Origin of the sequence: Pseudomonas quasicaspiana (assembly GCF_021147825.1) — a bacterium.
Classification (GTDB): Bacteria; Pseudomonadota; Gammaproteobacteria; order Pseudomonadales; family Pseudomonadaceae; genus Aquipseudomonas; species Aquipseudomonas quasicaspiana.
Map to the genome: position 1 here is coordinate 115,343 of NZ_JAGTPI010000008.1, position 47,068 is coordinate 162,410.

Here is a 47,068-nt window from a genome sequence, read left to right on the forward strand (position 1 = left end):
GCCATGCAAAGCACTAAACGACTAAGCTATTGTGCTCACTCTGAAAATTCGAAAAGCGAAAATTGGACTGCCCATGAATAAAGTGCTGATCGTGGACGATCATCCCGTCATTCGCCTTGCTGTTCGTATGCTGATGGAGCGCCATGGCTATGAGGTTATTGCGGAGACGGATAATGGAGTGGATGCCCTGCAACTGGCTCGTGAGCATTTGCCCGATATCGTGATTCTCGACATAGGCATTCCAAAACTGGATGGCCTTGAAGTCATCGCCCGTCTGTCTGCAATGACGCTGCCGTTCAAGGTGCTGATCCTGACCTCGCAGGCTCCTGGGCATTTCTCCATGCGCTGCATGCAGGCCGGGGCCGCCGGATATGTCTGCAAGCAGCAGGACCTCACCGAGCTGTTGAGTGCCATCAAGGCCGTATTATCGGGCTACAGTTATTTCCCCAACCAGGCCCTGCATACTGTTCGCTCAAGCATGGGCAACGCCAGCGAAGCTGACATGGTTGATCGTCTGTCTGGCCGGGAAATGATGGTGCTGCAGCAATTGGCGCGAGGTAAAACCAATAAGGAAATTGCAGATGGAATGTTTTTGAGTAACAAAACAGTCAGTACCTATAAGACTCGACTGTTGCTTAAGCTCAATGCTCATTCGTTGGTCGATCTCATCGAGCTTGCCCAACGTAATGGTCTGGTCTGAGGAGATCTGGTGATTTTTACCAGAGGGAAATCATGATATGCGCTGCAGCTTTTGGCGCTGAGCGCTAAAGCCTCTCGCACATGAGAGGCTTTGAATAGGCAGGTGAAGCGGGGGGCAGCGATCAAAGATCGTAATCGTAATCAGCCAGTTGCTTTTGCAGGCGTCTTTCTTCAAGCATGTTGTCGATCGTGCGCCGTTTGCTGAGATTGGTCTTGGCAGGTTCAACAGGTGCGGGCTCTGCATCATCTGATTCAACTGCAATGAAGTCGTCGTCTACGTCCAATTGCTCTTTGTCAGTACTCATAAGGTGACTCCAGACTTGTGCTGTCGTTGGCGCACCTTATAGCGAGTATCTGCGAGCGGGTAAAAAAGATTTTTTCAATCGATCAGTCGTTTGAGGCCCTATCGCTCAATCGTCCGAGGTCTTGTGCTTGTAATCGCACAGGTCTTCGATCATGCAACTGCCGCAACGTGGCTTGCGAGCCTGGCACACATAGCGGCCAAGCAGGATCAGCCAGTGGTGGGCGTCCAGCAAATAATCCTTGGGTACAAACTTCATCAGTTGCTTTTCTACCTCAACCACATTTTTTCCTGGAGCAATGCCGGTACGATTGCTGACACGAAATATGTGGGTGTCTACCGCCATGGCTATCTGGCGGAATGCAGTATTGAGCACCACATTGGCTGTCTTGCGTCCCACGCCGGGCAGGGCTTCAAGTGCTTCGCGTGTCTGCGGCACTTCTCCACCGTGCAACTCCATAATCATTCGGCATGTTTCTATAACGTTTTTCGCCTTGCTGTTATAGAGGCCGATGGTTTTTATGTACTCGGACAAGCCTTCAACACCCAGCTCATAGATTGCCTGTGGCGTATTGGCGACAGGATAAAGCCGGGCGGTGGCCTTGTTCACGCTGACATCGGTCGCCTGCGCCGAAAGGATCACAGAAATGAGCAGTTCAAATGGCGTGGTGTATGCCAGCTCGGTCTTTGGATCCGGGTTGTCTTCGTGAAGGCGACGAAAGATTTCCAGGCGTTTTGCAGCGTTCATGAACCGGGATTTTCCTTGGGGGCGATAGCTTGCGGATTGGCTGACAGATTCTGCTCTGCGACCTCAAGGGCGCGTTCGGCATGTTGAAGCTCAGTTGTCAGGCTCGCGATCTGTTCTGACGAGGCCTCGGTTGCTTGCGCTTTTTTCAATGCCGCGCGGGCCATGGCCAGCTGAATTTTTGCACGTTTGACGCTGCTGTTGTCCATCCGCGGAGTCGGTGTTGCGACTGGGCCGGGTTGCGCGGACTGAAGGCTCTCAAGGGCTTGTTCGGCCGTTTCGTATTCCTGCTGCAATTGAACCAGACGTGCTGCCTGCTCGGCGATGGGCGGGTGACCGAATGCCTTCAGGGACTTATTGAGCTGGGCCCTGCTCATCGTCACGTTGATGCGTGCTTTTTTCAATGCATCGTCGTCGACGGCAACGCTTTGCGCGCCTGTGCGCTCAGTTGGTGATTGCGCGGTTGAGCGAGGGGGGGCAGGTGCTGCTGCGGCCCTTTGCGCGCGCGCAACTCGCTCAGCGTGCCGACGCTCTTCTTCGCGTCGCAGTCGCGCGTTGCGGGACTCGAAGCGACGTCGTGCATGGTTTCGCTTTTGGCTACGATTCTGTTGCTCAGTCATAGTCGCGGCATACCCGCTGACGATAGGAGTGACGTTAGAAGGCAGCGGCAGCAGGTCGATACAATCCACCGGGCAGGGGGCGATACACAGGTCGCAGCCGGTACACTCATCGACGATCACGGTGTGCATGAACTTTGCCGCGCCGACGATAGCGTCGACCGGGCAGGCCTGAATGCACTTGGTGCAGCCAATACATTCGGCCTCCCGAATAAACGCGACCTGTGCTGGCGCAGAACCCCGCTCCGGATCGACGCGCAGCGCTGGAACGCTGAGTAACTGCGCCAGGGCAGCAACGGTCTCATCGCCACCCGGCGGACATTTGTTGATTGCTTCGCCTTGGGCTATTCCTTCTGCATAGGGCTTGCAGCCGGGATGTCCGCATTTTCCGCATTGGGTCTGGGGGAGCAGGGCGTCGATGCTTTGAATGAGGTTCATGGTTTTGCCGGGTTGCGAGCGTGTGATGGGTGTTGCAAAGGGTGGATATGACCGGCGTTCGCATGCCCTGAAGGTGTTTGTGCGCCGAACAGAGATTCTGTGGGAGATTCTATGTTGGCCTGCAAGCACAAAACTGTGGGAGCGAATTCATTCGCGAAGGGGCCGGTCCATTCGATGTATCTGTATCTTCAGGAATGACGCCTTCGCGAATGAATTCGCTCCCACAAGGAGATATGGTTCGACCAAGCGTCTGTGATAAAGCAAAAAAACCGATAGTAGCGCGGGGCGCTGCTATCGGGCCAGTTCGCAACTTTACTTGATGCGTTGACCTGGTTTGGCACCGCTATCAGGGCTGAGCAAGTAGATTTCTTCGCCACCCGGGCCTGCGGCCATCACCATGCCTTCCGAAATACCGAAACGCATTTTTCGCGGCTTGAGGTTGGCGATCATCATGGTCAGGCGGCCCTCCAGCTCGGATGGGTTCGGGTAGGCACTTTTGATGCCCGAGAACACGTTGCGCTGTTCATCACCGATATCCAGAGTCAGACGCAGCAGTTTATCTGCCCCTTCAACATGCTCGGCCTTGAGAATCAGGGCAACTCGCAGGTCCACTGCTGCAAAGGTATCGAAATCGATCTCGGCAGACAGCGGGTCCTTGGCGAGTTCGCCATTCCCCTCGGGCGCAGCACCGGTATCGGTTGCGCTGGCCGTCAGGTCTTCTTTCGAAGCTGCGGTCATGGCTTCAACCTTGGCCGGGTCGATGCGGCTCATCAGGGCCTGGAACGGGTTGAGCTGATGATTGCTCAGCAGCGTCTTGTGATCATCCCAGGTCAGTGGCGCAACGTTGAGGAATTTCTCGGCGTCTGCAGCCAGCAGTGGCAATACCGGTTTGAGGAAAATCACCAGTTGCCGGAACAGGTTGATGCCCAGTGCGCAGACCGCCTGTACTTCATCCTGTTTACCTTCCTGCTTGGCCAGAGACCAGGGAGCCTTGTCAGCGATGTAGGCGTTGGCGCGGTCCGCCAGACCCATGATTTCCCGCATTGCTCTGGCGAAGTCGCGTGCTTCATAGGCTTCTGCGATACCAGGTGCTGCAGCCAGAAACGCGTCGGTCAGTTCCGGAGCCGCATTTTCAGCCACCATCACACCGGCATTGCCTTTGTGAATGAAGCCCGCGCAACGACTGGCAATGTTCACGACCTTGCCGATCAGGTCCGAGTTGACCTTCTGCACGAAGTCGTCGAGGTTCAGGTCGAGGTCGTCCACACCCTTGCCCAGTTTGGCTGCGTAGTAATAGCGCAGGTATTCCGGTGACAGCTGATCCAGGTAGGTGCGTGCCTTGATAAACGTACCGCGTGATTTCGACATCTTTTGACCGTTGACGGTCAGGTAGCCGTGCACATTGATACCGGTTGGCTTGCGCAGGCCTGCACCTTCGAGCATTGCTGGCCAGAACAGGGCGTGGAAGTTGACGATGTCCTTGCCGATGAAGTGATACAGCTCGGTCGTCGAATCCTTGGTCCAGAAAGCATCGAAATCCAGATCAGGACGGCGTGCACACAGGTTCTTGAAGCTGGCCATGTAGCCGACAGGAGCGTCCAGCCACACGTAGAAATATTTGCCCGGCTCGTCAGGGATTTCGAAGCCGAAGTAAGGCGCATCGCGGGAGATATCCCACTGCTGCAGGCCGGCATCCAGCCATTCGGCGATCTTGTTTGCCACGGCATCCTGCAGGGTGCCGCTGCGTGTCCAGCTTTTGAGCATGGCGTCAAAAGCTGGCAGGTCAAAGAAGAAATGCTTCGAGTCTTTCAGGACAGGCGTAGCGCCGGAAATCGCCGATTTCGGGTCTTTCAGGTCGGTTGGCGCGTAGGTCGCACCGCACTTTTCGCAGTTGTCGCCGTACTGATCTTCAGTGCCGCATTTCGGGCAGGTGCCCTTGATGAAGCGGTCGGCCAGGAACATTTTCTTTTCCGGGTCGAAATACTGGGTGATCGAGCGGGTAGCGATATGCCCGGCATCGCGCAGGCGGGTGTAGATCATGCTCGACAGCTCGCGGTTTTCATCCGAGTGCGTCGAGTGGAAATTGTCGAAGTCCACCAGGAAATCACTGAAGTCGGCGCTGTGTTCCGCCTTGACGTTGTCGATCAGTTGTTCCGGAGTGATGCCTTCCTTTTCCGCGCGCAGCATGATTGCCGAGCCGTGAGCGTCGTCCGCGCAGACATAGATGCATTGGTTGCCGCGGTGCTTCTGGAAGCGCACCCACATATCGGTCTGGATGTACTCAAGCATATGGCCAAGATGGATCGAACCATTGGCATAGGGCAGGGCGCTGGTAACGAGGATCTTGCGTGGCTCGGACATGGGGCTCGGCTACTTGAAGTGAAACGGAGGTCGGCCACTATAAAGGTCTGAGTGATTTTTTTCATCCTGTGCTGACTGTAGGAATGTGCGTGGTTAATCGTTGGGCATTGCCTGTAGGAGCGCGCTTGCCCGCGATTGCGGTATTTCAGTCGAAATATTACCGCCCGGTCTCACGCTATCGCGGGCAAGCGCGCTCTTACGGGAATGATGATTCCAGCGAAACCATGCCGGTGGCACGCAGAAGCGTTAGGATAGCCGCCTGTTTTAGTCTGTCTTTATTCGGGAGTAGCCCATGAGCGCTGTTAATCGCGCAGCGGTGGAAGCCGTTCTTCGCCAATATACCGATCCTTATTTGAATCAGGACCCCGTGACCGCCGGGTGTGTGCGTGCCATTGAGATCCGCGACGAGCGCGTCAGTGTGCAGCTCGAGCTGGGTTACGCGGCCGGTCTGTTCAAGAGTGGCTGGGCGCAGATGCTGCAAATCGCCATTGAGGGTCTGGAGGGGGTGACCTCGGCCAAAGTGGACATCACCTGTGTCATCGAGCCGCACAAGGCTCAAGGGCAGATTCCCGGTCTGGCGAATGTGAAGAATATTGTTGCCGTAGCATCCGGCAAAGGCGGCGTGGGCAAATCCACAACGGCGGCCAATCTGGCATTGGCGTTGTCTCGCGAAGGCGCGCGGGTCGGGATTCTGGATGCTGACATCTACGGTCCGAGTCAGGGCGTGATGTTCGGCATCGCTGAAGGCACACGGCCTAAAATCAAGGATCAGAAATGGTTCGTGCCCATCGAGGCTCATGGTGTCGAGGTGATGTCCATGGCCTTTCTGACCGATGACAACACGCCGATGGTCTGGCGCGGCCCGATGGTTTCCGGTGCACTGCTGCAGTTGATTACGCAAACGGCATGGAATGATCTGGATTACCTGGTCATCGATATGCCGCCGGGTACGGGTGATATCCAGCTGACGCTGGCGCAGAAAGTCCCGGTCGCAGGTGCGGTGATCGTCACGACGCCTCAGGACCTGGCGCTGCTCGATGCGAAAAAAGGCGTCGAGATGTTCCGCAAGGTCAACATTCCAGTGCTGGGTGTCGTGGAAAATATGGCCGTACACATTTGCTCGAACTGCGGTCACGCGGAGCATTTGTTCGGTGAGGGCGGTGGCGAGAAGCTGGCCTCGCAGTACGACGTCGAACTGCTGGCTTCGTTGCCATTGTCGATGCTGATTCGCGAGCAGGCCGATGGTGGTAAGCCGACCGTGATGGCTGAGCCCGAAAGTCAGATTGCGATGGTGTATCAGGAACTGGCGCGGCACGTGGGTGCCCGGATCGTGCTGCAGGAAGCAGCTAGCCCGGCGATGCCAAGTATTTCTGTTAGCGACGATTAAAAGCTGCAGACCTGTGGGAGCGAATTCATTCGCGAAGGGGTCATTACGCTCCCACAGGTTCGGTGGCGATGCCGTAAGTATTTTCCACAGGCATAAAAAAACCCCGCCGAAGCGGGGTTCTTTAAGCGAATAAGTACAAGTTAGATAACTTGAACTTCTTCAGCTTGCATGCCTTTCTGACCGCGGGTAGCGATGAAAGAGACCTGTTGGCCTTCTTTCAGGCTTTTGAAGCCGTCAGATTGGATAGCTTTGAAGTGCACGAACAGGTCGTCACCGGATTGTGGAGTGATGAAGCCGAAGCCTTTTTCATCGTTGAACCACTTAACGGTACCAGTTTGGCGATTAGACATGGTGTATCTCCTTGGACAAAGTTAACTGCGACTCAGGAAGTGCCCTGGCCGAGACTGAGTGCAAAGAGCAGGAAAAATTCTTGGAGATGGTTGGATCGAAATTCAACATCGTGTAGAGATTCTCAGTGACACAAGCAACACAGTGACGCCACCTTAACGCTTTTTTTTGAGCATGCCAACCGTCAATTGAGGATTATTTCCATTCATGGGAAAAAGCATTGGCTTGCAGGCTGCTACAAGCTTTGAACCCAAAGCCGTGGCCCGGTAAGATGCCGGACATGTTTTTTCACCCAGCTATCAGGACATCGCCATGAGCATCAAATCGGACAAGTGGATTCGCCGCATGGCGCAGGAGCAGGGCATGATCGAGCCCTTCGTCGAGCGCCAGATGCGTGGCGAAGGCGCCAGTCGTCTCATCTCTTATGGCGTTTCCAGCTATGGCTACGATGTGCGCTGTGCAGATGAATTCAAGATTTTCACCAACATCAATTCTGCAATCGTTGACCCGAAAAACTTCGATGAAGGCAGCTTTGTCGACGTGAAAAGCGATGTTTGCATCATCCCGCCTAACTCTTTTGCTCTGGCGCGCACCGTCGAATACTTCCGTATTCCACGTAACGTGCTGACCATCTGTCTGGGTAAAAGCACTTATGCGCGTTGCGGCATCATCGTGAACGTGACGCCGCTTGAACCGGAATGGGAAGGTCATGTGACCCTGGAGTTCTCCAACACCACCACATTGCCTGCGAAAATCTACGCCAACGAGGGTGTGGCGCAGATGCTGTTCCTTGAGTCCGACGAAGAGTGTGAAGTGTCTTACAAGGATCGTGGCGGCAAATATCAAGGGCAGCGCGGCGTTACCTTGCCTCGCGCTTAACTGATATTTGTTACCGTTAAGCCTGGCGAAATTGAATTAGTCCTCAAATCGGCACTCTATTGACTGAATCGCTTCTTCTCACACTGCGTGAGCAGGGGATAACGCTCAGGAGTACCTTATGAAGAGACAGTCGAACGCCAGCGCCCAGGGGGCGGACCCGCGAGAGAATCATGTGGGTCTGCTTGCCTTGTCGTTACTCGCCTATCCGCAGTTCAACATGGTCGGCGGCGTACCAGGGCAACCAGGCCCGGATACCCCGAACGACTATCCTCAGCCGACGGAACCGGGCGAACCGACTCTGCCAGACGAGCCACCACCGGCTCCGGTTGCCTGAATAATTTCCCTGCCACTGCTGGCGCATGTATTGGCCAGCAGTGCTGCTGATGAATTTCAAATCACTCTGGATCATGCGCGCATCCGGATTAAATGTGCAGACTTGAATCGTTTCAGCCAGTCGCCCATACCGCTCCATCTCCCACCACGTAAATTCTGCTGTCCTGCTCACGCTCTACCTTGTACCCGCCGGTAAATGCCCCGAACGCGGGCAACAGGCTCGTGCGCTCATTGAGATAGAAGCACGCCAGCCGCAGGCGCTGACGTCCACGCCCCTGCAAGTGATAAACCGGATGAACATGCCCTGCCAGCACGTGATGGGTCGGGTGCGGATGAGGTTCATGCTGCAGCGCGAAGGGCCCCAACAGTAGCGGTTCCGGCACGGTCTCGATCATCAGGTCCGCAGGAGGATCTCCCGCGTGCTTATCATGGTTGCCACGGATCAGCGTGATTGCCAGCGTCGGATGCCGGGATCGCCAATTGCCGAGTGCCTCCAGCGTGGACGGCGTGCGCGACTGCCGCGCATGCAGGAAGTCGCCGAGGAATATCAGCCGGTCACAGGGATAGCTCCGCAGCAGGTCATCAAGGCGCTGCAAGTTGCTTTGGGTCGTGCCTTGTGGCACCGGCTGCCCAAGGGCGCGAAAGGCAGCCGCTTTGCCAAAATGCACATCGGCGATCAGCAAAGCTCGATATTCGGGATAGTAAATGGCTTTTTCAGCCAGCAACCAAAGCTCGGCACCTGCCAGTTGTACCGGGACGTGAGGATTCATGTGACGTCAGGTCCTGCTGCTTTTTCCAGGTCGCGCACCATTCGGGCAATCCGGTCTGCGAGCTTTTCCGAGCTCAGGCTTTCGCGCATACGCTCTACCAGCAGGGGAAAGGCCATCGGCGTAGCGCGTTTGATCAGATGGACGTCCAGCGTGCGTTGGTTGATGCGTTGCAAGGTGTGCTCCAGTCTCGCGACATCGAGCTCCTGACGCAGAACCTCTTCCTGGGCCTGTGTCAGCAGCAGATTGCCCGCGTCGTATTGTTTGAAAACCTCAAAGAACAGCCCACTGGACGCCTGTAGTTGCCGGTTGCTCTTCGGCGCACCGGGATAGCCGGAGAATACCAGCCCGGCAATGCGGGCGATTTCTCTGAAGCGTCTCAGGGCCAGTTCGCCCGCGTTCAGGCTGGCCATGATGTCGTTCATCAGATGCTCTTCACTGAACAGCTCAGGGCGTAGTTCTGCCTGCCAATCCACCTCGGTGGCGCTGAGCAGCTCAAAACCATAATCGTTGACCGCGATGGAAAACGTCAGCGGTGTATGGCGGCTCAATCGCCAGGCCAACAGGCTCGCCAGCCCCAGATGCACATGGCGACCGGCAAAAGGGTAGAGAAACAGGTGCCAGCCCTCCCGGGATTTCATGATTTCTGCCAACAGCGTGTTTTCCTGAGGCAGGGCGGACCACTGCCGCTGGACTTCCAGCAAGGGTTTGACGGCCTGCATTTCCGGGCTGATGAATTCTCCATGAGCCGCTGCGTCGAACTTTGTCACCACGGCAGCGGCCAATTCGCTGGAGAGCGGCATGCGCCCACCGTTCCAGCGAGGAACAGCGGCTTTTTTGCCGGTCGCTTTTTTCACATAGGCGGTCATGTTTTCGACGCGTACCAACTCCAGCAATCGGCCGCTAAACAGAAAGCCATCATCAGGCTTCAAGCGCGCAATGAATCCTTCTTCGACGCTACCCAGCGAGCCACCGCCGCCGCCTTTTTTCCAGTACTTCACGTTGATGCTGGCGTCGCTGACGATGGTGCCGATGCTCATGCGGTGACGTCTGGCAAGGCGAGCGTCCGGCACCCGCCAGACTCCATTTTCGTCGGGCTCCACACGTCGGTAATCCGGATAGGCGGTCAGCGAATGGCCGCCATGACGGACGAAGGCCAGTGCCCATTGCCATTCGTCATCGGTCAGTTCTCGATATGCCCAGGCCGTGCGTACTTCACTTAACAGGGTTTCAGGATCGAAGCCGCCGCCCAGCGCCATGCTGACCAGATGCTGGACCAGTACGTCGAGAGGCTTGTGTGGTGATTCTCTGGGCTCGATCATCCGTGCTGCTACCGCGTCATGGGCCGCAGCGGCCTCAACCAGCTCCAGGCTATGGGTTGGCACCAGCGTCACGCGCGATGGGCGGCCCGGTGCATGGCCCGAGCGTCCGGCACGTTGCATGAGGCGCGCGACACCTTTGGGTGAGCCGATTTGCAGCACACGCTCGACGGGAAGAAAATCCACGCCCAGATCGAGGCTGGAGGTGCACACCACTGCTTTGAGGTGGCCTTCCTTCAGGGCGCGCTCGACCCAGTCACGCACTTCCCGCGCCAGTGAGCCGTGGTGCAGGGCGATCAGTCCGGCCCAGTCCGGACGAGCTTCCAGCAGAGCCTGATACCAGACCTCTGATTGCGCACGTGTGTTGGTGAACACCAGGCAGCTGGCGCTGCTGTCCACTTCCGCCAGTACTTGCGGCAGCATACGCAAGCCCATATGCCCGGCCCACGGGAAGCGCTCGATGGAAGGTGGCAGCAGGGTGTCCACTCGAAGCTCTTTGGTGATCTTGCCTTGTACGCTGATGCCGCCTTCGCCGACCAGCACTTCCTGCGCGTGCTGTTGATTGCCAAGCGTCGCGGAAACGCCCCACACGATCAGGTCCGGATTCCATTGGCGCAAGCGGGCCAGCGCCAGTTGCAACTGCACGCCGCGCTTGTTGCCGATCAGTTCGTGCCACTCGTCCACGACCACCATTTTCAGGGTCGAGAACGTGCTTTGAGCGTCAGCTCGGGTCTGTAACAAGGTGAGGCTTTCGGGCGTGGTGATCAGCGCGGTGGGCAGGCGGCGGCCCTGTTTGGCGCGTTCGCTGCTGCTGGTATCGCCCGTTCGCAGGCCGACACTCCAGGGGATGTCCAGATCTGCCAAGGGAGCTTCGAGCGCTCTGGCAGTGTCGGCAGCCAGTGCACGCATGGGCGTTATCCACAACACGCTGAGCGGTGTGGCGGGCGGTTTGCGCTTGCGGGGTTTGTCGTCGGCTGGCGGTTTGACGGCTTGTGCGAAACGATTGAGCGCGGCGAACCATACGGCGTAGGTCTTACCCGAGCCGGTGCTGGCGTGCAGCAGGCCTGAGTGCCCCTGCTTAACGGCCGACCAGACCTCTTTTTGAAAGGGAAAGGGCTTCCAGCTGCGTTCCGAAAACCATCGCTGAGCGAAATCGGTGGGTCTGCTCATGCGCCGCTGTGTGCTCTGAAAGGGGGTATTTCAGAGACAGCGGAGCGCGTGTATTAGTTTGGTGCAATACCCTGTGGGAGCGAATTCATTCGCGAAGACGGCATTGCAGACCGCAGATATGCGTCGGATGTCCCGGCCTCTTCGCGAATGAATTCGCTCCCACAGGGATGGCTTGCAAGCCGCTTTCTTACTTCAAATTCCCGCTCAAGAACTGCTGCAGCCGCTCGCTTTTCGGATTGCCCAACACCTCATCCGGGTGCCCGGACTCTTCGATCTGGCCTTGGTGCAAGAACACGATCTGGTTGGCTACTTTACGGGCGAAGCTCATTTCGTGGGTCACCATGATCATGGTCCGGCCTTCTTCAGCCAGCCCCTGAATCACCTTCAGCACTTCGCCGACCAGTTCCGGGTCGAGCGCCGAGGTAGGTTCGTCGAACAGCATGATTTCCGGTTCCATCGCCAACGCTCGGGCAATGGCTACGCGCTGCTGCTGACCACCGGACAGGAAGGCGGGGTATTGGTCGGCAACGCGTTCCGGCAGGCCGACCTTGTCCAGATATTTGCGGGCGCGGGCTTCGGCTTCTTCTTTGGAAACGCCCAGCACCCGGCGGGGTGCCATGGTGATGTTTTCCAGAACGGTCATGTGCGCCCACAGGTTGAAGTGCTGGAACACCATGGCCAGCCGGGTGCGGATGCTTTGTAGCTCATCCGGGTCGGCAACGCGCATGTGGCCCTTGTCGCTGACCATGCGAACCTGCTTGCCGTCCAGGCTCATGGCACCGTCGTTCGGTTGTTCAAGGAAATTGATGCAGCGCAGGAACGTGCTTTTGCCGGAGCCGCTGGCGCCGATCAGGCAGATGACATCGCCGCTGCTGGCTTTGAGCGAAACACCTTTGAGTACTTTGTTATCGCCGTAGCTTTTATGCAGGCCATCGATGGTCAGTTTGTACATGACAAGCAAGTCCTCAAGGAGAAAGTAGGTAGCCGCTACGGTAGGCTTCGGTGCCTGCGACGTGAGCGATGACCATGCCGGCGGTGGCCATGCGGCGTAACGAACGCGCATAGAGCAGGCCGGGATTGAGCGTGTGGATCGGCGTGACGGTGTCACTGATCGGATCGATGATTTCTGCGATCAACTGGCCCGCCTCGACGTATTCACCGGGTTGGGCGCAAAACACCAGTAGCCCGCCGACGGGCGTGGCCACCGGTTCAACCGCCGCCAGTGGTGTGGCCGGGTAAAGCAATTCAGGAGCGGCCGAGATGTCACCGCCAATCGCACCGTAATGGATCAGGTAGTTGATCAGCGCCTGGCAGTCACGACTGGCCAACGGGTGATTGACATCGCCCTGACCACGCAATTCCAGCGTGACCGAAAAGCTGCCCATGGGAATCGCGAAGCGATCACCGAAGCGCTGCTGCAATTGCCACCAGACCAGCGTGAAGCACTCATCGAACGACTGGCCACCGGAGTCAGTCGCCAACAGGCTGGCTTGAGCCCCGAGGTAGCGCGAGAGCATTTCCACCTGTGGCCAGGCTTCAGGCGTGGTGTACAGGTGCTCGACGGATTCGAAGTCGCAATGCAGGTCCAGCACCATGTCGGCATCGCAGGCCAGGCGCTGCAAGGTCAAACGTTGCGATTGCAGTTGGGTCGATGCGATCTGCGCTTCAAGCGCTGCGCGCAGGCTACGACGGATCAACGGGGTGTTGTGCTGCGGATCAGCCGTGAGCTGTGTTTCAACCTCATCGCCCACTTGTACGCCGAGATCGATGAACCAGCGGTTGAAGTTCTGCCCGCTTTCCAGCTCATAACGGCCCAGCGGGACGTCCATCAGCACCTGTTCCAGACCGATAGGATTGGCCACCGGCACGACAACGATTTCACCGAGCAGTAAACCGGCATTTTCAAGCTCGCTCAGTCTCTGCTTCAGGTACCAGGCGACCAGCATGCCCGGCAGCTCGTCGGCGTGCAGCGAGGCCTGGATATAAACCTTGCAGACGCCGTTTTGCGGACCATAGTGAAAACTGTGGATCTGCCGCGCAGTGCCCGGCACCGGCGCGAGCAGATCGTGGGTGTCATGACGCATGGGCAGGTCCTAGTGAGTCGGGCCGAGAAAGGCCAGCCAGCGGCGTTCTGCAAGACGGAACAGACCGACCAGAATGAACGTGACGCACAGGTAAATAATGGCGGCGATACCGAACGACTGGAACGTCATGAAGGTTGCCGAGTTCGCATCCCGCGCGACTTTGAGAATGTCCGGCACAGTGGCGGTGAAGGCTACCGTGGTCGAGTGCAGCATCAGAATCACTTCGTTGCTGTAGAACGGCAGCGAGCGACGCAGGGCCGATGGCATGATCACGTAGGCGTAAAGCTTCCAGCCGGTCAGCCCGTAGGCTTTGGCGGCTTCGACTTCGCCATGGTTCATGCTGCGGATCGAGCCGGCGAAAATCTCGGTGGTGTACGCGCAAGTATTAAGGGCGAACGCCAGGATCGTACAATTCATCGCGTCGCGGAAGAACGAATCTAGAATCGGCTGCGCGCGCACGGCTTCGAGGCTGTAGATACCGGTGTAGCAAATCAGCAGCTGTATATAGAGAGGCGTGCCGCGAAACAGGTAGGTGTAGAACTGCACCGGCCAACGAACCCAGAAGTTGCTGGAAACACGAGCGATGGACAGCGGGATCGAGACCAGAAAGCCGATGGCGATGGATGCGCTAAGCAGCCACATGGTCATGGCGAGGCCGGTGATGTGCACGCCGTCGCTATAAATGAAGGGGCGCCAGTATTCCTGAAGCAGTTCGATCATCGTTGAGCCTCCCGGCTGCCTGCGGAATACCGCCGTTCAGCCCAACGCAGGGCAAAGTTCGAAGCGCTGGTGATCAGCAGGTAAATCAATGCAGCGAGGACCAGAAAGTAAAACAGTTGGTAGGTGCTTTTGCCGGCGTCCTGGGCGGCCTTGACCAGATCGGCCAGACCGATGATCGACACCAGCGCAGTGGCCTTGAGCAGCACTTGCCAGTTATTGCCGATACCCGGCAGGGCGAAGCGCATCATCTGCGGGAATACCACGTAGCGAAAACGCTGGGCGCGACTGAGGCCGTAGGCGGTAGCGGCCTCGACCTGTCCACGCGGCACCGAAAGGATCGCGCCACGGAAGGTTTCGGTGAAATACGCGCCGTAAATGAAGCCAAGGGTGATCACGCCTGCGCTGAAAGGATCAATTTCGATGTAGTCCCATTCCATTGCGTCGGTCAGCTGACTCAGCCAGGTTTGCAGGCTGTAGAAGATCAGCAACATCAACACGAGGTCGGGAACGCCACGGATCAGTGTGGTGTAGAGCTGCGCCGGCATCCGCACAATGGCGGCGCCCGACAGTTTTGCACTGGCGCCGATCAGTCCGAGCACGATGCTCACGAACAGCGACAGCAGCGATAATTTAACGGTCATCCATGTTCCTTCGAGCAGCAGAGGGCCGAAGCCTTTGAGGCTGAAGGAGGAGAGTCCGAGAGTTTGCAGCAGTGTATCGAACATGGGTAAAGCCTTTGACGGTCAATAAAACAAAACGCCCATGGAAATCGGCGGTGGATCATCGCCGAAATCCATGGGCGTCGGGGTGTTATTTACCGCTATACAGATTCAGATCGCCGAAGTGCTTCTTCTGGATCTCGGCATATTTGCCGTCGTCGTGTAACGCTTTGATACCTTTATCCAACAGAGCCTTGAGCTCTTTGTTACCTTTCGCGATACCGATCGCGGTTTTGGAAGGCAACAATTCGCTGTCGATTGGCTTGCTGACTTCGTAATCAGCACCTTGTGGCGACTTCAGGAAGCCCAGTTCAGCTTGCAGCATGTCCTGAATGGACGCATCAAGACGACCGGAAACCAGGTCGGCGTAAACCTGATCCTGGTTGGCATAGGCCTGGGTTTTTACACCCGCCTTGTCCAGTACGGCTTTGGCATAGGCTTCCTGAATGGTGCCTTGCTCATAGCCAACGGTTTTGCCTTTCAGGCTGGCCGGGTCAGCCGTCAGGCCTGCACCTTTTTTGAACACCAGAGAAGTCGGGCCGGAGAACAGTTCGTTGGAGAAGTCGATAACCTTCTCACGTGCCGGAGTCACGGTCATAGACGAGATAACGCCGTCGAATTTACGCGCTTTCAGGCCTGGAATCATGCCGTCGAAATCGCTTTCGACCCATTTGCATTTAACCTTCAGCTCGGCGCAGATAGCGTTGCCCAGGTCGATGTCGAAGCCTACCAGGCTGCCGTCAGCGGCTTTTGATTCGAAAGGTGCATAAGAAGGATCAACGCCAAAACGCAGTTCCTTGTATTCCTTGGCCATTGCATTGCCTGCAGCGAGACAAACAGCCAATGCAGAAAGGGTCAGCCATGCTTTTTTCATCGTTCAGTCCTTAAAACCAAATTGAGCGTTGGGAACACGCGAGGCTTGCTACCGGCGGGTGCCAGACCACAGAAGATAGCAATTTCCGAACCAAAGATACGAACGTGCGTTTTAAATGTACGGAGTTGTCGCAATGTTGACTGCTGACTTCGAGGGCGCTCCCTGTAGGAGTGAGCTTGCTCGCGATAGCGTCTTGCCAGCAGCATTGGGCATTAACCGACAACCCTATCGCGAGCAAGCTCACTCCTACAGAGGTTGGTGTTTCGCCCTAACAAGGTGCGCGAAAATTCAGCAGCCCCAAAAAGGGGCGGCATCCTACCCCAGCAAGTCCTGCAACGTCGACAAGCTATCGGCCTCGGCGACTGATTTATCCTGCCGCCAGCGCAACATGCGCGGGAAACGCACCGCAATCCCGCTCTTGTGACGCTTTGACAGGGCGATGCCTTCGAAGCCCAGCTCGAATACCAGACTTGGGGTCACACTGCTGACCGGCCCGAATTTTTCCACGGTGGTCTTGCGCACAATGGCGTCGACCTTGCGCATTTCTTCGTCGGTCAGGCCCGAATAGGCTTTGGCGAAGGGCACCAGTGTGCGCTGGCTGGATTCAGGCGGGCCGTCCCACACCGCGAAGGTGTAGTCGCTGTACAGGCTGGCGCGCCTGCCATGGCCGCGTTGCGCATAGATCAATACGGCATCGACGCTGAACGGATCGACTTTCCATTTCCACCAGACGCCCATGTCCTTGGTACGGCCCACGCCATATAACGAGTCCCGGGATTTAAGCATCATGCCTTCTACGCCCAGGCTTCGAGAGGCTTCACGCTGCACGCTCAAGTCCAGCCAGTCTTTGCCATTGATGACCGGGGAGGGCAGTAACACCGGACTTTTGCTGGTTTCGATTACTTTTTCCAGTTGTGCGCGCCGCTCATGTTGCGGGCGGCTGCGCCAGTCATGCTCCTGCCATTCCAGCAGGTCGTAGGCGAGCACCACGACGGGCACTTCCTCGAGGATTTTCTTGCCCAGCGTTTTACGGCCGATGCGTTGCTGCAGGAGCGCGAAGGGCTGGACCGATGGCTGAACCTGCGTGGTATCTGGTGGAGTATCGGCGCTTAGGACAAACTCCGCTTTATCAGCGGCTGATGTTTCTGGCGTCTTCCAGACGACTATTTCACCGTCAATGACGGTCCCGTCCGGCAGGCTTTGCACCAGGCTGTGCAACTCAGGGAAACGGTCCGTGACCAGTTCTTCACCGCGAGACCAGATCCACAAGCGACCTTCGCGCTTGACCAGTTGTGCGCGAATACCGTCCCACTTCCACTCCACTTGCCAGTTTTCCGCTGGCCCCAACAGACTTTCGAACTGATCCACCGGCTGCTGCAGGGCATGGGCGAGGAAAAACGGATAAGGCTGACCGCCACGCTGGGCGTGCTCGTCATCTGATTCTGCTGCGATCAGTTTGAGAAAGCCCTCGGCGCTGGGCCGGTGCGACAGATCCGTGTAACCCACCAGTCGTTGCGCCACGCGTTTGCTGTCGATATCAGCCATGGCGGCGAGGGCGCGCGTGACCAACAGTTTTGAGACGCCTACCCGGAAGCTGCCAGTGATCAGCTTGATGCAGACCATCAGACTGACCCGGTCCAACTGGCTCCAGAATGTAGGCAGGCGCTCGGCCAGTTCCTCCGGAGGCAGGCCACGCAGGGGCAGCAGCTTTTCCTCCATCCAGACGGCGAGGCCTTCGTCGGAGTCGTGTTCAGCCTCTGGTAACAGCAGCGCCAGGGTTTCCGCCAGATCACCGACGGCCTGATAGCTTTCTTCGAACAGCCACTCCGGCAGCTTGCCCAAGGTCATGGCCTGTTCGCGCAACAGTTTGGTAGGCACCAGCTGGCGTGGGCGTCCGCCCGACAGGAAATACACTGCCCATGCCGCATCCTGCGGTGGCACTTTCGCGAAGTAGTCGCGCATGGCGGCCAGCTTGGCGTTGCTTGAGGTCGTGGCGTCGAGTCGGGAATACAGCTCGGCGAAGGCTTTCATGCCGAGGCCTCGGTTGATTTTTCAGGTTTGGTTTCTTCTGGTTTTGTTTCTTCTAGTTTTGCTTCTGCGGCGCCAGAGTCTTCCTCATCGCCATATTCGGTGACGAAGCCTTGCGCATCGAGCCCGGACTCGCGCAGGTAACGCACCAGCACAGCCACTGAACCGTGGGTCACCATGACTCGCTCGGCCCCCGTCTGCTCGATTGCCCATAGCAGGCCCGGCCAATCGGCGTGATCGGAGAGCACGAAGCCTCGGTCCACGCCGCGGCGTCTGCGTGTCCCGCGCAACATCATCCAGCCGCTGGCGAAGGCATCACTGAACTCGCCAAAGCGCTTCATCCAGGTGCTGCCGCCTGCGGAGGGGGGCGCGAGGATCAATGCCTGTCGCAGGGCCGGATCGGTTTTCTTGAAGTCGCCGGCGTACTGCGTTTCGGGGATTCGTACCCCGGCTTCACGGTAGACCCGGTTCAAGGGCTCGACCGCACCGTGAACCAGAATCGGCCCGATCTCCGGGTCGATACCGTGCAGGATGCGTTGCGCCTTGCCGAAGGAATAGGCGAACAGCACGCTGGCTTTGCCGACGGCGGCATTGGCCCGCCACCAGTCGTTGATACCAGCGAAGATCTGCGACTGAGGCTGCCAGCGATAGATCGGCAGGCCAAAGGTAGATTCAGTGATGAAGGTATTGCAGCGCACCGGCTCGAACGGCTCGCAGGTGCCATCCGGCTCGACTTTGTAGTCGCCGGACGCCACCCAGACTTCGCCTTTGTACTCCAGCCTGACCTGGGCCGAACCCAGCACATGTCCCGCTGGATGCAGGCTCAGTTTTACGCCGTGGTGCAGCAAGGTTTCGCCGTACGCCAACGTTTGCAGGTTGATGTCCTGCCCTAGCCGCGAACGAAGAATGCCTTCGCCGGGCGCGGCGGCCAGGTAGTGCTCATTGCCGGTTCGCGCATGATCGCCGTGGGCGTGAGTAATGACCGATCGCTCAACGGGACGCCACGGGTCGATGTAGAAATCTCCGGGCGGGCAATACAAACCTTCGGGACGCGCGATAACAAGATCCATGGAATAACCGACTGGATGGGCTTGTTAGTTATGAGGGCGGGGCGGGGGAGGAAGTTCGAAGAACCTGAAGCTGATTGGTGGAACCCTGTAGGAGCTGCCGAAGGCTGCGATCGCGATGTGTCAGGAAGATCGCAATCGCAGCCTTCGGCAGCTCCTACAGAGGTGTTTATTCTATTTCCCAGGCACCAGCGTCAATCGCTTGCTGCCATAAGCCCGCTCGTAGTTCTGGGTTTGCAGCGGGATTGTCTGGTACTGGCCTTTCAACCAGGGCTCGATACTGTTGGTGTAATACGGACTGGCCGGGTTGCCGGACTGGCCGATGTTGATCAGGCTCAGCATCGGTTCGCTCTGGCCGAAGTCGATGATCATGCGCATGCTCGGCACTGCCTGGCTGTCGAAGTGCTGACCCCATGGATACGCCGCGATGTTCAGCGTGTTGTGGTCGCCCCCTGCTGCACTTGGGCCACGGTTGAAACTGTTGGCGGCGAAGTCGCTGCTTTGCAGGGTCGAGCGATGCAGCTTGCCCCATTGCCAGGCTTTGCGATCAGTGCCCATCAGGCTGTCACCGGCAGTGATTGCTGCCGCCAGACTGCGGGCCAGAATCGCGGGCTTGTCTTCTTTCTGCGGGGTTTTCGCGTCGTCCCAATATGGGCTGTCTTCGCGTCCCAGCAAATGATCGGCTTGTGCCGAGTACGACAGGCTGGCGTTCTGCACCAACGCTTTCCACGCCGGACTGGTTTCCGGGCCAAGCTCGTCAAGGAAGATCTGCTTGGCGCTTTCCTGCAGGAACAACTCATAAAGCGCCGCATCAGCAGAGGTTGGCGTGAGTTTGCCGTCGAATGCCATCAGCCGGTTAAACGCTTCCCGTGCTTTGCTGCGCTCAGCTTCAGGCAACGCGTCGATGGCCTGTTTCAGTGGTTTAACCATGCCCGGTGCTTCGAACATTTTTCTCAGCTTGGCGGCAAACGTCGTGCTCTGGTCGTATTGCATGGCAATGACGCTGCGGGTGTCCTGCTTGCCACTGTTGGCCAGTTCGGCAATACGCTCTGCACGCTCCGGGGCTTTCCACGAGTTGGACAGTTGCATGCCGTAACCCTTTGGGAAGGTCCTCTGGTTGGCGGTGCCGATCCAGCCCTGCTGCGGATTCTGATCGTAAGGGTGCAGCATGGCGTCAGCGAAGCCATCCCAGTCGTAACGGCTTTCCCAGCCCGGTGAAGGCAGCAAGCCCAGGCCTTCACGGCGATTCGGATAGCGGCCGGTGACTTGCCAGGCGACGTTCGACGCATCGGCAAAGACCATGTTCAGCGCGATGGCGCGGATTTCACGGCTGGCATCGAACGCCTTGTCGACGTTCGGCGCGCGGGACAGATCGAAGAACGCGTCCAGGCTCTTGTCGTCTTTGAAGTCCGGCGTTTGCAACGCCAGGCCCAAGCTGTTATTCAACTGACCTTCGCTCGGGTTGCTGTTGAGCAACGCGCCGTGACGGGTCGCAAAAACGGTTTCACGAATCGGACGGCCGCCTTTGACAATGAAGGTTTCTTCATGGGCCGTTGCGGGCAACCATTTACCATCGGCCAGGTACATCAGCCGATTGTTCTCACGTTTCAGCTTTTCCAGAAACAGGTCCTGGTTGTCGCCCATCACCGAGGCCATGGACCAGCCGAGCTTGCCGTTGAAACCACTCAGAATCAGTGGCAGACCGGCGATTGTCGCGCCAGCGGCCTGATATTTCGGGGCGCGGATCTGCACGAAGCTCCACGCGGAATTCAGCCCGGCAGGCAATTGCACGTCGTTGGCAAGCAAGCTTTTGCCGGTACGACTGCGTTGCGGCGCAATGGCCCAGTTGCTGGAGGCAGCAATGCCCAGCATGTTCAGGTCGGTCAGTTGCTGTGCGACTTTATTCAGATCGCTCAGGCCTGACACCTGTCCGCCAAGGTTCAGGCCTTTGAGCTTGTCGGCTTCGGAGAACGGCAGTTCTTCGTCCGGGTAGGTCGGGACCAGCCAGGCCAGCTTGTCGGTGCCGACTTTTTGCGCCAGCAGCAATGAGGACAGTTCTTCCTGAAGGTTTGCCGACTGGCTGAAGTTCAGCAGGCTGAAGATCAGCGCCGAGTCCTCGGGCTTCCAGTAATCCGGGCGATAGCCAGAACTGGCCAGATCTGCAGGCAGATTGTCGCGGTAGCGGAACAGGTAAGCATTGACGCCACGGGCATACACTTCAAAGAAGCGTTGCAGGCGCGGGGTGGACGCGTTGTACAGCTCGCTGGCGCTCTTTTTCAGATTCGCTGCGCGCATCAAGCGGTCGATATCCAGTGCGCCAGGCCCGGCCATTTCCGACAGCCGACCTTGGGCCAGCAGGCGCATGCTCAGCATTTGCGTGATGCGGTCGCTGGCGTGCACGTAACCCAGGGTGAACAGCGCGTCGTGAAAGGTGCTGCTTTCAATCAGCGGCATACCGAGGTTGGTTCGCCGTAGAGATACGTTCTGAGCCAGGCCTTTGACCGCAACGGTGCCGGAAGCAGGCAGCAGTGAGTCGCCTTGGCCCCCGCCTAATTGGCAGCCAGCAAGACTCAACAAACCCACCGTAGCGGCGGCAGCACCGAACCGGTTTACAACGTTGGAACGGGCTGGTGAGGCCATGGCGAAACTCCTGCGGGGGCTTAACGTATAAAAGGCGCTACGTTAGAGAGCGAGCAGGCACTGCGCAAGCGGGGGGAGGGAGTTTATTTCAGGATTTTTCAAAGCTCGTGAGGCTATTTGCAGCTGTGTGAGCAACCGGGACTTGGAGTCTCGGGGGACGAGGCAGTGTCAGGTTGACCGTCTCGCCAACAAGTTGCCTCCTACCTGGACTGCGTGACGGCTCTGCTCGGTAGGAGTCGCCCGCGTCGCTGACGCCGAAGCAAACATAGGACCTGTAGGAGCTGTCGAAGGCTGCGATCGCGGTGTAGCAGGATAAGTGCTTCGCAGCCTTCGGCAGCTCCTACAGAAAACGCATTTCAATCCAGTATTTTGCTGTTTTTGATGAGAGCAAACTTGTTCGCGAGGCTCAGATCTGTGGATTCACCTGATCAACCAGCGCATACGCCCGCTGGGTCGCCTCGCGCTCACTGATTGCATCGAACCAGCGCTTGATGTGCGGGAAGTCGTTCAGGTTCAGCTCTTGCCAGGTATGCCGCGCGATCCACGGGTAGATCGCCATGTCGGCGATGCTGTATTCACTGCCCGCGACGAACTCGCGATCGGCCAGGCGCCTTTCCAGCACGCCATACAAGCGCGCGGTTTCATCGGCATAGCGCTTGATCGCGTAGGGAATCTTTTCTTCGGCGGCGCGCCTGAAGTGATGATTCTGACCCGCCATCGGCCCCAGTCCGCCCATTTGCCAGAACAGCCACTGCAACGCTTCTTGCCTTCCGCGCAGGTCTTTCGGGATGAACTGACCGGTCTTTTCTGCCAGATACAGCAGGATCGCACCGGACTCAAACAGGCTGATCGGTTCACCGCCATCGGCAGGCTCGTGATCGACGATGGCCGGGATACGGTTATTCGGGGAGATTTTCAGGAATTCGGGTTTGAACTGATCGTTCTGGCCGATATTGACCGGGAAGACCTTGTACGGCAGACCGGCTTCCTCAAGGAACATCGACACTTTGTGGCCGTTGGGTGTGGTCCAGTAATGCAGGTCGATCATCAAAAACTCCTGTTGGATGGCGCGGACTGCAAGTTTTACTCCCTCAGGGCCCGGCCACACAAATGAAAACGGCCTGCAATGCAGGCCGTTCGAGTTTCACGTCAGCTTACGCGCCGTGGCACTTCTTGAATTTCTTGTCGCTGCCGCATGGGCAAGGATCGTTGCGACCAACGTCCTTCAAAGCGTTACGCACCGGCTCCTGATGAGCATGGCCGCAGTTCGGACCATGGACATGGCCATGTTGGTGGTCGTGATGGGCATGGTCGTCGTGATCGTGGTTGCAATCGGGGCCATGCACATGGGCTTGCTGGTTCATCGGGTTACTCCGGAATAAAATTGCCGGGCATTATCTCGCCGTTGCGTCCAATACGCACGTTATGCCGAAACAAAAAGCCGGTCTTGAGTTTGCCTTCGAGCCGGTAATGGATCGGCTGGTCGGTTTTTTTCAGCATTTTCGCGATCTGCTTCAAGTCCTTCCAGAGGTTGGTCCGGATCGGCACCACGAAATTCCGGCGGCTCTGGGCATCGACCACGAACCAGTCGGTTGACTCGCCTTCTGCCAGCACAACGTCATTGAGCATGATTTTGTAGCGCAGGCTGCGCACCAGCATGCTGCGATCATTCGGGTTGTCGACGCGAAAGCGCAACTTGAAGTCCTGCTGCAGTAGCCTGGCCTTGACCACCTCCACTTTGAGCAGGTGTACCTCAGGCTCCTGATAGTCGCTGACGCGTACGGATGAACAACCGTTCAGCAGCGACAGCAACAGGCCAACGCCCAGGACTCGTATGACATGCGCCTGTGAAAACATGTGGATGCTCCATGTGAAGCCATTGTTTGACAAAGCGACTGCCCATTCCTTTTTGATGAAGCTGCGGCATACTTCTCGCACGTGCACCCAGAGTATGACCAATGAATCTGTATGAAATTATATTCAGTGGCCAATTGGTCCCTGGTGCCCAATTGGACAAGGTCCAGGCCAACCTCGGCAAGTTGTTTCAAAGCGACGCACAACGGCTGGAGTTGCTGTTCAGTGGGCGTCGACTGGTGCTGAAAAACAATCTCGACAGTGAGGCTGCCGAAAAGTATCGCTCGACCCTGGAGCGTGCCGGGGCGCTGGTCGAAGTTCTGGAAATGCAAACGCTAAAGGCTGAGACAGATGCCGTTGCCAGGCCATCTGCACAGCCCGGCCGACTAGAAGTTACTCCCAGAGATGTGTACATGGCGGCCTTTGTCGGCGTCGATGCTCCTGATCTTGAAGTGTGCGAGGTGGGCAGCGACCTGCAGGATCAAAAGCCTGCAACGCCTGCGCCATCCGTGGATTTTTCGCAGTTCAGTCTCGCACCGACTGGAAGCGAGCTGGGTCAGCTACCGAACACGCACGCCGGGCCTGTTCCGGACACTTCACACTTGAAGCTCGTGTGAAGCGCAAAGCCTTTTAACTCACGTAGCTGGCGCAGCACTTTTTGTACTTCTGTTCACTGCCGCATGGGCATGCATCGTTACGCCCGGCCTTGAGCCCTGCGTTGGGATCGATGAAATACCAGCGGCCCTGATTCTGTACAAAAGAAGAACGTTCCCGGTGGCTGTGTTCACCGCTGCCGTCATGCCAGCGGGCGGTGAAGGTGACGAAAGCATGTTCAGGTTTACCGCCGAATACTTCCGAGCTTTCCACTTCCAGACCCAGCCAGGTGCTTTGCAGGCTCCACTGACTGATCGACTCGCGATCCAGCCCGGCTTTCTGCACCGGCAGCGTGGTGTCGACCAGGTAATCAATCAGGCCAAGCACGTAGGCGCTGTAACGTGAACGCATCAGTTTTTCCGCGCAAGGCGTAGGCTGGCCAGCGTGGAACGGTCCGCAACAGGCTGCCAGCAGATCCCCACTTCCGCAGGGGCAAATCGCGCTATTCATAGCTCACCACCAGTATTTGCCGAAGTTTTCCGGATTGGCCCAGAACCGTGCGTTGAGCCAATCGGGTACTTGTTTGTATTCGCGTAGATCGTAGGTGTACAGCGTCAGCACCTGTTCATCGCGGGTGAAGCGTTCACTGGCCTGCAGCGCCAGTGAATAGAAGTCTGTGTCTTTCCAGCCGCAGGCTTGCAGGTCAGCCAGTACGGCAATGCGGCTGGCGTTCAGGTTGCGGATGCCGCCGAGCAGTTCCAGCCCCTCGCGCTTGGTAATGTGTTCGAGGCAATCGACCACCAAGGCCAGGTCAAAGCGTTGCGCGGCCAGTTCGGGCGGCAGAACGCCCGGTTTGGCGTGGGCCAGTCGAGTGTCGGGATGGGCTTCCTGAAATGCCTGTAACGCAGGGAACGCTTCGGCGCCGATCAACAGCAAACGTTTGGGAGCCTGCAGGTCGAGCAGGGCGGCCAGAGCCTGTTGCGGTGTGCGCGTGGAAAAGCCTTCGCTCATCAGAAATCCTCTTTATGACCTGCAAGACTAGCCTGTGGCGAGGCGTGGGCCTAGCCCTGGAGTTCACATAGCCTCGGTAGGAGCCAACTTGTTGGCGAGGCGGTGGGACTGATACACCGCCTCGCCAACAAGTTGGCTCCTACCGAGAGGTATATCGCTCCAGAAGGCCTGAAACCCCAATAAAACAAGGCTAAAAGTGGCGGGCTGGCACTTTGCTGTCTTTACTCCATGAGCGGCGGATTGGGCCGAACCTTGGGAGAAAACTAATGAGAATAATCCGGACAGCATTACCTCTGATTTTGGTTACCAGCGTTTTAACCGGTTGTGCGGGCCTGCAGAAGACTGACTGGCCACTCTGCGCATTGGGCGGCGGCGTGGCGGGTGCGGCGGCGGGAGCATTTCAGAGCGCAGCCGTATCAGCCGGTCTGGGGGGCGCGGTGGGTATTATGGCTGGCGCGTATTGCTGGGTTCATGGTGATGGCGACGATGACGGCGATGGCGTGAAAAACAGCGTCGACAAATGCCCGGATACACCAAAAGGTGTTGCCGTAGACGCGACCGGTTGCCCGTTGGCGCCGCCAGCTCCACCCGTAGTCGTTGAAGAGGTGGTGGTCGTCAAGGAGGAGGTCATTGTCATCAATGACGTACTGTTCGAGTTCGACTCTGCGCGCCTGACCGCTGCCGACAAGTCGAAGCTTGATCTCATCTCTACCCGTCTGAAACGCGAAGCACCCAGCGCACAACTGCGTGTCAGCGGTCACACCGACAGTGTCGGCAGTGACACTTACAACCAGAAGCTCTCCCAGAAACGTGCCATGTCGGTGACTGACTACCTGGTAAGTACCGGGATTCCACGCAGTGCATTTGTTTCTGTTGAAGGTGACGGCGAAGCGCGTCCGGTTGCCGACAACTCGACTGCCAGTGGTCGCTCCCTGAACCGTCGTGTCGAGATTCAGATCAACCGTTAACGCAGCACCTCCAAGCACTGGCCCGGCATGCGTGCCGGGCCAGTGCCGATTCAGCCGATACCCGTGTCAGATTAAATTTCGGTCGTGCGCTGGCATATTTCACCTCGCAGGCGTTTACTGTGCGCGCAGAATTTTCTCGCAACGATAAGCGTTTGCAGACATGACAATTACGGACAGGCTCTGGCAATGAAGGTGTTTTGGGGATTGGGGAAACTGTTGACCGCAGCGTTCTGGCTGGTGGTTTTGTTCAGTTTGATGGTGGCGCTGCCGACGCCGTTTGATCCTCTGATCAAGCTTGCGGGCGGCCTTCTAGCGCTGATTCATGTCGCTGAGCTGTTGCTGTTCAATGGCAGCTTGCGCGGACGTCCACGTCCCTGGCGCGACCGGCTGCGTATTCTTCTGTTTGGCATCTTCCACATTAAGTCTCTCCCGAAAAAAGCCCAGGAGGCCGCTCATGCGTAAGCTTTGTTTGCTGGCTGCCTTTTGCAGCCCTTGGGCCATGGCTCAGACCACCACTGTCGAATCGCATTCACTGATGCGTCTGCCAAGCCAGACCAGCGTGTTGCAACTTGAGCGCCTGGAAGTGGCGGATTACGGCACCTTGCTGATTCCGTCCGGGCTGACTGAGGTGAAAGTCGATCAACTGGTGTTGGGCCACGAAGCGCGCATCGCCATTGTACCCAGCAGCCAGGCGCTCAATCTGGTGGTCCGCCAGGGTGAGCTGGGCACGGGCAGCCAGATTACTGCTCGCGGCGCACCGGGTACTTATGAAAAGCCTCCATTACCGGGTCGTAACCTGAACTTGCGCGTCGAGCATTTGCAGGGCGAAGAACTATTCGTCGATGCCCGGGGCGGTGCCGGTTCGCCGGGATATGTCGGCCTGGATGGAGCAAATGGTCAAGCGCCGGGGTGTGTAGTGGGCAGCGCTGGACGCGGTTACAACGGCGATAACGGCGGCAATGGCCACGACGGCGCGGCCGGTGCGCAGGTGCGTCTTGAACTGCCGCGGGACTTTCCGGTTGAGCGCATCAAGGTGGACGTTCAGGGCGGAGCCGGTGGTTTGGCCGGTGCCGGCGGCAAGCCGGGTAAAGGTGGCGCATCCAAAGGTTGCTTCGTGTATCGGGCGGATGGCGGCAAGGCCGGACGCGCCGGTGACGCGGGTCAGCCGGGTGCGGCTGGACCTGCTGGTGCGTTGACGTTGCAGCGGTTGTAACGTCCCGCGCGACAACCGCTAGACCTTGTTGGAGCCAACTACAGCTATCTGATCTGGAATGCTTCGTTACCCGTAGGAGCGCGCTTGCCCGCGATTGCGTCAGCACAGGCGATATATCCACCGACTGACAGACCGAATCGCGGGCAAGCGCGCTCCTACAGGTTCCGGAGTTTATTCAGAAGCCAGGCCGGGCCGCTGCAATCGCCACGACCGCGAGGCCGACCAGCAAGTTGATACCCACCAACCGTCGAATCCGGCCCAGCGCCGCTGCACCCTCAGCCCATTGTTCGGCTTCAACCGCACGCCGCAGTTCGGGCAGTTGCAGTGACTGAATGCGGATGAACAGCGCGGTCATCACCACGTATAACCCCATCATCACCTGCACATAGCGCGGCGCGGTCTCGAAGCTGACGAACTGCAGCTGGATCATGCCGACCCCGGTAATGGGCAAGACCACCACGACTGCCCAGACCCAGACAAAAAATCGCGGAAACACTTCCAGCCACAATTTCAGGCGGGCCGGACCCTGTAATGCGCTGACGACCGCTGGTCGCAGGACCATCCAGGCGAAAAACATGCCGCCAACCCAGACCAGCGCGGCCAAAACATGCAGGGTGTAGACGAGGGAAAAGGGTGTCATCAGGTACTCCGTTCTGCGCGGATGGAATTTGCGGGGTATGATAGCCGCCTGCTGGAACTACTGAAGATATATCCAGCGTTTTACGCTTTAATTTTTACCGATGCCTGTAGCGCCCGAGCCAACAAAACCCATGATCAGCAACGAACTCAAATCCCAGATTCAGGGCGCCTACTCGCGTTTCCTCGAAGCCAAGAGCCTCAAGCCGCGCTATGGCCAGCGTTTGATGATCGCCGAGGTCGCCAAAGTACTGGGCGATATCGATACCGATGAAGAGGGCCGACGCACCAGCGACCCCGCGGTCGTGGCGGTTGAAGCGGGCACCGGTACTGGCAAGACTGTCGCTTATGCCATCGCGGCAATCCCCACCGCCAAGCTGGCGGGCAAGCGTCTGGTGATCGCCACCGCGACCGTCGCGCTGCAAGAGCAGATCGTCCACAAGGACCTGCCCGACCTGATGCGCAACAGCGGCCTGAACTTTACGTTCTCGCTGGCCAAGGGGCGTGGCCGCTACATGTGCCTGTCCAAGCTCGACATGTTGTTGCAGGAAGGCGACGCGACCAACGCCACTGCACAGCTTTTCGAAGAAGAAGGCTTCAAGATCGAGGTCGATGAGGCCAGTCAGAAACTGTTCACGAGCATGATCGAAAAGCTCGCCGGGAATAAATGGGACGGCGACAGGGACAGCTGGCCGCAGGCGCTGGAAGATCAGGATTGGGCGCGTCTGACCACTGATCACAGCCAGTGCACAAATCGCCATTGTCCGAACTTTCAACAATGCGCCTTCTATAAAGCTCGCGAGGGTATGGGAAAAGTCGACGTGATCGTGACGAACCACGACATGGTGCTGGCGGATCTGGCCTTGGGGGGCGGTGCGGTATTGCCCGACCCACGTGACACTTTGTATGTGTTCGACGAAGGGCACCACTTGCCTGACAAAGCGATCGGCCATTTCGCACATTACACGCGGCTTCGTTCCACGGCTGACTGGCTGGAGCAGACTGCCAAGAACCTCGCCAAGCTGCTGGCGCAAAATCCGCTGCCGGGCGATCTGGGCAAGTTGATCGAGCAGGTGCCGGAGCTGGCCCGGGAGATCAAAGCGCAGCAGCAATTCATGTTCAGCGCTTGCGAGCAACTGGCTGATTTCCGCGCCGGTGAGGACATGCAAGGGCGAGAGCGCCCGCGTCATCGGTTCATCGGTGGCGTGGTGCCGGAACACATTCGTGAAATGGGCATCGAGTTGAAGAAAGGCTTTGCCCGTCTTGATGACCTGTTTACCCGTCTGGCCGACCTGCTCAAGGAAGGCATGGATGGTGAAGTGAATATCGGTATCGCCAGCCATCAGGCCGAAGAATGGTATCCGCTATTTGGCAGCCTGCTGGCCCGGGCCCATGGCAACTGGGAATTATGGACGGCCTTCACCGCTGAAGACCCGGAAGACAGTCCGCCCATGGCGCGCTGGCTGACTTTGGCAGACAGCGGTGCGTTGTTTGATATCGAAGTCAACGCCAGCCCGATCCTGGCGGCCGAGATGCTCCGTCGCAATCTGTGGAACGTTGCTTATGGCGCGTTGGTGACCTCCGCGACGCTGACTGCCCTGGGCAAGTTCGACCGCTTCCGAATGCGTGCCGGTCTGCCCAAGGTGGCTGTGACGGCGGTCGTGCCCAGTCCGTTTCATCACGCCGACGCCGGGGTGTTGCGCGTGCCGGATCTGAAAGCCGACCCACGTGATTCTGTGGCGCACACCGCTGCGATCATTCGCGAGTTGCCGGGGCTGGTCGAAGGCTCGCGGGGCACCCTGGTGCTGTTCTCATCGCGTAAACAGATGCAGGACGTTTTCGATGGGCTGGAGCGCGACTGGCGCAAGCAGGTGTTCATCCAGGGCAACCTGTCTAAGCAGGAGACGCTCAACAAACACAAGGCCCGGGTCGATGGTGGTGATTCCAGCGTGCTGTTCGGGCTGGCAAGCTTTGCCGAAGGTGTCGACTTGCCGGGCGCGTATTGCGAGCACGTGGTGATTGCCAAGATTCCTTTTGCCGTGCCGGACGATCCTGTCGAGGCGGCTCTGGCCGAGTGGATCGAGGCGAGGGGTGGCAACCCGTTCATGGAAATTGCCGTGCCGGATGCTTCATTACGGCTGGTCCAGGCCTGCGGTCGTTTGCTGCGTACCGAGGAGGACCGCGGAACCATCACGCTGCTGGATCGGCGAGTGGTAACCCAGCGTTACGGCAAGGCGATCCTGAATGCTCTGCCGCCGTTCAGGCGCGAAATTTCCTGAAGGATGCAAGCCCTGGTAGGAGCGAACTTGTTCGCGATGCTGTTTGGCAGGCGCTGCCTGTTTGTCGTTTGTGCCAACGCTTCGCGAACAAGTTCGCTCCTACCGGTCAGGGGCCATCAAGTCCTTGGGTGGTGATCCGCGTCTGTTCACAAACTCCTCAATCGCTGAAACAATGCACGCCACTTTTTTCATCAGCCAATCCGGGAGCCAGCGGGTGCAGATTCAGGGTCATTTCGAGCTTAAGTTCGAGGCAGTGCGCGACGCGTTTGCGGCGCTCTTCGACGATACCCAGGAGCGCGGCGCAGCGCTGTGCATTCAAATTGGCGGTGAAACCGTCATTGACGTCTGGGCTGGCACGGCCGACAAGGACGGTGCCGAGGCCTGGCACACCGATACCATCGCCAACCTGTTTTCCTGCACCAAACCCTTCGCCGCGGTCACTGCACTGCAACTGGTCGATGAAGGCAAACTGAAGCTCGACGAGCCTGTCGCCCGCCTGTGGCCTGAATTTGCAGAGGCAGGTAAGGGCGCAATTACTCTGCGCCAATTGTTGTGTCATCAGGCCGGTCTTCCTGCTCTGCGCGAAATGCTCCCTGCTGAAGCACTTTATGACTGGACCACTATGACCGAAGCGCTGGCCGCAGAAGAGCCTTGGTGGACGCCCGGACAAGGCCATGGCTATGCCGCGATCACTTACGGTTGGCTGGTGGGCGAAGTGCTTCGTCGCGCGGACGGGCGCGGGCCCGGCGAGGCCATCGCTGCACGCATTTCTCGTCCGCTGGGGCTGGATTTCCACGTCGGCCTGCCTGATGAAGAATTTCATCGCGTTGCGCACATCGCTCGCAGCAAAGGTAATGCAGGTGATGAGTCTGCCCAGCGCTTGCTGCAAACCACCATGCGCGAGCCCAACTCGATGACGGCAAGGGCGTTTACCAACCCGCCGTCGATCATGACCAGCACCAACAAGCCCGAGTGGCGGCGCATGCAGCAGCCAGCCGCCAATGGGCACGGCAATGCCCGCAGTCTGGCCGGGTTCTACAACGGTCTGCTGGATGGCAGCTTGCTGGAACCTGAGCTGCTCAACGAACTGACTCGCGAACACAGCCTAGGCCAGGACAAAACGCTGTTGACCCAGACCCGCTTTGGTCTGGGCTGCATGCTTGATCAACCCGATGTGCCAAACGCTACCTACGGTCTGGGCCCGAAAGCATTCGGTCATCCTGGCGCTGGCGGGTCGATCGGCTTTGCTGACCCTGATCGCGACGTTGCATTCGGCTTCGTCACCAACACCCTCGGCCCCTATGTATTGATGGATCCGCGAGCACAGAATCTGGTGCGGGTGCTAGGTGAGTGTTTGCGCTAAGTTGTCGTCATAAGTGCTTGTTTAATACCGACTGTCAGTTAATACCCCCGAACAGGAACCGTGCGACGGTTTCCTTTTCCAACTGCCCGTTTATGCGTGTTATATGGGCACTGCCAAGTTCATTGTCTGTTTACTACTTTTTGTGGGTCATCCATGTCATCCAATAAAAGCCTCGCAATCGCCCTTTGCCTCGCCGTAACCGGCTGTGCGCAAACGCCAAAAAATGATTCCGCTGACGCTGGCAACAGCTGGTGGTCGTTCGGCTCTGACAAGGTTGCCGACGCAGCACCTGTCAAATCCCCGGAAAAAGCTCCTGCCGCTGCTCCGACTGCTGCTGCCAAGCCTGCTGCTCCAGTAGCCAAGGCCGAGAGCGGCACTCATTGGTACTGGCCGTTCGCATCCAGTGACAGTGCCGAGCCAAAAGCTGAAGTGGCTGCAGCACCCGCCGCCAAACCAGCGGACAAGAGCGTGCCGCCGCTGATTGCCAAGAGTGAAACCGATAGCAAGTGGTGGTGGCCGTTCGGCGGCGACAAGAAAGAAGAAGCCAAGGCAGTGCCCAAGGTTGATCCTAAAGTGACTCAGGCCTGGCTGGATGACTACGAGCCACGCCTGCGCCTGGCCATCAAGGACAGCCCGTTCGAACTTGAGCGTCGTGAAGATGTTCTGGTGATCACTGCCCCTGTAGACAGCTCGTTCAACCCTGATCGTCCGGCCATGTTGCTGCCAGTGACACTGGGCCCGATCACGCGTCTGGCCAAACTGGTTGAAGCTGATCCGAAAACCGCTGTTCTGGTATTGGGTCACGCGGACACCACCGGCGCAGCCCCGGCGAATCAGAAAATCAGCCAGGAACGCGCCCAGTCGGTTGCGGCTATTTTCCGCCTCAGTGGTCTGGAGCGTAATCGCCTGAGCCTGCGTGGCATGGGCGCCGTCATGCCCCGTGCAGCCAATGACAGCGCTGAAGGTCGCAAGCTGAACCGTCGTGTGGAAATCGTCATGACGCCGGAAAACACCATGCTCGCGCTGATGAGCAAATACGCCTTGCCGCCAGCGCCGACCATGGTTGCTGCTCAAGACGTCAAACCAGCGCCAGCCGTTGCTCCTGCGCCAGCCAAAGCAGCACCGGCCAAGAAAGCTGCTGCGAGCAAGCCTGCTGCCAAGAAAGCCGCTCCGGCGAAAAAGGCGACGCCCGCCAAGGCTGCTCCTGCCAAGGCCGCAGTGAAGAAGAAACCTGCGGCTACCGATCAGGCCAGCAACTAAAACACTCGCAGACTCGCGCCTGAATGCGCGAGTCTGCGACGTTGTTTTTCAATCAAGGAAAGACGTCATGACCCAGTCTCTGGCCGACATGCGCCGTGACTATGCCCGCGATGGTTTGACTGAAGCGCAGGCGCCCGATGAGCCGTTCGCGCTTTTTCATCAATGGTTTGCCGAGGCGGTCAAAACCGAGCAGGCACCTGTTGAGGCCAATGCGATGACGCTGGCGACGGTTGATGATCAAGGCCGTCCACATTGCCGCATTCTGTTGCTCAAGGGCCTGGACGCTGAAGGCTTCACGTTCTTCACCAACTACGACAGCGCTAAAGGGCAGCAACTGGCAGCACGTCCGTTTGCGGCGATGACGTTCTTCTGGCCGACGCTGGAGCGTCAGGTACGGATTGAGGGGCAAGTGGTGAAAGTCACTCCCGAAGAGTCCGACGCCTATTTTCAGGTGCGTCCTTTGGGTAGCCGTCTTGGGGCCTGGGCTTCACCTCAAAGTCGGGTTATCGCCGATCGCTCCGAGCTTGAAGGGATGATTAAAGCCACCGAGCAACGCTTCATGGACATCCAGCCGCATTGCCCTGAGCACTGGGGTGGTTACCGTCTGCTGCCTGAGCGCATCGAGTTCTGGCAAGGCCGCCCTAGTCGTCTGCACGACCGTCTGAATTATCGCCTTGTGGACACACAGTGGACACGCGAGCGTCTGGCTCCTTAGCCGCCTGTTAACCCATCGGTTTGTTTGAATTATTCAGCGGCCAACTCGTCCTAGAGTTATGGCAGCCGGTGCTGTATACCGCCTGAATGAAAATAAATTAACGAGGCGCGGCACGTGACAGCGCTCACAGCGCAGAGTCTAATGGCTGCATGTTCCTCTGGAGATACCTTTATGCGTAAGTCTGTTCTGCTGGTTGCCACGTTCACTGCTTTGGCCATGACCCTCACTGGGTGCATGTCGAACCTGACTGGCGACTCTTATTCCCGTGACGAAGCGCGGACAGTGCAGACCGTTCGCCTGGGCACCATCGAATCTCTGCGTCCGGTCAAGATCGAAGGCAGCAAGACGCCAATCGGCGCGGGTGCTGGCGCGGTCGTCGGTGGCGTCGGCGGCAGTGCCATCGGTGGTGGCCGTGGCAGCATCGTCATGGCCGTTATCGGTGCGGTAGCGGGTGGCTTGCTGGGTTCTGCCACTGAAGAAGGTCTGACCCGTACCCAGGGCGTTGAAATCACTGTGCGTGAAGACGATGGCTCTATGCGTGCTTACGTGCAGCAAGTTCAGGAAAACGAGATTTTCCGGGTGGGCGAGCGCGTTCGCATCATGACCGTCAACGGTACCAGCCGCGTCTCTCATTGAGTGACTGCACCGTTTCAGTAGCGTCTTGAAACATAAAAACCCGATCCTGGTGATCGGGTTTTTTGTGGGTGATCGTTGGTGACTTTGGCATCACGCTGTTTCCTGTGTCGCGCAGCAAATGCTTTCCCTGTAGGAGCTGCCGAAGGCTGCGATGCATTCATCCTGACATACCGCTATCGCAGCCTTCGGCAGCTCCTACAAAAGATTAATTTCAATTCAACGGACTGGATTTTTCCGACTGCTGACTGCCATGACGGCATAACCGATAAAGGCCGCGAGTATCGAACCGGTCAGAATCCCCATGCGATCCACGCCCGCGTATTCGCTACTGCCTGGCACATACGCCAGCGAGCCGACGAACAGGCTCATGGTGAAACCAATCCCGCAGAGAATCGAGACACCCAGCACCTGACCCCAGTTGGCTCCGCCGGGGAGTTTGGCGATACCGATCCTGATCGCAAGCCAGGTGAGACCAAACACGCCAACAGTCTTGCCCAGCAGCAAGCCAGCCGCGATGCCCATCGGCACGTGATGGGTGAAGCTTTCCAGTGTGACGCCACTCAGTGATACACCCGCGTTGGCAAAGGCGAATAGCGGCAGAATGCCGTAAGCCACCCAGGGATGCAGCGCGTGTTCCAGGGTCAGCAGTGGTGATGAGTCATGGTCAGCTGTGCGTAAAGGAATACAGAACGCCAACACCACGCCCGCGAGCGTCGCATGCACACCGCTTTTGAGTACGCAGACCCAGAGCAGCAGACCGATCAGCAGATAAGGGCCCAGCTTACGTACGCCTAACCTGTTCATCGCAATCAACGCCACGATCGAAGAGCCCGCCAGGATCAGCGACAGGTTCGACAGTTCGCCTGAATAGAACAGCGCGATGACGATGATCGCGCCGAGGTCATCGATGATCGCCAGCGTCATCAGAAACAGCTTGAGCGACACCGGGACTCGCTTGCCCAGCAACGCCAGCACGCCCAGCGCGAAAGCAATGTCGGTGGCCATGGGAATCGCCCAGCCATTCATCGCCGCCGCATCGCCTTTGTTCAGCGCCCAGAACACCAGCGCCGGAATCACCATACCGCCAATGGCCGCCGTGCCCGGAAGAATGATCAGCGAGGGGCGTGAAAGATGGCCCTCCAGAACTTCCCGTTTAACCTCCAGGCCTATCAGCAGAAAGAACAGCGCCATCATCCCGTCATTGATCCACAGCAATAGCGGCTTGGCGATTTTTACAGCGCCGATCTGCGCCACAACGGGGGTGTCGAGGAACGCGTTATACATCCACGACAGCGGCGAGTTATTGATGAGCAGCGCCAACGCAGCGGCGGCGATCAATAACAGACCACCCGCCGCTTCAAGCTGGAAAAAACGAGTGACAGTAATACGCAGAGGCAAGGTTTGCGCTCCCATCCAACAAAAAGGAGCGACACCCTAACCCGGACTTCCCGTCGTTAAAACAAAAGTTATATTCGTTTTTGTTCTAAGCGGAATGACCGGTTTAGAGTGTTTCCAAGTCTGTCAGTTAGTGCGTTTTTAGTGGTAGGAAGATTCTTTTTGTGGTGTGGGAATCTTCTGAAATCTCACTTGGATCAGACTTCGATACCCAAGATGCTTCTTGCTAAAGCCTCAGCGATTCGAATGCCATCAACCCCGGCTGACAAGATGCCTCCGGCGTAACCTGCACCTTCACCGGCCGGAAACAGGCCTTTGACGTTCAGGCTTTGCATACTTTCGTTTCGGGTGATACGCAATGGCGCAGAAGTACGGGTTTCGATCCCGGTCAGCACGGCGTCATGCAGGGCGAAACCTTTGATCTGCTTATCGAACGCTGGCAGTGCTTCACGAATGGCTTCGATGGCATAAGCGGGCAGGGCGTCTGCCAGGTCCACCAGCTTGACGCCCGGCTTGTAGGATGGCTCTACGCTACCGAGTGCCTGCGATGTTTTGCCTGCAATGAAATCACCAACCAACTGCGCAGGCGCTTCATAAGTGCTTCCGCCCAGCACATAGGCGTGGGATTCAAGACGCTCTTGCAGTTCGATGCCCGCCAGTGGGCTGCCCGGATAATCTTCGGGGGTAATACCGACCACGATGCCTGAGTTGGCATTGCGTTCGTTACGTGAGTACTGGCTCATGCCGTTGGTGACGACGCGATTGGGTTCAGACGTCGCGGCCACCACCGTACCGCCCGGGCACATGCAGAAGCTGTACACCGAACGACCGTTTTTGGCGTGGTGCACCAGCTTGTAATCGGCCGCTCCCAGTTTTGGATGCCCGGCGTACTTGCCCAGGCGAGCACGGTCGATCAGCGATTGTGGGTGTTCAATACGAAAGCCCACGGAAAACGGCTTGGCTTCCATGTAAACGCCACGGCTGTGCAGCATCCTGAATGTGTCACGAGCGCTGTGCCCCAAGGCCATGATCACGTGCCGGGAGTCGATACGCTCGCCACCGTCGAGCACCACACCCTGCAGTTGGCCGTTGTCGATCAGCACGTCGGTCACGCGTTGCTCGAAGCGCACTTCACCGCCCAGCGCTTCGATCTGGTGACGCATGTTTTCCACGACGCCAGTCAGCCGGAACGTACCGATGTGGGGTTTGCTGACGTAGAGGATTTCCTCTGGTGCGCCAGCTTTGACGAACTCGTGCAGGACCTTGCGACCGTGAAATTTCGGGTCCTTGATCTGGCTGTAGAGCTTGCCGTCGGAGAAGGTCCCGGCGCCGCCTTCGCCAAACTGCACGTTGGACTCGGGGTTCAGCACGTTCTTGCGCCACAGGCCCCAGGTGTCTTTGGTGCGCTGACGGACTTCCTTGCCGCGCTCAAGGATGATCGGTTTGAAGCCCATCTGTGCCAGCAGCAGCCCCGCGAAAATCCCGCAGGGGCCGAAGCCGACGACCACTGGGCGTTCGGTCAGTCCTTCTGGCGCATGGCCAACGACTTTATAGCTGACGTCTGGCGCGGGGTTGAGATGACGATCATCGGCATGAAGCAACAGCAGGGCGGCTTCATCACGCACTTCGAAATCGATGGTGTAGATGAAGCACAGCTCGGAAGATTTTTTGCGCGCATCGTAGCTGCGCTTGAACAGGGTGAATTCCAGCAGTTCATCGCTGGCGATGCCCAAGCGCTGCAGGAGGGCGGGACGCAGGTCTTCGTCCGGGTGGTCGATCGGCAGCTTGAGTTCGGTGATTCGTAACATGAAAAGATCCAGTTTCCGGGCCGCAGGATCAGCCCGACAGCGCTACAAGAACCGGGGATTATAAGACACATTGGGGGAGGCGGGGTGGTGGGTTGTCTTGAGTTTGATGGTTACGCTATTAGGGGGGCGAACACATTTATGCCGTGATTTTTGCGTACATATCCGTTGCTGGGTAACGGCTAATATTGGTTGCGCCCTTACGGCGCCTCACTTTTGAGCGCAAAAGTAAGCAAAACGCTCTTGCCCCACCACTAGGTGCCTCGCCTAGGCTCGGCATACCCGGAATCCGACATTGCTGCGTGGGGCCGCCGCCACCGGCCATCCATGGCCTGAGGCGGCTAAACCGGCATCCCTGCCGGTTTGCCCCACGCAGCAATATCGAATTCCGGCCGGCGTGGTTTAACGGGGCGCCTAAGATCAAAATCAAAAGCAGATCACAAGCAGCGGTTTCACATCTGACCGGTAGGAGCGAACTTGTTCGCGAGACGTCACCACAACCAACGCATTCGACATCTGACACACCGCTTCGCAGCCTCCCGCAGCTCCTACAGAAGACCGGAAAGCTCAAACAACCAGGTCGGCTGTCAGGCCGCCGCGCTTTTGATTTTGATCTGGGGCGCCCCGTTAAACCACGCTGGCCGAACGCAGATTCTGAAGCGTGGGCAACCCGGCAAGGATGCCGGGTTAGCCGCATTGGGCCATGGATGGCCCGTTGCGGCGGCCCACGGTTCAGGATCTGCGGGCGGGTACACCGAGCGACAGCGAGGTGCCGAGTGGAGGGGCAAGAGCGTTTTGGTTACTTTTGCGCTGTTCAAAAGTGACGCGCTGTAAAAGCGCAACCAATACCAGCCATTACCCCAAAAACGGATATGTACCCAAAACCACTAAATGCCACGATAAAGATGACGCCGATCTCAACCCAGATCAATCATCCCGCGACCCGCCGTAATACCCGCAACCCCGCGCGGTCTCGCCGTTGATCCGCAACTCGGCAGTCAAATGCTGCACCGAGCCATCCACGCTATCAACGCAACGCTGTGGCGCAACCCAGAGCTCCATCTTGTTGCCGTTGGCCTCACTGCTGACGCTGAACCGCCCATCTGGCAGTTGCTCTTCCACATACGGCACGGCAATAGAGTCTTTGCCCTGACGCTCAATAACCATGCCTTTGCCACTGACGTTAACGTTCCACGCCGGTTTGTTACCGTTGACGTGCAACGTCAGACGCTTGAAATTGGGGTCCTCACAGGCCTGACCTGCGCGTTCGACGCGGTACACCTGACGCAGGTCCAGCTGGCCATCGCTGTCGACCGCTTTACTGGCGACGAACACACCGCGCAGGTCGGCGAAGACCTTGCCGGAGCTGTCCGCCAGGGAAGTCGCTTCCTGCAGGATGCCAGTATTGCCGCCGTCCTTGACCACGTAACGACGCTGCTCATTACACGGCTGGAACATCAGCTTGCCGCTATCGCCGGTCAGATTGCCCTGCATGCGAATCCAGCCAGCCTTCGAGACGGGGTCTGAACCGGAGTGAGAGGCAAGCATCTGGCAGCCAGCGAACAGTGGCAACAGCGCGACGAGCAGAGCGGAACGAACAGCAAACATTGAGTGGTCTCCAGACATGTGCCGCCACGTTACTCAGCCTGCGGCCCCATCACAAGAGGCATTAACCAACGTGATACGTCTGACCGGTCTGCAGGCCCTCGACACTTTTTGCGTAAGCCAGCGCTACATCGGTTGCGGGCACCGGTTTGAAACCCCGGAAATAAGGCGCATAGCTGTCCATGGCTTCAACCAGAACATTAGGGCTGACCGAGTTGACCCGCATACCGCGTGGCAACTCTATGGCCGCTGCCCGGACAAAGGCGTCGATGGCACCATTGACCAGACTGGCCGAACTGCCCGAACGGATCGGATCGTGACTGAGTACCCCGGTAGTGAACGTGAACGACGCGCCGTCGTTGGCGAACTCCCGACCGATCAGCAGCAGGTTGACCTGGCCCATCAATTTGTCCTGCAAGCCAAGGGCGAAGTCGCTTTCAGTCATTTCGGCCAGCGGCGCGAACTTCACATTGCCAGCGGCGCAGACCACAGCATCGAATCGGCCTATCCGTTCGAACAGTTTTCGGATTGAAGCGCTGTCACTAATATCCACCTGCTCTTCTCCACTGTTGCGGCCTGCGCGGACGATCTCGTGACGTTGTGCCAGTTCCTGGGCGATGGCCGAGCCAATGGTGCCACTTGCACCAATCAATAAAATTTTCATGCTGTCGCTCCGAAGATTCATTCATGGATGTCGAGGGACAGTGTAGGGTCGCTATTTGCCGTCGATAAGCGTGCTAATAGGCAACCTTTGGTTCTCATAGGGAAACAATAACAGTGAGCGAAATTGATGACCTGGCAGCCTTTGCGGTACTGATCGACGCAGGAAGTTTCACGGCTGCTGCGGCCCGTCTGGGTTGCAGCAAAGGTTACCTGTCCAAGCGGATCAGCCAGATGGAGCAGGCTTATGGCGTGATGCTGCTGCACCGAAGCACCCGCAGCCTCAGCCTCACTTCTGCTGGCGCAGCGTTGTTGCCGCAAGGGCAGCAGTTGTTGGCCAGCATGGAGCGGGCGCGCAATATCGTTGAGCTGATGCGCGATGACATGGTGGGTCAGGTACGTGTCACGGCCCCGGTGTCTTTGGGGGAGACGTTTTTTGAAGGCTTGCTCATGGAGTTTTCTGCGCAGTACCCACAAGTGAAAGTAGAGCTGGAACTCAATAACGCCTTTCGTGACCTACGCCGGGATGGCTTCGATCTGGCTATTCGCTCCCATGTGGCCAGTGATGAACGCCTCGTCGCCAAGCCATTGCTTGCCATGCAGGAGCTGACGTGTGCCAGCAGTGCTTATTTACAACTTCATGGACAGCCAAATAGCCCTCACGAGCTGATTGCCCATAGCTGTCTGCTAAACAGTCATTACAGCGGTCGCAACGAGTGGCTCTATCACCAGAACCATGAGCTGACTCGGGTTCAGGTCAACGGTACGTTCGCCAGTAACCATTACGGTTTATTGAAGAAGGCGGCACTGGTGGGTGCCGGGATCGCCCGATTGCCGTCGTACATGGTGCATGCCGAGATCAACGACGGTCGCTTGCACTGGCTGTTCCGCGATTATCAGACCAGTACTTCGCCGCTATTTCTGGTGCACCCGTATGAAGGTGAATTACCCAAGCGCATGCAGGTGTTGGCCGATTATCTGTTGAGCTGGTTTCAGCGCAGCAGTGCGGCGCTTGAGCGGTTGGGGGTAAGTGATACCTGAAGCAGGCTGCCGCCTGAATCCGAAGGCAGGCCCCTGGGATATTCTATGTCGAACCAATTCCTGTGCAGACTGTGTGGGAGCGAATTTATTCGCGAAGGGGCCGGTACATACGCAGCAGATGTATTGACTGAAATACCGCCTTCGCGAATAAATTCGCTCCCACACAGCCTGCACAGGTCCAGCGTTAAATGTGATACGTCACTGTAATAAAAAACGGCCCGAAGGCCGTTTTCTTATTGCAGCGAATCATCAACCACCCAAATAGGCATCACGCACTTTCGGGTCTACCAGCAGTTCTTCACCGGTGCCTTGCATCACCACACGACCGTTTTCCAGCACATAGGCCCGGTCGGCGATCTTCAAGGCCTGGTTGGCGTTTTGCTCGACCAGAAACACCGTCACGCCATCACGACGCAGTTGTTCGACGATCTCGAAAATCTGCTGAATGATGATCGGCGCCAAACCCAGTGAGGGCTCGTCCAGCAACAGCAGCTTGGGCTTGCTCATCAGCGCACGGCCGATCGCGAGCATTTGCTGTTCGCCGCCGGACATGGTGCCGCCGCGTTGGTTGAAGCGTTCTTTCAGGCGCGGGAACAGGTGCAGGACTTTGTCCATCTGCTCCTGATAGTCGTCCTTTTCTGTGAAGAAGCCGCCCATGGCGAGATTCTCTTCCACGGTCAGACGCGCAAACACGCGACGACCTTCCGGGACCACGGCGATGCTTTTACGCATGATCACCGATGATTCCAGACCGACCAGTTCTTCACCCATGTAACGGATGCTGCCGCTGTGGGCGCGGGGCGAACCGCACAAGGTCATCAGCAGCGTGGATTTACCCGCACCGTTGGCACCGATGAGCGTCACGATCTCGCCCTGGCGCACGTCTACATTGACGTCGTGCAAGGCCTGGATTTTGCCGTAGAAGGTGGAAACGTTTTCGAATTGCAGCATTTACGCTTCCCCCAGGTAGGCTTTGATCACTTCAGGATTGTCGCGAATCTGTGCCGGCGTACCGTCAGCCAGCGGTGTGCCCTGATTGATCACCACAATGTGGTCGGAAATGCTCATCACCAGCTTCATGTCGTGTTCGATCAACAGAACAGTCGCGTTGTGATCGTTACGCAGTACGCCGATCAAAGCCTTGAGGTCTTCGGTTTCCTTCGGATTCAGACCAGCAGCAGGCTCGTCGAGCATCAGGATGCGCGGACGGGTCATCATGCAGCGAGCGATTTCCAGACGGCGTTGCTGACCATAGGCGAGGGTGCCCGCCGTACGGTTGGCGAACTCCTTGAGGTTGACCGCTTCCAGCCAGTGAGCAGCATATTCCATGGCCTCCTGCTCACTGCGACGGAACGCCGGAGTGCGGAACAGGCCGGACAGGAAATTGGTATTCAGGTGACGGTGCTGTGCAACCAGCAGGTTTTCCAGTGCCGTCATTTCCTTGAACAGGCGCACGTTCTGGAAAGTCCGCACCACGCCTTTGCGGGCGATCTGATGACCGGCCAGACCTTGAATCGGCTCGCCGTCGAGCAGAATGGTGCCTGCGGTTGGCTTGTAGAAACCGGTCAGGCAGTTGAATACCGTGGTCTTGCCAGCACCGTTAGGGCCGATCATCGACACGACTTGTTTCTCATTGACGGTCAGGCCTACACCGTTGACCGCCAGCAGACCGCCAAAGCGCATGCTCAGGCCGCTGACTTCGAGGATTGGGCGGCTCATTTGCGCAGCTCCATGTGTGGACGTTGCATGGGCAGCAGACCTTGAGGACGCCAGATCATCATCAGCACCATCATGGCGCCGAACATCAACATGCGGTATTCGCTGAACTCACGCATCAGTTCAGGCAGCAGGATCATGACGATGGCCGCGAGGATGACGCCCAGTTGCGAGCCCATGCCACCCAATACGACGATGGCGAGAATGATCGCCGACTCGATGAAGGTGAACGACTCCGGCGTGATCAGGCCTTGGCGAGCGGCGAAGAAGCTGCCTGCGAAACCGGCAAATGCTGCACCCAGGGTGAAGGCCGACAACTTGATGATGGTCGGATTCAGGCCCAGCGCACGGCAGGCGATTTCGTCTTCACGCAACGCTTCCCAGGCACGACCGATAGGCATGCGCAGCAGACGGTTGATGACGAACAGCGCAGCCAGTGCCAGCAGCAGAGCAACCAGATACAGGAAGATTACTTTGTTGATCGAGTTGTACGGCAGCCCGAAATACTCGTGGAAGGTCTGCATGCCTTCAGCCGCTTTACGCTCGAACGACAGGCCGAACAGGGTCGGTTTCTCGATGTTGCTGATGCCGTTCGGGCCGCCGGTGAGGTCGGTCATGTTGCGCAGCAGCAGGCGGATGATTTCGCCGAAGCCCAGGGTCACGATGGCCAGATAGTCGCCGCGCAGACGCAATACCGGGAAGCCCAGCAGGAAGCCGAACAGCGCCGCCATCATTCCCGCAATCGGCAGGCAGATCCAGAAACCCAGGCCGAAGTAGTGGGAGAGCAGGGCGTAGCTGTAAGCACCCACGGCATAGAAGCCGACGTAGCCCAGATCCAGCAGACCGGCCAGACCGACCACGATGTTCAGGCCCAGGCCGAGCATCACGTAGATCAGGATCAGCGTGGCGATATCCACCGCGCCTCGGGAGCCGAAGAACGGCCAGACCAATGCGACCATTACCAGGCCGAGAATGATCCAGCGCTGGGTGGAGGGCAGGCTCAGGAAGTTGCTGGCCTTGGCTGGCACCAGTGGCATATTCGGTGAGGAGCGCCATGCCGCAGTGATCTGCTCATTGAACAGCACGCGCAGGAACATCGCGATGGCGCCGGCAATAATCACGCTCACGGTGGTGGTACTGGCACCAATGACGGCCAGTTTGACGCCGACGATTTCCAGCTTCAGTCCGAAAACCGGGTAGGCCACGGCCAGCACCAGCAAGGCGCTGAAAAACGCCGATTTGAGATTTTTGGTCATACTTTTTCAACCTCCGGACGGCCGAGCAGGCCGGTCGGCCGGAACAACAGCACCAATACGAGAAGACCGAACGCCACCACATCCTTGTATTGGTCGCCGAAGATATCGGCACCAAACGCTTCTGCCACGCCGAGCACCAGACCACCGAGCATCGCGCCCGGGATACTGCCGATACCGCCCAGTACCGCTGCGGTGAAGGCTTTGATGCCGACCAGGAAGCCCGCGTTGGGGTTGATCACGCCGTACTGCATGCTCAGCAATACGGCAGCGACCGCCGCCAGTGCTGCACCGATGACGAAGGTCAGAGCGATGATGTTGTTGGTGTTGATACCCAACAGGTTGGCCATCTTGATGTCTTCCGCACAGGCGCGGCAGGCGCGACCCAGACGCGAGCGGGAGATGAACCATGTCAGGCCGAGCATCGCGATCAGTGTCACGACGAAGATCAGCACCTGCATATAGGAAATCACGACTTCATGGGTGCTGGCCGAGCCAAACACGAAGTTGCCGGGAATCAGGTTGGGGATCGATTTATCTTTTGAGTCCTGAGACAGCAGAACCGAGTTCTGCAGAAAGATCGACATACCAATGGCAGAGATCAGCGGGATCAGACGGTTACTGCCACGCAGCGGTCGATAGGCCACGCGTTCGATGGAATAACCGTAGGCGCTGGTGACGACGATACTCGCGACAAACGCTGCAGTGATAACCAGCGGCAGGCTGTCGATACCCATCATGGTCAAACCGGCGATGGCGATGAAGGCGACGTAGGAACCGATCATGTACACCTCGCCGTGGGCGAAGTTGATCATGCCGATGATGCCGTAGACCATCGTGTAACCGATGGCGATCAAGGCATAAGTGCTGCCAATGGTCAGACCATTAACCAGCTGTTGGAAGAAGTGATAGATATCTATCTCGGGCATTACAGCGTGCTCCTAAAAACCTGCTCTATGTTTCACTGGTGAAGTCTTGGCCGCTTGCACGTCGTGGTATGTGTCCACGTTGGATACAAGCCCAGTGAATCACTGGTGACGGTTTCAAGATGGTCAGCGACAGGTGGTCTTGTGGATCGCCTGCGCTCGTAAAACAAAGCCCACTGCGGTTGCAGTGGGCTCTGGGTTCAACTTATGGCGAATGCTTACTTCACAGGCGCTTCAGTTTTGGTGCCGTCTTTGTGCCAGGTGTAGACCACGAATTTGAAGTCTTTCAGGTCACCCTTGTCATCGAACGACAGGTCGCCGGTTGGCGTCTTGAAGGTGCCAGCGTGGATAGCTTTGGCCACTTTGTCAGTGTCTTCGCTTTTCGCAGCGGTGATGCCATCAGCGATGACCTGAACCGCCGCGTAAGCCGGGAACACGAACGGACCGCTTGGGTCTTCTTTCTTGGCTTTGAACGCTTCAACCAGAGCCTTGTTGGCCGGGTCCTGGTCGAACGAAGCAGGCAAGGTGACCAGCAGGCCTTCGGACGCATCCTGAGCGATCTGCGAGATCGACGCGTTACCCACGCCTTCCGGACCCATGAAACCGGCTTTCAGACCTTTTTCCTGAGCTTGACGCAGGATCAGGCCCAGTTCCGGGTGGTAGCCGCCGTAGTAAACGAAATCGACGTTGGCTTGTTTCATCTTCGCGATCAGCGACGAGAAGTCTTTGTCGCCAGCGTTGATGCCTTCGAACAGCGCGACTTTTACGCCGTCTTTTTCCAGCGTCTGCTTGACGGCAGTGGCGATGCCTTCACCGTACTGTTGCTTGTCGTGGATGACGGCGACGGTTTTAGGTTTGACCTGTTTGGCGATGTAGTTGCCAGCCGCCGGGCCTTGCGCACTGTCCAGACCAATGGTGCGGAAGATCAGCTTGTAGCCACGTGCAGTGATTTCCGGGCTGGTTGCAGCCGGAGTCACCATGATGATGCCTTCGTCTTCGTAGATGTCCGAAGCCGGTTGGGTGGAGCTGGAGCACAGGTGGCCGACCACGAACTTGACGCCGTCGTTGACGACTTTGTTGGCTACCGCGACCGCTTGTTTCGGATCGCAGGCATCATCGTATTCAACGACTTCGAGTTTCTTGCCATCGACGCCGCCTTTGGCGTTGATCTGCTCAATGGCCATTTTTGCGCCGCTGAACTGCATGTCGCCGTACTGGGCAACTGCGCCGGTCTTTGGACCTGCGATGCCGATCTTGATGGTGTCTGCTGCGAACGAATGGCTGGCAACCCCCGCCATAACCAATGCGGCAAACAGCCTGGAAAGCTTCTTGGTACCCTTAGTCATGATGCTCCACTCTTGTGTTTTAATTTTTATAATCCTGATGCCTAGGCAGCGGGACCGGATTTTAAACACCGATCAGCCCCCCGGCAAACTGTACCGGAACAGTTTAGAGCGCCGGTCAATGGCTTGAATAGCTAGCCGCAGGGGGCAAAAACGATCAATGTCGCTTAATCGTAAGAAAGATACAGAATCATGCGGTTCGACCTGTCCAATCGACCTCTAAACCCCTGGTTTTCCTGATCTTCCCTGCAATCAATTACTTGTATCTGGGTTTGTCTTGAGCGGACTCGGCGCTATCATTCGCGTCGATTTTCTTTTCGGTGAAACCCATGAGCGAAGAACCAAGCACCCTCTATGCCAAACTGCTCGGCGAAACGGCATCAATTACCTGGACCGAGCTTCAGCCGTTCTTTGCGCGAGGTGCCCTGTTGTGGGTCGAGCCGACGCTGGATTTGATCGAGGTGGCACAGGCGGTTGCGCAGAACGAAGCGGATAAAGTCAGTGCATGGCTTGCCAGTGGTGAAGTCGGCAAGGTGGCTGAAGCCAAGGCGCTAGAGCTTGTGGAGCGTGATCCGGTGCTCTGGGCCGTTGTGGTGGCACCCTGGGTTCTGGTCCAGGACAGGGCGCCCGCTTAGTTAGCGATCTTTTTTGGTGCGAAATGCGGGTTCAAGTGGGAAGTCTGGTAACTGCGGCCGGGGTTTCGGGGTAGCGAAATATCTCAACAGGCTGCGCAGAATCTCTTGGAGATTTCATGGCAAGCCTCTTGGCTCAATTCCCCGTGGGAGATTCTATGTTGGCCCGCGAACACAAATCTGTGGGAGCGAATTCATTCGCGAAGAGGCCGGTACATTCGATGTATGTGTGCCGTCAGGAATGCCGCCTCCTCGAATGAATTCGGTCCCACAGGCTCTTCATGAGGCCGAGTCGTGCGCAATCCCGTGGGAGCGAATTCATTCGCGAAGGGGCCGGTAGATTCGATGTATCTGTGCCATCAGGAATGCCGCCTTCCCGAATGAATTCGGCCCCACAGGCTCTTCATGAAGCCGAGTCGTGCGCAATCCCGTGGGAGCGAATTCATTCGCGAAGGGGCCGGTACATCCGATGTATCTGTGCCGTCAGGAATGCCGCCTCCCCGAATGAATTCGGCCCCACAGGCTCTTCATGAAGCCGAGTCGTGCGCAATCCCGTGGGAGCGAATTTATTCGCGAAGGGGCCGGTAGATTCGATGTATCTGTGCCATCAGGAATGCCGCCTTCCCGAATGAATTCGGCCCCACAGGCTCTTCATGAAGCCGAGTCG

Annotated in this window: 45 protein-coding genes; 15 read left to right on the forward strand and 30 right to left on the reverse strand. The window is 57.8% G+C overall.

The features are described 5' to 3' along the window. Positions 1-73 precede the first annotated feature (73 nt). Complete coding sequence (locus KDX30_RS07990) at positions 74-700, forward strand: response regulator transcription factor (RefSeq protein ID WP_025261490.1); 627 nt, start codon at positions 74-76, stop codon at positions 698-700. Positions 701-821: 121 nt separating this feature from the next. Here the strand turns inward: KDX30_RS07990 and KDX30_RS07995 are convergent, their stop codons facing one another. From KDX30_RS07995 to metG, 4 genes are all read right to left on the reverse strand, one after another. Next, positions 822-1,004 carry a PA3496 family putative envelope integrity protein gene (locus KDX30_RS07995; RefSeq protein ID WP_027898442.1) on the reverse strand — a complete coding sequence of 61 codons (183 nt, stop codon included), beginning with the start codon at positions 1,002-1,004 and terminating at the stop codon, positions 822-824. Between the two features lie 105 nt (positions 1,005-1,109). Then, the gene (gene nth, locus KDX30_RS08000; protein ID WP_027898443.1) at positions 1,110-1,748 is read right to left on the reverse strand and encodes an endonuclease III; all 639 of its coding nucleotides are present in this window, start codon (positions 1,746-1,748) and stop codon (positions 1,110-1,112) included. Then, positions 1,745-2,800 (reverse strand): electron transport complex subunit RsxB, encoded by a 1,056-nt coding sequence (gene rsxB / locus KDX30_RS08005; RefSeq protein ID WP_231675445.1) that lies wholly within the window; start codon positions 2,798-2,800, stop codon positions 1,745-1,747. Before rsxB ends, nth begins: the two co-directional genes overlap by 4 nt. A gap of 312 nt (positions 2,801-3,112) precedes the next feature. Next, positions 3,113-5,161: a methionine--tRNA ligase gene (gene metG, locus KDX30_RS08010; RefSeq protein WP_122807231.1), complete on the reverse strand. Its 2,049-nt coding sequence runs from the start codon at positions 5,159-5,161 to the stop codon at positions 3,113-3,115. 292 nt (positions 5,162-5,453) lie between these two features. Between metG and apbC the strand changes: the two genes are divergently transcribed. Then, entirely contained in the window at positions 5,454-6,548 is a 1,095-nt protein-coding gene (apbC, locus tag KDX30_RS08015) for an iron-sulfur cluster carrier protein ApbC (RefSeq protein ID WP_231675446.1), read from the forward strand. Positions 6,549-6,688: 140 nt separating this feature from the next. Here apbC and KDX30_RS08020 read toward each other — a convergent pair whose 3' ends face one another. Then, entirely contained in the window at positions 6,689-6,898 is a 210-nt protein-coding gene (locus tag KDX30_RS08020; protein WP_002554837.1) for a cold-shock protein, read from the reverse strand. 310 nt (positions 6,899-7,208) lie between these two features. Between KDX30_RS08020 and dcd the strand changes: the two genes are divergently transcribed. Next, on the forward strand, positions 7,209-7,775 hold the full coding sequence (dcd, locus tag KDX30_RS08025) for a dCTP deaminase (RefSeq protein ID WP_027898447.1): 567 nt from the start codon (positions 7,209-7,211) through the stop codon (positions 7,773-7,775). Between the two features lie 118 nt (positions 7,776-7,893). Further along, positions 7,894-8,109 carry a hypothetical protein gene (locus KDX30_RS08030; protein WP_027898448.1) on the forward strand — a complete coding sequence of 72 codons (216 nt, stop codon included), beginning with the start codon at positions 7,894-7,896 and terminating at the stop codon, positions 8,107-8,109. 112 nt (positions 8,110-8,221) lie between these two features. Here the strand turns inward: KDX30_RS08030 and pdeM are convergent, their stop codons facing one another. The 13 genes from pdeM to KDX30_RS08095 all read right to left on the reverse strand — a co-directional run bounded on the left by pdeM (position 8,222) and on the right by KDX30_RS08095 (position 23,353). After that, complete coding sequence (gene pdeM / locus KDX30_RS08035) at positions 8,222-8,878, reverse strand: ligase-associated DNA damage response endonuclease PdeM (RefSeq protein WP_027898449.1); 657 nt, start codon at positions 8,876-8,878, stop codon at positions 8,222-8,224. Beyond that, positions 8,875-11,364, reverse strand: coding sequence for a ligase-associated DNA damage response DEXH box helicase (locus tag KDX30_RS08040; protein ID WP_231675447.1), 2,490 nt, complete (start codon positions 11,362-11,364; stop codon positions 8,875-8,877). The genes pdeM and KDX30_RS08040 overlap by 4 nt, the downstream gene beginning before the upstream one ends. Positions 11,365-11,551: 187 nt before the next feature. Next, positions 11,552-12,316 (reverse strand): ABC transporter ATP-binding protein, encoded by a 765-nt coding sequence (locus KDX30_RS08045; protein ID WP_099270375.1) that lies wholly within the window; start codon positions 12,314-12,316, stop codon positions 11,552-11,554. 13 nt (positions 12,317-12,329) lie between these two features. Then, positions 12,330-13,448, reverse strand: coding sequence for a succinylglutamate desuccinylase/aspartoacylase family protein (locus tag KDX30_RS08050; protein ID WP_231675448.1), 1,119 nt, complete (start codon positions 13,446-13,448; stop codon positions 12,330-12,332). Between the two features lie 9 nt (positions 13,449-13,457). Beyond that, a complete protein-coding gene (locus KDX30_RS08055) occupies positions 13,458-14,168 on the reverse strand; it encodes an ABC transporter permease (RefSeq protein ID WP_231675449.1) in 711 nt (236 codons plus the stop codon). After that, a complete protein-coding gene (locus KDX30_RS08060; protein WP_027898454.1) occupies positions 14,165-14,893 on the reverse strand; it encodes an ABC transporter permease in 729 nt (242 codons plus the stop codon). The genes KDX30_RS08055 and KDX30_RS08060 overlap by 4 nt, the downstream gene beginning before the upstream one ends. Before the next feature lie 85 nt (positions 14,894-14,978). Next, positions 14,979-15,761, reverse strand: coding sequence for a transporter substrate-binding domain-containing protein (locus KDX30_RS08065; protein WP_027898455.1), 783 nt, complete (start codon positions 15,759-15,761; stop codon positions 14,979-14,981). 315 nt (positions 15,762-16,076) lie between these two features. Next, positions 16,077-17,792 (reverse strand): ATP-dependent DNA ligase, encoded by a 1,716-nt coding sequence (locus KDX30_RS08070; protein ID WP_231675450.1) that lies wholly within the window; start codon positions 17,790-17,792, stop codon positions 16,077-16,079. Continuing rightward, positions 17,789-18,859: a ligase-associated DNA damage response exonuclease gene (locus tag KDX30_RS08075; RefSeq protein ID WP_231675451.1), complete on the reverse strand. Its 1,071-nt coding sequence runs from the start codon at positions 18,857-18,859 to the stop codon at positions 17,789-17,791. Before KDX30_RS08075 ends, KDX30_RS08070 begins: the two co-directional genes overlap by 4 nt. 171 nt (positions 18,860-19,030) lie before the next feature. Continuing rightward, positions 19,031-21,496 (reverse strand): penicillin acylase family protein, encoded by a 2,466-nt coding sequence (locus KDX30_RS08080; protein ID WP_231675452.1) that lies wholly within the window; start codon positions 21,494-21,496, stop codon positions 19,031-19,033. A 406-nt stretch (positions 21,497-21,902) separates the two neighbouring features. Then, the gene (locus tag KDX30_RS08085; RefSeq protein WP_231675453.1) at positions 21,903-22,544 is read right to left on the reverse strand and encodes a glutathione binding-like protein; all 642 of its coding nucleotides are present in this window, start codon (positions 22,542-22,544) and stop codon (positions 21,903-21,905) included. Between the two features lie 106 nt (positions 22,545-22,650). Beyond that, positions 22,651-22,860, reverse strand: coding sequence for an SEC-C metal-binding domain-containing protein (locus tag KDX30_RS08090; protein WP_095101248.1), 210 nt, complete (start codon positions 22,858-22,860; stop codon positions 22,651-22,653). 4 nt (positions 22,861-22,864) lie between these two features. Beyond that, positions 22,865-23,353 carry an LEA type 2 family protein gene (locus tag KDX30_RS08095; RefSeq protein ID WP_027898017.1) on the reverse strand — a complete coding sequence of 163 codons (489 nt, stop codon included), beginning with the start codon at positions 23,351-23,353 and terminating at the stop codon, positions 22,865-22,867. A gap of 101 nt (positions 23,354-23,454) precedes the next feature. On the opposite strand from KDX30_RS08095, the gene KDX30_RS08100 reads away from it, so the two are divergent. Continuing rightward, entirely contained in the window at positions 23,455-23,967 is a 513-nt protein-coding gene (locus tag KDX30_RS08100; RefSeq protein ID WP_099270369.1) for a hypothetical protein, read from the forward strand. A gap of 13 nt (positions 23,968-23,980) precedes the next feature. Here KDX30_RS08100 and KDX30_RS08105 read toward each other — a convergent pair whose 3' ends face one another. Next, positions 23,981-24,454, reverse strand: coding sequence for a YchJ family protein (locus tag KDX30_RS08105; protein ID WP_027898019.1), 474 nt, complete (start codon positions 24,452-24,454; stop codon positions 23,981-23,983). Between the two features lie 3 nt (positions 24,455-24,457). Beyond that, on the reverse strand, positions 24,458-24,955 hold the full coding sequence (locus tag KDX30_RS08110; RefSeq protein WP_027898020.1) for a DUF6231 family protein: 498 nt from the start codon (positions 24,953-24,955) through the stop codon (positions 24,458-24,460). Positions 24,956-25,221: 266 nt separating this feature from the next. On the opposite strand from KDX30_RS08110, the gene KDX30_RS08115 reads away from it, so the two are divergent. The 3 genes from KDX30_RS08115 to KDX30_RS08125 all read left to right on the forward strand — a co-directional run bounded on the left by KDX30_RS08115 (position 25,222) and on the right by KDX30_RS08125 (position 27,136). Next, positions 25,222-25,923, forward strand: a complete 702-nt coding sequence (locus tag KDX30_RS08115; protein WP_027902717.1) for an OmpA family protein — start codon at positions 25,222-25,224, stop codon at positions 25,921-25,923. A 186-nt stretch (positions 25,924-26,109) separates the two neighbouring features. After that, entirely contained in the window at positions 26,110-26,385 is a 276-nt protein-coding gene (locus KDX30_RS08120; RefSeq protein WP_027902718.1) for a DUF1145 domain-containing protein, read from the forward strand. Beyond that, the gene (locus KDX30_RS08125) at positions 26,378-27,136 is read left to right on the forward strand and encodes a collagen-like protein (protein ID WP_231675454.1); all 759 of its coding nucleotides are present in this window, start codon (positions 26,378-26,380) and stop codon (positions 27,134-27,136) included. The genes KDX30_RS08120 and KDX30_RS08125 overlap by 8 nt, the downstream gene beginning before the upstream one ends. Positions 27,137-27,311: 175 nt before the next feature. Here KDX30_RS08125 and KDX30_RS08130 read toward each other — a convergent pair whose 3' ends face one another. Further along, positions 27,312-27,776 (reverse strand): CopD family protein, encoded by a 465-nt coding sequence (locus tag KDX30_RS08130; protein ID WP_027902720.1) that lies wholly within the window; start codon positions 27,774-27,776, stop codon positions 27,312-27,314. A 130-nt stretch (positions 27,777-27,906) separates the two neighbouring features. Between KDX30_RS08130 and dinG the strand changes: the two genes are divergently transcribed. From dinG to KDX30_RS08155, 5 genes are all read left to right on the forward strand, one after another. Beyond that, on the forward strand, positions 27,907-30,051 hold the full coding sequence (gene dinG / locus KDX30_RS08135; RefSeq protein WP_027902721.1) for an ATP-dependent DNA helicase DinG: 2,145 nt from the start codon (positions 27,907-27,909) through the stop codon (positions 30,049-30,051). 214 nt (positions 30,052-30,265) lie between these two features. Continuing rightward, positions 30,266-31,414, forward strand: coding sequence for a serine hydrolase domain-containing protein (locus tag KDX30_RS08140; RefSeq protein WP_231675462.1), 1,149 nt, complete (start codon positions 30,266-30,268; stop codon positions 31,412-31,414). A gap of 153 nt (positions 31,415-31,567) precedes the next feature. Next, positions 31,568-32,674: an OmpA family protein gene (locus tag KDX30_RS08145; protein ID WP_231675455.1), complete on the forward strand. Its 1,107-nt coding sequence runs from the start codon at positions 31,568-31,570 to the stop codon at positions 32,672-32,674. A gap of 67 nt (positions 32,675-32,741) precedes the next feature. Then, positions 32,742-33,389, forward strand: a complete 648-nt coding sequence (pdxH, locus tag KDX30_RS08150; RefSeq protein WP_099270363.1) for a pyridoxamine 5'-phosphate oxidase — start codon at positions 32,742-32,744, stop codon at positions 33,387-33,389. Positions 33,390-33,560: 171 nt separating this feature from the next. Next, positions 33,561-34,025, forward strand: a complete 465-nt coding sequence (locus tag KDX30_RS08155) for an outer membrane lipoprotein (protein WP_027900841.1) — start codon at positions 33,561-33,563, stop codon at positions 34,023-34,025. A 216-nt stretch (positions 34,026-34,241) separates the two neighbouring features. Here the strand turns inward: KDX30_RS08155 and nhaA are convergent, their stop codons facing one another. From nhaA to KDX30_RS08175, 4 genes are all read right to left on the reverse strand, one after another. After that, positions 34,242-35,423 (reverse strand): Na+/H+ antiporter NhaA, encoded by a 1,182-nt coding sequence (gene nhaA, locus KDX30_RS08160; protein ID WP_231675456.1) that lies wholly within the window; start codon positions 35,421-35,423, stop codon positions 34,242-34,244. 194 nt (positions 35,424-35,617) lie between these two features. Next, positions 35,618-37,228, reverse strand: a complete 1,611-nt coding sequence (locus KDX30_RS08165) for an NAD(P)/FAD-dependent oxidoreductase (RefSeq protein ID WP_231675457.1) — start codon at positions 37,226-37,228, stop codon at positions 35,618-35,620. 924 nt (positions 37,229-38,152) lie between these two features. After that, positions 38,153-38,833 (reverse strand): COG3650 family protein, encoded by a 681-nt coding sequence (locus tag KDX30_RS08170; protein WP_027900844.1) that lies wholly within the window; start codon positions 38,831-38,833, stop codon positions 38,153-38,155. Between the two features lie 61 nt (positions 38,834-38,894). Further along, on the reverse strand, positions 38,895-39,494 hold the full coding sequence (locus KDX30_RS08175; protein ID WP_027900845.1) for a short chain dehydrogenase: 600 nt from the start codon (positions 39,492-39,494) through the stop codon (positions 38,895-38,897). Between the two features lie 113 nt (positions 39,495-39,607). On the opposite strand from KDX30_RS08175, the gene KDX30_RS08180 reads away from it, so the two are divergent. Further along, positions 39,608-40,531, forward strand: a complete 924-nt coding sequence (locus KDX30_RS08180; protein WP_231675458.1) for a LysR family transcriptional regulator — start codon at positions 39,608-39,610, stop codon at positions 40,529-40,531. A gap of 249 nt (positions 40,532-40,780) precedes the next feature. Here KDX30_RS08180 and KDX30_RS08185 read toward each other — a convergent pair whose 3' ends face one another. The 5 genes from KDX30_RS08185 to KDX30_RS08205 form a co-directional block, all read right to left on the reverse strand. Further along, positions 40,781-41,482, reverse strand: coding sequence for an ABC transporter ATP-binding protein (locus KDX30_RS08185; protein ID WP_027900847.1), 702 nt, complete (start codon positions 41,480-41,482; stop codon positions 40,781-40,783). After that, positions 41,483-42,250 (reverse strand): high-affinity branched-chain amino acid ABC transporter ATP-binding protein LivG, encoded by a 768-nt coding sequence (gene livG / locus KDX30_RS08190; protein ID WP_027900848.1) that lies wholly within the window; start codon positions 42,248-42,250, stop codon positions 41,483-41,485. After that, positions 42,247-43,503: a high-affinity branched-chain amino acid ABC transporter permease LivM gene (locus KDX30_RS08195; protein ID WP_122807300.1), complete on the reverse strand. Its 1,257-nt coding sequence runs from the start codon at positions 43,501-43,503 to the stop codon at positions 42,247-42,249. The genes livG and KDX30_RS08195 overlap by 4 nt, the downstream gene beginning before the upstream one ends. Next, complete coding sequence (livH, locus tag KDX30_RS08200) at positions 43,500-44,429, reverse strand: high-affinity branched-chain amino acid ABC transporter permease LivH (RefSeq protein WP_099270753.1); 930 nt, start codon at positions 44,427-44,429, stop codon at positions 43,500-43,502. Before livH ends, KDX30_RS08195 begins: the two co-directional genes overlap by 4 nt. 215 nt (positions 44,430-44,644) lie before the next feature. Next, entirely contained in the window at positions 44,645-45,772 is a 1,128-nt protein-coding gene (locus KDX30_RS08205) for a branched-chain amino acid ABC transporter substrate-binding protein (protein ID WP_099270752.1), read from the reverse strand. A gap of 326 nt (positions 45,773-46,098) precedes the next feature. Between KDX30_RS08205 and KDX30_RS08210 the strand changes: the two genes are divergently transcribed. Further along, entirely contained in the window at positions 46,099-46,404 is a 306-nt protein-coding gene (locus KDX30_RS08210; protein WP_027898121.1) for a DUF2288 domain-containing protein, read from the forward strand. Positions 46,405-47,068: the final 664 nt, after the last annotated feature.

Coding starts and splice junctions, on each gene's coding strand:
- KDX30_RS07990 (WP_025261490.1), top strand. CDS start 74: ATGAATAAAGTGCTGATCGTGGACGATCATCCCGTCATTCGCCTTGCT.
- KDX30_RS07995 (WP_027898442.1), bottom strand. CDS start 1,004: ATGAGTACTGACAAAGAGCAATTGGACGTAGACGACGACTTCATTGCA.
- nth (WP_027898443.1), bottom strand. CDS start 1,748: ATGAACGCTGCAAAACGCCTGGAAATCTTTCGTCGCCTTCACGAAGAC.
- rsxB (WP_231675445.1), bottom strand. CDS start 2,800: ATGAACCTCATTCAAAGCATCGACGCCCTGCTCCCCCAGACCCAATGC.
- metG (WP_122807231.1), bottom strand. CDS start 5,161: ATGTCCGAGCCACGCAAGATCCTCGTTACCAGCGCCCTGCCCTATGCC.
- apbC (WP_231675446.1), top strand. CDS start 5,454: ATGAGCGCTGTTAATCGCGCAGCGGTGGAAGCCGTTCTTCGCCAATAT.
- KDX30_RS08020 (WP_002554837.1), bottom strand. CDS start 6,898: ATGTCTAATCGCCAAACTGGTACCGTTAAGTGGTTCAACGATGAAAAA.
- dcd (WP_027898447.1), top strand. CDS start 7,209: ATGAGCATCAAATCGGACAAGTGGATTCGCCGCATGGCGCAGGAGCAG.
- KDX30_RS08030 (WP_027898448.1), top strand. CDS start 7,894: ATGAAGAGACAGTCGAACGCCAGCGCCCAGGGGGCGGACCCGCGAGAG.
- pdeM (WP_027898449.1), bottom strand. CDS start 8,878: ATGAATCCTCACGTCCCGGTACAACTGGCAGGTGCCGAGCTTTGGTTG.
- KDX30_RS08040 (WP_231675447.1), bottom strand. CDS start 11,364: ATGAGCAGACCCACCGATTTCGCTCAGCGATGGTTTTCGGAACGCAGC.
- KDX30_RS08045 (WP_099270375.1), bottom strand. CDS start 12,316: ATGTACAAACTGACCATCGATGGCCTGCATAAAAGCTACGGCGATAAC.
- KDX30_RS08050 (WP_231675448.1), bottom strand. CDS start 13,448: ATGCGTCATGACACCCACGATCTGCTCGCGCCGGTGCCGGGCACTGCG.
- KDX30_RS08055 (WP_231675449.1), bottom strand. CDS start 14,168: ATGATCGAACTGCTTCAGGAATACTGGCGCCCCTTCATTTATAGCGAC.
- KDX30_RS08060 (WP_027898454.1), bottom strand. CDS start 14,893: ATGTTCGATACACTGCTGCAAACTCTCGGACTCTCCTCCTTCAGCCTC.
- KDX30_RS08065 (WP_027898455.1), bottom strand. CDS start 15,761: ATGAAAAAAGCATGGCTGACCCTTTCTGCATTGGCTGTTTGTCTCGCT.
- KDX30_RS08070 (WP_231675450.1), bottom strand. CDS start 17,792: ATGAAAGCCTTCGCCGAGCTGTATTCCCGACTCGACGCCACGACCTCA.
- KDX30_RS08075 (WP_231675451.1), bottom strand. CDS start 18,859: ATGGATCTTGTTATCGCGCGTCCCGAAGGTTTGTATTGCCCGCCCGGA.
- KDX30_RS08080 (WP_231675452.1), bottom strand. CDS start 21,496: ATGGCCTCACCAGCCCGTTCCAACGTTGTAAACCGGTTCGGTGCTGCC.
- KDX30_RS08085 (WP_231675453.1), bottom strand. CDS start 22,544: ATGATCGACCTGCATTACTGGACCACACCCAACGGCCACAAAGTGTCG.
- KDX30_RS08090 (WP_095101248.1), bottom strand. CDS start 22,860: ATGAACCAGCAAGCCCATGTGCATGGCCCCGATTGCAACCACGATCAC.
- KDX30_RS08095 (WP_027898017.1), bottom strand. CDS start 23,353: ATGTTTTCACAGGCGCATGTCATACGAGTCCTGGGCGTTGGCCTGTTG.
- KDX30_RS08100 (WP_099270369.1), top strand. CDS start 23,455: ATGAATCTGTATGAAATTATATTCAGTGGCCAATTGGTCCCTGGTGCC.
- KDX30_RS08105 (WP_027898019.1), bottom strand. CDS start 24,454: ATGAATAGCGCGATTTGCCCCTGCGGAAGTGGGGATCTGCTGGCAGCC.
- KDX30_RS08110 (WP_027898020.1), bottom strand. CDS start 24,955: ATGAGCGAAGGCTTTTCCACGCGCACACCGCAACAGGCTCTGGCCGCC.
- KDX30_RS08115 (WP_027902717.1), top strand. CDS start 25,222: ATGAGAATAATCCGGACAGCATTACCTCTGATTTTGGTTACCAGCGTT.
- KDX30_RS08120 (WP_027902718.1), top strand. CDS start 26,110: ATGAAGGTGTTTTGGGGATTGGGGAAACTGTTGACCGCAGCGTTCTGG.
- KDX30_RS08125 (WP_231675454.1), top strand. CDS start 26,378: ATGCGTAAGCTTTGTTTGCTGGCTGCCTTTTGCAGCCCTTGGGCCATG.
- KDX30_RS08130 (WP_027902720.1), bottom strand. CDS start 27,776: ATGACACCCTTTTCCCTCGTCTACACCCTGCATGTTTTGGCCGCGCTG.
- dinG (WP_027902721.1), top strand. CDS start 27,907: ATGATCAGCAACGAACTCAAATCCCAGATTCAGGGCGCCTACTCGCGT.
- KDX30_RS08145 (WP_231675455.1), top strand. CDS start 31,568: ATGTCATCCAATAAAAGCCTCGCAATCGCCCTTTGCCTCGCCGTAACC.
- pdxH (WP_099270363.1), top strand. CDS start 32,742: ATGACCCAGTCTCTGGCCGACATGCGCCGTGACTATGCCCGCGATGGT.
- KDX30_RS08155 (WP_027900841.1), top strand. CDS start 33,561: ATGCGTAAGTCTGTTCTGCTGGTTGCCACGTTCACTGCTTTGGCCATG.
- KDX30_RS08165 (WP_231675457.1), bottom strand. CDS start 37,228: ATGTTACGAATCACCGAACTCAAGCTGCCGATCGACCACCCGGACGAA.
- KDX30_RS08170 (WP_027900844.1), bottom strand. CDS start 38,833: ATGTTTGCTGTTCGTTCCGCTCTGCTCGTCGCGCTGTTGCCACTGTTC.
- KDX30_RS08175 (WP_027900845.1), bottom strand. CDS start 39,494: ATGAAAATTTTATTGATTGGTGCAAGTGGCACCATTGGCTCGGCCATC.
- KDX30_RS08185 (WP_027900847.1), bottom strand. CDS start 41,482: ATGCTGCAATTCGAAAACGTTTCCACCTTCTACGGCAAAATCCAGGCC.
- livG (WP_027900848.1), bottom strand. CDS start 42,250: ATGAGCCGCCCAATCCTCGAAGTCAGCGGCCTGAGCATGCGCTTTGGC.
- KDX30_RS08195 (WP_122807300.1), bottom strand. CDS start 43,503: ATGACCAAAAATCTCAAATCGGCGTTTTTCAGCGCCTTGCTGGTGCTG.
- livH (WP_099270753.1), bottom strand. CDS start 44,429: ATGCCCGAGATAGATATCTATCACTTCTTCCAACAGCTGGTTAATGGT.
- KDX30_RS08205 (WP_099270752.1), bottom strand. CDS start 45,772: ATGACTAAGGGTACCAAGAAGCTTTCCAGGCTGTTTGCCGCATTGGTT.
- KDX30_RS08210 (WP_027898121.1), top strand. CDS start 46,099: ATGAGCGAAGAACCAAGCACCCTCTATGCCAAACTGCTCGGCGAAACG.